This is a genomic window from Photobacterium nomapromontoriensis, assembly GCF_050336815.1.
In the GTDB taxonomy this organism is placed as follows: domain Bacteria; phylum Pseudomonadota; class Gammaproteobacteria; order Enterobacterales; family Vibrionaceae; genus Photobacterium; species Photobacterium nomapromontoriensis.
This window is the reverse complement of sequence record NZ_JAKJSL010000023.1, coordinates 1-57,671: the sequence shown is the minus strand read 5'-3', so window position 1 is coordinate 57,671 and position 57,671 is coordinate 1. Positions and strand designations below refer to the sequence as shown.

At 44.6% G+C, this 57,671-nt stretch carries 45 protein-coding genes (1 of these 45 running past the window's edge); 30 read left to right on the top strand and 15 right to left on the bottom strand.

Going from position 1 to position 57,671, the window contains the following annotated elements:
- From fucP to L4D12_RS08955, 6 genes are all read left to right on the top strand, one after another.
- Nucleotides 1-479 carry the 3' portion of an L-fucose:H+ symporter permease gene (gene fucP / locus L4D12_RS08980; RefSeq protein WP_428447493.1) on the top strand. The gene continues 811 nt to the left of window position 1, outside the view, so the window shows 479 of its 1,290 coding nt (coding positions 812-1,290); its start codon lies off the left edge, out of view; it ends in the stop codon at nt 477-479.
- Between the two features lie 72 nt (nt 480-551).
- The gene (locus L4D12_RS08975) at nt 552-2,300 is read left to right on the top strand and encodes an L-fucose isomerase (protein WP_428447492.1); all 1,749 of its coding nucleotides are present in this window, start codon (nt 552-554) and stop codon (nt 2,298-2,300) included.
- Between the two features lie 45 nt (nt 2,301-2,345).
- Complete coding sequence (fucK, locus tag L4D12_RS08970; protein ID WP_428447491.1) at nt 2,346-3,797, top strand: L-fuculokinase; 1,452 nt, start codon at nt 2,346-2,348, stop codon at nt 3,795-3,797.
- Nucleotides 3,791-4,222: an L-fucose mutarotase gene (fucU, locus tag L4D12_RS08965; RefSeq protein ID WP_428447490.1), complete on the top strand. Its 432-nt coding sequence runs from the start codon at nt 3,791-3,793 to the stop codon at nt 4,220-4,222. The genes fucK and fucU overlap by 7 nt, the downstream gene beginning before the upstream one ends.
- Before the next feature lie 12 nt (nt 4,223-4,234).
- Nucleotides 4,235-4,882: an L-fuculose-phosphate aldolase gene (fucA, locus tag L4D12_RS08960; RefSeq protein ID WP_428447489.1), complete on the top strand. Its 648-nt coding sequence runs from the start codon at nt 4,235-4,237 to the stop codon at nt 4,880-4,882.
- Between the two features lie 9 nt (nt 4,883-4,891).
- A complete protein-coding gene (locus L4D12_RS08955; protein WP_428447488.1) occupies nt 4,892-6,040 on the top strand; it encodes an iron-containing alcohol dehydrogenase in 1,149 nt (382 codons plus the stop codon).
- Between the two features lie 171 nt (nt 6,041-6,211).
- Here the strand turns inward: L4D12_RS08955 and L4D12_RS08950 are convergent, their stop codons facing one another.
- Entirely contained in the window at nt 6,212-7,144 is a 933-nt protein-coding gene (locus L4D12_RS08950) for a diacylglycerol kinase catalytic domain-containing protein (RefSeq protein ID WP_428447487.1), read from the bottom strand.
- A gap of 64 nt (nt 7,145-7,208) precedes the next feature.
- Nucleotides 7,209-8,216 (bottom strand): SPFH domain-containing protein, encoded by a 1,008-nt coding sequence (locus tag L4D12_RS08945; RefSeq protein WP_428447486.1) that lies wholly within the window; start codon nt 8,214-8,216, stop codon nt 7,209-7,211.
- 256 nt (nt 8,217-8,472) lie between these two features.
- Here L4D12_RS08945 and L4D12_RS08940 point away from each other — a divergent pair, with 256 nt between their 5' ends.
- From L4D12_RS08940 to L4D12_RS08930, 3 genes are all read left to right on the top strand, one after another.
- On the top strand, nt 8,473-9,153 hold the full coding sequence (locus L4D12_RS08940) for an NUDIX hydrolase (RefSeq protein WP_428447485.1): 681 nt from the start codon (nt 8,473-8,475) through the stop codon (nt 9,151-9,153).
- Between the two features lie 378 nt (nt 9,154-9,531).
- Nucleotides 9,532-10,764 carry an NAD(P)/FAD-dependent oxidoreductase gene (locus tag L4D12_RS08935; protein ID WP_428447484.1) on the top strand — a complete coding sequence of 411 codons (1,233 nt, stop codon included), beginning with the start codon at nt 9,532-9,534 and terminating at the stop codon, nt 10,762-10,764.
- A gap of 102 nt (nt 10,765-10,866) precedes the next feature.
- Complete coding sequence (locus L4D12_RS08930; protein ID WP_428447483.1) at nt 10,867-12,129, top strand: dicarboxylate/amino acid:cation symporter; 1,263 nt, start codon at nt 10,867-10,869, stop codon at nt 12,127-12,129.
- 48 nt (nt 12,130-12,177) lie between these two features.
- Here the strand turns inward: L4D12_RS08930 and L4D12_RS08925 are convergent, their stop codons facing one another.
- From L4D12_RS08925 to L4D12_RS08890, 8 genes are all read right to left on the bottom strand, one after another.
- Nucleotides 12,178-14,307, bottom strand: a complete 2,130-nt coding sequence (locus tag L4D12_RS08925) for a peptidase domain-containing ABC transporter (protein ID WP_428447482.1) — start codon at nt 14,305-14,307, stop codon at nt 12,178-12,180.
- On the bottom strand, nt 14,304-15,566 hold the full coding sequence (locus tag L4D12_RS08920; protein ID WP_428447481.1) for an HlyD family secretion protein: 1,263 nt from the start codon (nt 15,564-15,566) through the stop codon (nt 14,304-14,306). Before L4D12_RS08920 ends, L4D12_RS08925 begins: the two co-directional genes overlap by 4 nt.
- A 99-nt stretch (nt 15,567-15,665) precedes the next feature.
- Nucleotides 15,666-15,821, bottom strand: coding sequence for a hypothetical protein (locus L4D12_RS08915; RefSeq protein ID WP_428447480.1), 156 nt, complete (start codon nt 15,819-15,821; stop codon nt 15,666-15,668).
- A 100-nt stretch (nt 15,822-15,921) separates the two neighbouring features.
- The gene (locus L4D12_RS08910; protein ID WP_428447479.1) at nt 15,922-16,071 is read right to left on the bottom strand and encodes a hypothetical protein; all 150 of its coding nucleotides are present in this window, start codon (nt 16,069-16,071) and stop codon (nt 15,922-15,924) included.
- A 108-nt stretch (nt 16,072-16,179) separates the two neighbouring features.
- A complete protein-coding gene (locus L4D12_RS08905; RefSeq protein ID WP_428447478.1) occupies nt 16,180-17,352 on the bottom strand; it encodes a glycosyltransferase family 2 protein in 1,173 nt (390 codons plus the stop codon).
- A gap of 22 nt (nt 17,353-17,374) precedes the next feature.
- The gene (locus L4D12_RS08900; RefSeq protein WP_428447477.1) at nt 17,375-18,757 is read right to left on the bottom strand and encodes a protein adenylyltransferase SelO family protein; all 1,383 of its coding nucleotides are present in this window, start codon (nt 18,755-18,757) and stop codon (nt 17,375-17,377) included.
- A 7-nt stretch (nt 18,758-18,764) separates the two neighbouring features.
- The gene (locus tag L4D12_RS08895) at nt 18,765-19,253 is read right to left on the bottom strand and encodes a toxin-activating lysine-acyltransferase (protein WP_428447476.1); all 489 of its coding nucleotides are present in this window, start codon (nt 19,251-19,253) and stop codon (nt 18,765-18,767) included.
- A gap of 378 nt (nt 19,254-19,631) precedes the next feature.
- The gene (locus tag L4D12_RS08890; RefSeq protein ID WP_428447475.1) at nt 19,632-21,128 is read right to left on the bottom strand and encodes an OprD family outer membrane porin; all 1,497 of its coding nucleotides are present in this window, start codon (nt 21,126-21,128) and stop codon (nt 19,632-19,634) included.
- A 292-nt stretch (nt 21,129-21,420) separates the two neighbouring features.
- Between L4D12_RS08890 and L4D12_RS08885 the strand changes: the two genes are divergently transcribed.
- The 4 genes from L4D12_RS08885 to L4D12_RS08870 all read left to right on the top strand — a co-directional run bounded on the left by L4D12_RS08885 (nt 21,421) and on the right by L4D12_RS08870 (nt 31,502).
- Complete coding sequence (locus tag L4D12_RS08885) at nt 21,421-22,692, top strand: autotransporter outer membrane beta-barrel domain-containing protein (RefSeq protein WP_428447474.1); 1,272 nt, start codon at nt 21,421-21,423, stop codon at nt 22,690-22,692.
- Nucleotides 22,693-22,713: 21 nt separating this feature from the next.
- Nucleotides 22,714-25,842: a chondroitinase family polysaccharide lyase gene (locus tag L4D12_RS08880; protein ID WP_428447473.1), complete on the top strand. Its 3,129-nt coding sequence runs from the start codon at nt 22,714-22,716 to the stop codon at nt 25,840-25,842.
- A 75-nt stretch (nt 25,843-25,917) separates the two neighbouring features.
- Complete coding sequence (locus L4D12_RS08875; RefSeq protein WP_428447472.1) at nt 25,918-28,932, top strand: chondroitinase family polysaccharide lyase; 3,015 nt, start codon at nt 25,918-25,920, stop codon at nt 28,930-28,932.
- 263 nt (nt 28,933-29,195) lie between these two features.
- Nucleotides 29,196-31,502: a hypothetical protein gene (locus tag L4D12_RS08870; RefSeq protein ID WP_428447471.1), complete on the top strand. Its 2,307-nt coding sequence runs from the start codon at nt 29,196-29,198 to the stop codon at nt 31,500-31,502.
- A gap of 377 nt (nt 31,503-31,879) precedes the next feature.
- Here the strand turns inward: L4D12_RS08870 and L4D12_RS08865 are convergent, their stop codons facing one another.
- Nucleotides 31,880-32,599 (bottom strand): DUF6250 domain-containing protein, encoded by a 720-nt coding sequence (locus tag L4D12_RS08865; protein ID WP_428447470.1) that lies wholly within the window; start codon nt 32,597-32,599, stop codon nt 31,880-31,882.
- 70 nt (nt 32,600-32,669) lie between these two features.
- Nucleotides 32,670-34,220, bottom strand: a complete 1,551-nt coding sequence (locus L4D12_RS08860) for a sulfatase-like hydrolase/transferase (protein WP_428447469.1) — start codon at nt 34,218-34,220, stop codon at nt 32,670-32,672.
- 447 nt (nt 34,221-34,667) lie between these two features.
- On the opposite strand from L4D12_RS08860, the gene agaR reads away from it, so the two are divergent.
- From agaR to L4D12_RS08805, 11 genes are all read left to right on the top strand, one after another.
- Nucleotides 34,668-35,444, top strand: coding sequence for a transcriptional repressor AgaR (agaR, locus tag L4D12_RS08855; RefSeq protein WP_428447468.1), 777 nt, complete (start codon nt 34,668-34,670; stop codon nt 35,442-35,444).
- A 66-nt stretch (nt 35,445-35,510) separates the two neighbouring features.
- Complete coding sequence (gene kbaZ / locus L4D12_RS08850; protein WP_428447467.1) at nt 35,511-36,791, top strand: tagatose-bisphosphate aldolase subunit KbaZ; 1,281 nt, start codon at nt 35,511-35,513, stop codon at nt 36,789-36,791.
- Between the two features lie 14 nt (nt 36,792-36,805).
- Nucleotides 36,806-37,963 carry an SIS domain-containing protein gene (locus tag L4D12_RS08845; protein WP_428447466.1) on the top strand — a complete coding sequence of 386 codons (1,158 nt, stop codon included), beginning with the start codon at nt 36,806-36,808 and terminating at the stop codon, nt 37,961-37,963.
- Nucleotides 37,964-37,994: 31 nt separating this feature from the next.
- Nucleotides 37,995-38,495 (top strand): PTS N-acetylgalactosamine transporter subunit IIB, encoded by a 501-nt coding sequence (gene agaV / locus L4D12_RS08840; protein ID WP_428447465.1) that lies wholly within the window; start codon nt 37,995-37,997, stop codon nt 38,493-38,495.
- A 48-nt stretch (nt 38,496-38,543) separates the two neighbouring features.
- Nucleotides 38,544-39,314, top strand: coding sequence for a PTS N-acetylgalactosamine transporter subunit IIC (agaW, locus tag L4D12_RS08835; RefSeq protein ID WP_428447464.1), 771 nt, complete (start codon nt 38,544-38,546; stop codon nt 39,312-39,314).
- Nucleotides 39,304-40,197: a PTS system mannose/fructose/sorbose family transporter subunit IID gene (locus L4D12_RS08830; protein WP_428447463.1), complete on the top strand. Its 894-nt coding sequence runs from the start codon at nt 39,304-39,306 to the stop codon at nt 40,195-40,197. The genes agaW (L4D12_RS08835) and L4D12_RS08830 overlap by 11 nt, the downstream gene beginning before the upstream one ends.
- A gap of 59 nt (nt 40,198-40,256) precedes the next feature.
- Nucleotides 40,257-40,700: a PTS galactosamine/N-acetylgalactosamine transporter subunit IIA gene (agaF, locus tag L4D12_RS08825; RefSeq protein WP_428447462.1), complete on the top strand. Its 444-nt coding sequence runs from the start codon at nt 40,257-40,259 to the stop codon at nt 40,698-40,700.
- 2 nt (nt 40,701-40,702) lie between these two features.
- Entirely contained in the window at nt 40,703-41,851 is a 1,149-nt protein-coding gene (nagA, locus tag L4D12_RS08820) for an N-acetylglucosamine-6-phosphate deacetylase (RefSeq protein WP_428447461.1), read from the top strand.
- 45 nt (nt 41,852-41,896) lie between these two features.
- On the top strand, nt 41,897-42,727 hold the full coding sequence (kduI, locus tag L4D12_RS08815; RefSeq protein WP_428447460.1) for a 5-dehydro-4-deoxy-D-glucuronate isomerase: 831 nt from the start codon (nt 41,897-41,899) through the stop codon (nt 42,725-42,727).
- Nucleotides 42,728-42,843: 116 nt separating this feature from the next.
- Complete coding sequence (locus L4D12_RS08810) at nt 42,844-43,926, top strand: glycoside hydrolase family 88/105 protein (RefSeq protein WP_428447562.1); 1,083 nt, start codon at nt 42,844-42,846, stop codon at nt 43,924-43,926.
- Between the two features lie 88 nt (nt 43,927-44,014).
- Nucleotides 44,015-44,740 (top strand): carbohydrate-binding family 9-like protein, encoded by a 726-nt coding sequence (locus tag L4D12_RS08805; protein WP_428447459.1) that lies wholly within the window; start codon nt 44,015-44,017, stop codon nt 44,738-44,740.
- 706 nt (nt 44,741-45,446) lie between these two features.
- Here the strand turns inward: L4D12_RS08805 and L4D12_RS08800 are convergent.
- The 3 genes from L4D12_RS08800 to L4D12_RS08790 all read right to left on the bottom strand — a co-directional run bounded on the left by L4D12_RS08800 (nt 45,447) and on the right by L4D12_RS08790 (nt 51,717).
- Complete coding sequence (locus tag L4D12_RS08800) at nt 45,447-48,188, bottom strand: hypothetical protein (RefSeq protein WP_428447458.1); 2,742 nt, start codon at nt 48,186-48,188, stop codon at nt 45,447-45,449.
- Between the two features lie 112 nt (nt 48,189-48,300).
- A complete protein-coding gene (locus L4D12_RS08795) occupies nt 48,301-50,736 on the bottom strand; it encodes a polysaccharide lyase 8 family protein (protein WP_428447457.1) in 2,436 nt (811 codons plus the stop codon).
- Nucleotides 50,737-50,775: 39 nt separating this feature from the next.
- Complete coding sequence (locus L4D12_RS08790) at nt 50,776-51,717, bottom strand: hypothetical protein (RefSeq protein ID WP_428447456.1); 942 nt, start codon at nt 51,715-51,717, stop codon at nt 50,776-50,778.
- A gap of 565 nt (nt 51,718-52,282) precedes the next feature.
- On the opposite strand from L4D12_RS08790, the gene L4D12_RS08785 reads away from it, so the two are divergent.
- From L4D12_RS08785 to L4D12_RS08760, 6 genes are all read left to right on the top strand, one after another.
- Nucleotides 52,283-53,134: a DeoR/GlpR family DNA-binding transcription regulator gene (locus L4D12_RS08785; protein ID WP_428447455.1), complete on the top strand. Its 852-nt coding sequence runs from the start codon at nt 52,283-52,285 to the stop codon at nt 53,132-53,134.
- Between the two features lie 241 nt (nt 53,135-53,375).
- Complete coding sequence (locus tag L4D12_RS08780) at nt 53,376-53,861, top strand: PTS sugar transporter subunit IIB (protein ID WP_428447454.1); 486 nt, start codon at nt 53,376-53,378, stop codon at nt 53,859-53,861.
- 15 nt (nt 53,862-53,876) lie between these two features.
- Nucleotides 53,877-54,650, top strand: coding sequence for a PTS N-acetylgalactosamine transporter subunit IIC (gene agaW, locus L4D12_RS08775; RefSeq protein WP_428447453.1), 774 nt, complete (start codon nt 53,877-53,879; stop codon nt 54,648-54,650).
- A complete protein-coding gene (locus L4D12_RS08770) occupies nt 54,640-55,521 on the top strand; it encodes a PTS system mannose/fructose/sorbose family transporter subunit IID (protein WP_428447452.1) in 882 nt (293 codons plus the stop codon). The genes agaW (L4D12_RS08775) and L4D12_RS08770 overlap by 11 nt, the downstream gene beginning before the upstream one ends.
- Nucleotides 55,522-55,556: 35 nt before the next feature.
- Complete coding sequence (gene agaF / locus L4D12_RS08765) at nt 55,557-55,994, top strand: PTS galactosamine/N-acetylgalactosamine transporter subunit IIA (protein ID WP_428447451.1); 438 nt, start codon at nt 55,557-55,559, stop codon at nt 55,992-55,994.
- Between the two features lie 333 nt (nt 55,995-56,327).
- Nucleotides 56,328-57,368 carry a glycoside hydrolase family 88/105 protein gene (locus tag L4D12_RS08760; RefSeq protein ID WP_428447450.1) on the top strand — a complete coding sequence of 347 codons (1,041 nt, stop codon included), beginning with the start codon at nt 56,328-56,330 and terminating at the stop codon, nt 57,366-57,368.
- Nucleotides 57,369-57,671: the final 303 nt, after the last annotated feature.

The following is a 57,671-nucleotide window of genomic DNA, read 5'->3' as shown; positions in this document are numbered from 1 at the left end:
TCGGTTGTTGGTCATGGACAATTCGTTATGTGATGACCCAGGTAGGTGGTACAGAAGCAGATGCATCCACGTACTTGCTGGTTTCTATCGTTGTATTCAGTGCTTTCCGCTTCATCTGTGTTGGCTTAATGAAATACATCGCCCCTGAGAAACTGTTGTCGATACTCGCGGGTGTGGCTTCTATCTTAACGCTGGTTCTTATCATGATTGGTGGCATTGCAGGTGTGTATGCGCTTGTTGGTATCTCTGCTTGTATGTCACTGATGTTTCCAACTATTTTTGGCCTGTCCCTGCGTGACTTAGGTCAAGATGCAAAATTCGGCGGTAGCTGCCTGATCATGGCCATCCTCGGTGGTGCTGTATTAACAGCCATCATGGGGCAGATCTCCGATAACTACGGTATTGAAGCCGCATTTGTTATTCCATTCATTGGTTTTGCTTATCTCGTCTACTTCGGTGCAAAAGGCTGCAAGGCCTAATTACTTACAGCGTAATAACGCATAGCAACGTATTTATTTAAAAATTAATTCGAAAAATTTAAAGGTAATTGTATGTCTAACTTAGTGAAAATCGGTATTCGTCCAACAATTGATGGCCGCAGAATGGGGGTGCGTGAGGCACTGGAAGATCAAACCATGAATATGGCGAAGTCGGCGGCTAAATTCATTGAAGAAAACCTGCGTCATCCTAACGGTGAGAAAGTTGAGTGCGTTATTGCAGATACCACGATTGGTGGTGTGGCTGAAGCGGCGCGCTGCGGTGAAAAGTTCAGACGTGAAAATGTCGGCGTTTCACTGACGGTAACCCCATGTTGGTGTTATGGCACCGAAACCATTGATATGGACCCGCATATGCCAAAAGCGATTTGGGGTTTCAATGGTACAGAACGTCCTGGCGCGGTGTATCTGGCTGCGGCCATGGCAGCGCACGCGCAATTGGGACTGCCTGCTTTCTCTATTTACGGTGAAGAAGTGCAAGATGCGAGTGACACCAGCATTCCGTCAGACGTGCAAGAGAAGATGTTGCGTTTCTGCCGTGCAGGTCTGTCTGTCGCGACAATGCGTGGTAAGTCTTATCTGTCTATCGGCTCTGTATCGATGGGGATTGCTGGTTCGATTGTCGACCAGTCTTTCTTCCAGGAATACCTGGGTATGCGCAATGAATATGTCGATATGACTGAAATTAAGCGCCGCTTAGATCGTGAAATTTATGACCACGAGGAGTTTGAAATTGCGTTGTCATGGGCCAAGGAAAACTGCCCTGAAGGTAAAGATTACAATAAGCAGCCTCTCGATGAAGTTCGTAAGCAACAAGATTGGGAAACCGTCGTTAAGATGACCATGATTGTGCGTGACTTAATGCAGGGCAATCCAAAATTGGCTGAAATGGGGTACGGCGAAGAAGCATTAGGCCATAACGCTATCGCGAGTGGCTTCCAGGGCCAGCGTCATTGGACTGATCATCTGCCAAACGGTGATTTCATGGAAGCGATTCTGAACTCCTCGTTTGATTGGAATGGTATCCGTGAGCCTCACGTGGTAGCGACTGAAAACGATAGCCTTAACGGCGTTAACATGATGTTTGGCAAGTTACTGACTGGTCAATCACAAGTGTTCTGTGATGTGCGTACGTACTGGTCGCAAGACTCGGTGGAACGTGTGAGTGATTACCGTCCGGCATCTGGCTTTATTCACTTAGTGAACTCCGGCTCTGCGGCATTGGATGGATCCGGCGAAGCACGTGATGCATCTGGTAAGCCTGTGATCAAACCGTTCTGGGATATGACACAAGATGATACCGCTAAGTGCTTGGAAGCAACCTGCTGGCCACCGGCTGATATCGAATACTTCCGAGGCGGTGGTTTCTCTTCCAACTTCCTGACCAAAGGTGAGATGCCGTTCACTATGCACCGTATCAATATCATTAAAGGGATTGGTCCGGTACTGCAGATTGCGGAAGGTCATTCTGTTGAACTACCGACCGAGGTGCATGGCATCTTGAATGAGCGTACCAACCCAACATGGCCAACAACGTGGTTTGTGCCACGCCTAACGGGTGAAGGTGCCTTTAAAGATGTGTATTCGGTGATGGCAAATTGGGGGGCGAACCACTGTGTGATCACCTACGGTCACGTAGGGTCTGATTTGCTTACACTGGCATCGATGTTGCGTATTCCTGTGTCCATGCACAACGTGGATGACAGTCAGGTCTTCCGTCCTCATGCATGGTCTGCGTTTGGGCAAGATAAAGAAGGTCAGGACTTCCGCGCTTGTCAGAACTTTAACGCACTTTATAAGTAATCGGTACGAGGGGTGGCGAAAGTCACCCCGACAAAGAGAGTTGTTATGAGTATATCTATTATTCTTGATTGCGGTGCAACAAACGTCAGAGCCATTGCCATAGACCATGCAGGCACCATCGTTGCCTCGCACTATATGAAAAACGAAACCGCGACACCAACCAATAACTCGACGTATCACATTTGGTCTTTTGAGGCGATCTGGGAAAAATTAGTAACGTGTTGCCAGCACGTGACGAGCTCAGTCAACAAAGCCGATATTACTTCACTGGCGGTGACGACATTCGGTGTTGATGGCGCGCCATTTGATAGCAATGGCAAGCAGATTTATCCCATTATTTCGTGGAAGTGTCCTCGTACGAATGAGGTGATGGAGCAGACATTAGCAGAGCTCGGTGCCGATGCGGTATTTACCCATAATGGGGTGGGTAAATATAACTTTAATACTGTATTTAAATTGAAATGGTTGAAAGAGAACGAACCCGCTGTTTACGCCAAAATGGATAAGTGGGTGTTTATTTCCTCCATGCTGACCCATAAGTTGACGGGCATGATGACGACCGACCGCACTATGGCTGGTACGTCAATGATGACGACCTTAAATGAGCGCAATTGGTCACAACCTGTATTGGATTATTTAGGCCTTACTGAGCAACAGTTCCCGCCTTTTGTGGATGCGGGTGAGAAAGTCGGTGAGGTGCAGGCTGAGTTGGCTGACTTGTTAGGCCTACCGCGTCATTTATCCGTGATCTCTGCCGGGCATGATACTCAGTTTGCTCTTGTCGGCTCCGGCGCGACAGAAAATCAACCTGTTTTAAGCTCGGGGACATGGGAAATTCTCATGGCACGGGTTAATCAGCCTGAGATCCAACCGCAATGGTTTGATGATGGGTTTACTACCGAGTTGGATGCGAACAATAAATTGTATAACCCCGGTATTCAATGGCTGTCCAGTGCAGTGATGGAGTGGGTTGCCAACACGGTATATACCGATCTAGCGACATCGCCAGTGAAATACGAAACCATGATCAGTGAAGCAGAGCTGGTTCCTGCTGGGTGTGATGGGTTGGTGTGTGATCCGGACTTTGCCAAGAGCGGAGCGTTACAAGGTCTCACGATTAATACCTCGCGTGGTCACATTTATCGAGCGGCGTTAGAAGGCTTGGTCGGGAAGTTAAAGCAGAGCTTATTGCACCTTGAGAAAGCGAGTCAGTTTAAAGCTGAAACCCTGATTGTGGTGGGTGGCGGTTCAAAAAACCGCTTATGGAATCAGTTACGAGCGGATGGTTTAGATCTGCCTATTCAAGTGGTTGAGCAATCGGAGACCACGGTGTTAGGTGCTGCGATGTATGCCTTCATGGGCGTCGGGGTCTATGACTCAATCGAACAGGCACAGCATGAGATGAAGCCTGGGTTCACAACGGTGTATCCACAAACGCATCCTCAACATTCTTATCAAGATCAGCAGCAAGAACATAAGGAGTTGGTCACATGTTAAAAGGAATTCATCCGGCAATTAGCCCTAATTTGCTTAAGATTTTGAGCGAAATGGGCCACGGTGATGAGCTATTAATTGCTGATGCCCATTTCCCCGCTCATACCTTCAGCGGCAATGTGGCACGGGCAGACGGTGTCGGTGCTGACGTATTGTTAGCCGGGATCACGCCGTTGCTGGAGCTTGACCAATATGTCGCACAACCCATTGCAATGATGCAGGCGGTTGAGGGCGATGAGCTCGACCCACAAGTTGAACAAAAATATCTCAATGCTATGCAGGGACAAGGTGTTGCCAGCAGTGCCATTGAACGTGTCGAACGTTTTGCATTCTATGAACGGGCAAAAGCATGCTATGCGGTTGTGCTGTCCGGTGAAACAGCAAAGTACGGCAACATCATCATTAAGAAAGGCGTCACAACCTGTTAATAGGACATTATTATGAAACGATTAGAATTGGCTCAACAGATTATCGACACTTGCCTAGAAATGACTAAATTGGGTCTGAACCAAGGTACCGCAGGTAACGTCAGTGTGAAATATAACAACGGGATGCTGATCACTCCGACCGGCATTGCTTATGACAAACTCACGCCAGATCACATTGTGTTCGTTGATAATGACGGCAACTTTGAAGAAGGTAAACTGCCATCAAGTGAGTGGATGTTCCACTTAACTTGCTACAAAACCCGTGATGATGTTGAAGCTGTCGTACATAACCACGCTATTAACTGTGCCGCCGTGTCTATTTTGAATAAGCCTATCCCTGCTATTCATTATATGGTGGCGGCATCGGGTGCGAAAGTGATCCCATGCGTGCCTTATGCGACCTTTGGTAGTACTGACTTGGCTCGATTTGTCGAAGAAGGTATTAAGTACAGTAAGGCAATTTTACTGCAGCATCACGGCTTGATCGCAGCAGAATCGAATCTAGATAAAGCATTATGGTTAGCACATGAAGTGGAAGTGTTGTCAGAACTATATCTGAAGACATTGGCGATTCAAGCCGATGTGCCGGTGTTATCCGATGAAGAGATGGATATCGTACTTGGTAAGTTCAAGTCTTATGGCTTACGTGTAGAAAAGTAGGGAATAATTATGGCATTTTCACTGAAGTTACCAAAGCTAAGTATTGCCGGGGAAGGTGCAGTACAAGAAGCGATCGGGCATTTAAGCGGTAAGAACTTAACTCGCGCCTTTATTGTTACGGATAAGCAGCTAGTCGATTACGGGGTGCTGGACACACTGTTTAAAGCGTTGGATGATTGTGCGTTTGAATATGATGTGTTTGAAGAGGTGACACCGAACCCAACGGCGACACTCGTGCATAATGGTGCGCGACAGTACCAAGATCACGGCTGTGATTGTTTTATTGCCGTAGGTGGTGGAAGTGCAATTGACTGCGCCAAAGCGGTGCGTGTCATTACCTCTTGCGGTGGTGATATTAGCGAGTATGAAGGTATTGGTAAGGTGCCGGAAGACGGGGATTTTTTCATCGCGATTAATACCACGGCGGGCACGTCGGCAGAAATGACGTCTAACTCGGTGATCACCGACGAAGCGCGACAAGTGAAAATGGTGATCATTGATGATCACCAGATCCCCGATATTGCAGTGAATGATCCAACCTTGATGCTGGGTCTGCCAGCCAATGTCACGGCAGCAACGGGGATGGATGCGTTAACTCATGCCATTGAGGCGTATGTCTCAGTGGGTAGTCACACCTTAACTAAGCCAACGGCACTGGAAGCGATTCGCCTGATCACTGAGTGGCTCCCTGTTGCGGTGGATGATGGCCTGAACCTTGAAGCGCGTGAACAACTAGCATGTGCTCAGTTCCTTGCGGGCATGGCGTTCAACAGTGCCGGATTGGGCTTGGTGCACGCGATGGCTCACCAGCCAGGTGCGACTCATAACTTACCTCATGGCGTGTGTAACGCGATTTTGCTTCCTCATGTGTGTCGTTTTAATGCGCAGGAAAATCCACAGCCATTTGCTGATATTGCTAAAGCGATGGGTAGTGATGTGAGCCAACTTGATGCTGACAATGCGGCTGATGAATGCATTAAGCGTATCTTTGCTTTGTCTGAGCGTGTTGGTATTCCGGTGAGCTTTGCGGCGATGGGGGTTGATAATATTGATATTCAACAGTGGGTCGGTAAAGCGCTCAATGACCCTTGTCTCGGTGGTAACCCTCGCGTACCTAGCGATGAACAAATCCATGCCATTTACCAGCAAGTGGTATAACGGAAAATAGCGATAGCCCGCCAATATAGTGATAGTGTTTGGGCGGGAGTGACATCAATATATTGAGCCTTGTTGCGGTAAAGTCAATTTATCGTAATGGGGCTTTTTTATTCAGTTCTTTTGTTCTAGTTTCCGCCATATTCCATGTCTTCACGTTATGTAATTCGCTTTTTAGCCCACCACTAAGCTCCCTGCTTTGTCGCTAATCGTAATGGTGGCTACGGTGCCGGCATTGAAGCTGATGGCATCGTGCTCGATGCCATCGGAGAAAATGACCCCGCTTTCGGCCATGCGAGAGGTCAGCTGCAATGGGGTTTGTGGCGTGATCTCACCGAAGATTTGGCTGCACTGGCTAGTGGCAGAAGGAAACGGCTCCCGCACGGCAAAGGTGAGCGAGCGGCTGTCCCACGCTTTGGCCTGATAGGCAACCTCGGTCCGGTGGCTGATGGCGTTGGCACCGATCACGATGCTTTTCATCCAGCCGGTCGACCCCAATCCTGTCGAGACGATGATTCCGCTGGAACATTGCTCTTCCTGAATCTGTTGTTGACGTAGTTGGTAGCGGGCTGAAGTGTGGCTTTGCGGGCCGATAAATAAGTCATTCACCGCCAGCAGGCGATCGCCGAGGTTGGTGGTGGCCTCGGCGAGGGTAACCGATTGGTATTTTACCGGGCTGTTCGAGGCATGGCTGTCCAAGGTATGGAGTAGCATGGTACTTAATTCGGCAAGCTGAAAAGGAAGTAAAATGCCATCAAAAAGATCGGGCATCGGGTTGACAGCAATAACTGGCTGACCGTCGAGATATTTCAGTGAATTGGCAACCAGGCCATCTTGTCCCAGCACAACGATGATGTCGGTAGGGTGGAAGAGATAGGTGGGCAGCAGATCCCTTTCGAGCTGCTGAACTTTGCCAATTGAGGTAAGTGTTTTAGCTGCCTGCTCGGTGGCCTGTTGGTAGCGACGGTGTTCGTCAGCATAGACATCGAAGGATTCGCCGAGGTGTTCGAGATAAAACTTGGCTTGCCCGAGGGTGCAGTATTTTTCTTGCAGCGCCATTAACCGTGTTTTGCGGGTGACGAGTACAATTTTTCTGTCCGTGAACATACACTGCTCCTTGATTGAATGAGGCTTTTGATGGTTGATGCTACTTGGCTTATGGTTTGCCGTGCTAGTGCTTGGCCAGCATCTGAAGCAGTTCTGGTGAGAAGTTCAGGCTGCCCACTTTATTGTCGCCCCGGGTTAGATTTTCAATCGCCTGCGCGATGAGCTGTTCAGGGGCAAGGCCGCTTTGGCTCATGATCTTCAGCCGTTCGCTATCAATCACTTCATAGGCTTTTAGGGTGCGTTCTATGCTGTAGGCTTTGGCATCGGCGCGGGCATTGTTGTTACTGTTTTCCAAGTCCACCAGCTGTGCACGTTCCTGTTCATTTTGTGTTTGCGCTGTGATTTTTTCTTGTTCAATCGAGAATTGCTGCCGCTGCTGTTCACGTTTGGCTTCCAGCTTTTGTCTCTCAAGCATTTGTTGCTTAGCGTTGACGGCTTGCTCGGTATCGAGTTCTCGTTCTTTGACCTGCTGCTCTTGCTGGATGCTGGCCAGTCGGCGCGAGTAGATAGCATTGTCGGCTTGCTTGAGCATCTCCTCGCGCGCTTCGGCTTCCAGAGCCTTGGTCGCTTCAGGGGAGGGTTGAATGTTGGTCACTGAAAATTCGGTGACTTCAATACCGATGCTGGTTAGTGATACCTGCAGTGGCAGGCTGTCTTGTATTTCACGGCTAAGTAGCTTGGCTGATCTGAGTCCTTCAACCAGTGTTCGTTCTTCCATTTCATTGCGCACTAAGACCTGAACGGCTCGCACTACGCGTTCTTGTACTTTGTCCGGATCATCGCAAAGGTATTGGCCTTTTTTGTCGACGGTAAAATTTAGCATTTTTGCCGCCAAATCCGGATGGGCAATGCGGTAGGTGACTTGGCCTTGGACTGTCAGGTTTTGGTAGTCCTTGGACTTCATGGAAAAGGCAAATGGAATTTCTTGGCTAGTGAGTGGAATGGCCAAGAGTGAGGCACCGAGTTCATGATAGTAGAAATTGATCCCAGTACCTTGCTTCGCGAGCTTGCCATTTTTGTAGAGCATGACATAGGTGGAAGGATCAGCTTTGAAAAATGTAATACCGAACATAGTGAATATCCTTATATATGTCCCTGTGACACTTATATTAATGTGTCATAGGGACATAGTTGTCAAGCTCAAAAAATGAACATGATCTGTTATTGGAATTTATGGTGAAAATATGCGAGGCAGTGCAAAATGTGACAGTCTGTTTTTGCTGGTATCTCATAGATTGATTACTATGTCCTAATGACATATTTGAAGCTGTGAATGGCATTGCTATGGGTAATGAATGAGCGCAGCAGGGAAACATAAGGTAAGTAAGATGCAGGATTTTACGCAGCCGCTATTCTCGGTAGATAGTGTGCTATTTACCGTGGTTGATGGGCGACTGAAAGTCTTGATGGTTAAGCGGGCACAGAGACCGTATGAAGGGTTGTGGGCCTTGCCTGGCGGCTATGTCGATGTGACGCTGGATATTAATACCAAGGCTACGGCAATTCGCAAATTAAAGGACAAAACAGGGATTGAACCTAATTACCTTGAGCAGTTTAAAGTCTATTCTGGCCATGAGCGCGATCCGAGAGGATTCAGTGTAAGTGTGGTCTATTTTGCCCTGATCGGGTATCAAGATGCTCAATCTCAGATCGCCACAGTTGAGCAGGCACAATGGCTGGATGTGGAGGCGTTGGAAACGGTGAGCATTGCGTTTGATCACCGGATGATGATTGCTGATGCACAGCAGCGGCTGGTGCAAAAAGCACTCTATTCGATGCTGCCGGTTTATTGCCTGCCAGTCGATTTTACCGTTGGGCAGTTAAAAGATGTTATCGAAACGATCATCAGTCGTCCGATCCAACGTAAATCACTCATTAGGAGGATCGAATCGACAGATATGCTGGAAGAGCTTGATGAAATGGCGGTAACGGGTAAGCGGCAGGCTAAGTTATATCGTGTTAAGAAAGACGCGGAAGTGCACCATTTTCAGCGAAACCTTGAAGTGTGAAAATAACCAAATAACCAAATAACCAAATAACCAAGAGATCTATACCTTTGTAATTTTTTGTTCTGTGTTCTCAGCTTATTTTTACATGGTTAATATTGATCATGGGTGTTGCGGTTATCTCAGTTAGCGTGATAGCTGCCTTATACAATTTATCTCCTTTCATATTTGTCTTTTCCCACATCTCTCACTGTTTTACTTATTTGATTATTACAGCCTGGTAATAGTAATTTGCTTTTTGAGCTAATTATCATTTCTGTTTGTATCAATATAATGTGCCACATCAAATCCCGCAGCTTGCGGGAAATCAGAATAATGAACGTACTGTAAACAGCCAGCTATACGGCGTTGTCATACGGTGCAAGCAAGGTAGGACATACGATGTCGAAGATTATTGTTGTGGGTGGCGGAGCGGCGGGCTTGGAGTTAGTGACACGCTTAGGGCGTAGTTTAGGTCGTCGAGAAGAACATACCATTACGCTGGTTGAGCCATCCTCTCACCATTATTGGAAACCGCGTTTACATGAAATTGCGGCGGGTACGTTTGATAATGAATTGGATGCAGTGAGCTACTTACAACATTCAGCCTGTAATGGTTATCGCTATGTGCAGGCAGCAATGACTGGGTTAGATCGTGAAACTAAGACTCTTACTCTTAATCACGTTACGAACGGCAGCGAAACGCTGGATTACGATTACTTAGTTATGGCCGTAGGGGCCGTGAGTAATGATTTTAAAACGCCGGGCGTGAGCGATCATTGTCTGTTTCTCGATTCAGCGGCTCAGGCTCAGAGTGCCTGGCAGCAGATCAACCCGTTGCTACGCGCCGAAGGTGAGCACCACTTATCAATTGTTGGTGCCGGGGCGACAGGGGTTGAGCTGGCTGCTGAGCTGGCAAAAGTGAGTGCTCAGTTACAGCGCTACCATCATGGTGCCAAGCTTGCCATTACTCTTATTGAAGCATCGGATCGTGTGCTGCCTGTCAGCCCTGAATGTATGTCAGAAAAGGTACAGCGTAAGCTGGAAAAGCAAGGGGTAACCGTACTGACGAATACCCGTATTCAGCGCGCAGAAGCTGGCCGCTTAGTTACCGCAGATGATGGTGTGATTGCCGCAGAGCTGCAAATTTGGGCTGCAGGTATTAAGTGTGCAGATTGGCTGACCAAGCTTGATGGATTAGAGACCAACCGCATTAACCAACTTAAAGTTGAAGCGACGCTGCAGTCGACTATCGATAGCCGTATTTTTGTGCTGGGTGATAGCGCGGAATGTCCGCAACCGGATGGGTCATTTGTCCCGCCTCGTGCACAAGCAGCCAACCAAGCGGCAGGTCATTTGGCTCGTCAGTTTAAGCGCTTGCTAAAAGGTAAGGCTTTACAACCGTTTATCTTCAATGATGGCGGCATGGTCGTTGCACTGGGTCATGATTACGCCGTCGGTGCCTTGATGCATGATAAACTGGTGTTACGTGGTCGTTTGGTGCGTAATTTGTATGACACGATTTTTCGTTTGCATCAGCGTATTATCTTCGGCTGGGGTCGGGTCAGTGCATTGGTGGTACTCAAGCGAGTTAAATGCTTGTTGAACCCTTACTACAAAGGAAATCAGTCTTAAAAATTAGACGGCCTTCATGGTTAATTCGATCAAAATTTAATTGTTATAACGAGTGGCGCGTTGGTGTCCACTCGTTTGTGTTTTTTTATGGAACCCCCTGTAATGTGGAATAAATTACGACGATCTTTGCCGCTCCAGTTGTTACTAGCGGCTGCGAGTGCTTGGCTACTGGCAACGCTTTATACTGCTTTCTTTCATCCTGTTGCTAATCTCAGTGTCGATCTGCAGCAACAAGGCTGGTATCAAGTACTGCTGCTGGGAAAAACCAGTTATATCGGGTTGCTGAAAATGGTGGTCGGTATCATGGTGCTGCTGTCGTTAATTGAAGGGATCACCAACATTGGCTCAACGGTCCGACTCAAATCCTTGGGTGGCCGTACTATTTTGTTTTATACCGTAACCACTTTGCTCGCGATTAGCTTAGGGTTAGGGACATCCTTGTTATTGCCACCTTGGCAGCCATTAGTGCAAGCGGTTCCAGTTGCAGACAGTGTTACCTTGATCAGCGAAGATGCGGCAAGCGGTGGGGCTATTGTCACCAAAATGTTTAATATGGCCTTGGTGAATCCAGTTGCAGCGATTGCCAATGGTAATCTGCTGGCTATCGTCGTCTTTGCTTTCATGATGGGGATTTCTCTACTCATTGCATTACCAGAAAAACACCCATTACTTGACGTGATCAGCGGCCTGAATAAAGGCATTAATACCATGGTGCACGGGATTGTACGCCTGTCACCATTGGCAATATTTGCCATTGTGTTTGAATTTTCATTAACGGGTGGAAAGGCCTTGTTTGGCCAGCTCGCGATGTTCGCTTTGCTGGTATTTGTGCTCACGCTTATTCATGGGCTGGTGGTATTACCGTCTATCGCGAAAGTGATAACGGGTATTAATCCGTTACCGTTATTTAAAGCAATTTCTGCCCCACTTGCGATGGCTTTTGCGACGTCCTCCAGTGCTGCAACGCTACCGTTATCGATGCAAGCAGCAGAAGAAAAGTTGGGCGTATCACCGTCAACCAGCAGTATGGTACTGCCGCTGGGTTCAGTGATGAATATGGATGGCACGGCATTATTTGAAGGTGTCGCAGCGATCTTTCTGGCGCAGTTGTATGGTATTGACTTAAATACCACGGGCTTGGTGATGATCTTTATTATGGCGATGGTATCGTCAGTCGGTGCACCGGGTATGCCATCAGGGTCGATGTCGGGTATGCAGTTAGTGTTACTGGCAGCAGGGATCCCACTTGAAGCCATTGCTATTTTGCTGATCATCGAACGCCCATTGGACACTTTCCGTACCGCGGTGAATGTCGAAGGGGACTTGATTGCCGCGCTGGTGGTGGATAAGTGGCAAAAGGATTAATGGCGACTAAAACAAAAAGCCCCAAAATGGGGCTTTTTGTTTATATTATCAAGCGACAGCATTGTGCGGTACATCCTGTGAATCTTGACTAATATCTATACATCGGTCTGCAGCAGCGATGGTTTCTGGTCGATGCGCTATTTGAATCACGGGTAAGTTTAATTCTCTGATTGCTTGTATGATTTTTTTCTCACTCGCCATATCAAGGTGGCTCGTTGCTTCATCGAGGATCAGTAGTTTTGGGCGTTTATAAAGCGCTCGTGCAAAGATAATGCGTTGTTTTTGCCCTCCGGATACGGTACTCCCCATTTCACCGACGAGGGTTTGGTATGCCATCGGCATGTTTTCGATCTCATCGTGAATATTGGCAAGTTTAGCGCACTCGATGACTCTTTCCATATTTACCTCATGAGAGAAAAAGCAAATATTGGATAAAATTGAGCCATTAAACAGCTGGTCATCCTGAAATACAGAACCAATATCTGTTCTGAGGTTGGTTAAGTTACAATGTGAGATATCTTGACCAAATATTTTTATCTGTCCGGAATTGGATTGATACAACCCTAGAATTAATTTGGCTAAGGTTGTTTTGCCACATCCTGAACGACCGGTTATTGCAACCACCTCGCCGGATGAAACCGTGAAAGATAAATTTTCAAATAGCATTGGGTTATTATCGGAATAGCGAAAACTTAGATTTTCTGCTTTTACGATGATGGTTTCATTTTCCGTGTTTCGGTGGGCAAAAGAGGGGAGTTCTAGGTTTAGCGATTCTTTGTCTGTGAGTACAATATCAGCCAGACGTTCGGTATATACCGACAGCATCTTAAATTCAAAATAACTGTTGATCAACTGTGTAACACTAGCTGAAAATCGCATCTGAAACGATAAGAAAGCTATCAGCATCCCTGCGGTAAAATTGCCGTTTAAAACCAGTTTGGCTCCTATCCATAATACGCCAGCGGTTGATATTGCTACTAGTCCCTCAATGATTACGCTATAAATCATGACGAGTTTAGATTCGTTAAGTTGGGCGTTCCTTCTGGCAATATTCAGGTTTTTCCAGGTGTTTTCCCGCCAGTCCATCCCCCCGTTGATCCGCACGCTCAAGATTCCGTGCAGTGTTTCAAGAAAGTGACTTTGTTCTTTGGCATTAGTCGACCAGATATCCTCTTCTGCACGTTTGAAGCTGTCGAACCAAATAAATCGCATTAAGGCGTAGAGCAAGGTGCTCGCCAGACATATCATGGTCAGCGTTGGACTATAGACCAGCATAATAGTGAGCGTGCCAGTAACCAGAATGATATCCAGCAGTGCTTGAATGATATTGGTGGTAATTGCATGTTGAATAGTATTGAGCGAATCAAATTTAGCGGAGATATCGCCTAATTCCCTTTTTTCAAACCAATCAACAGGTAAGCGTATTAGATGATGAAAAACATTAGCAGCCCACTGCATGTTGAAGTTAACTGATAAATAGATAGTAAACCATTGGCGAGCTAAACTAATCAGACTCTGTGTGGCGGCAAGCATGATCAAAGCCACTATGATTAAATCTAGCAAATTCTGGTCAAAACTGACTAAAACTTCATCAATGATGACTTGGTTGATCAGTGGGGCCATTAAGGCCAGTACTTCAAGGGCTACCGCAAAAATAAAGATCTTGGTTAGCGCACGCTTAAATCCGTATGTTTTACCGATCAGATCCCTGATACGTACCTTTGCCCGCACATCCGCTTTTTCGAAGTCATGTGTTGGAGCCAATTCGAGCGCAATACCCGTGTAATGTTTGTTGAGATCAGCATTTAAAACTTTTCTTATACCTAACGCGGGATCATGGATCTCACAAAATTTGTCGGTGACTTTACTGAGAACGACAAAATGGTTCATGTCCCAATGTAAGATACAAGGCAAGGTCAACTTTGATAAGTCATCAATACTCGCATGTAATGGCCTTGAAGAAAGATGTAAACTCTGGGCACAGTTGATCACATCGGCAAGGGTGAGTCCGTGTTGTGAAAAATGATAGCGAGAACGTAATGCGGGTAAATCTATTTTGAACCCATGCCAATCAGCAATCATGGCTAAGCAAGCAACACCGCACTCTGCTGATTCTGTTTGTCTGATGAGTCTGATTTTTTTACGCCATGTCCAATCGAGGCTTTCCATTTGGATCATTCGTTAATTCCTTGCATCCGAGAAAGAGGCCCCAATAACCATTCATAGAGCTTTCTTGTCTCAACGTTAATATCAGCGTTGACTCTCATCCCGACTTTTAGTGGTTCTTCTCGTCCATACACGGTAATGGTGGGTTTGTGGAGTGAGACTACAATTTTATACAGTGTTTCTGTATCGGAACGAATTGTTTGATCCTGAGACTTCAACTCAAGAGGAGAAACCGTAGACTGGGAAATACTGCGTACCATTCCTTTCTGAATGCCAAATTTTTCATGTGGATAGGCATCAAAACGCAATCCTACTGATTGCCCGCGGTGAAGAAATCCTATCGAACGACTCGGCGCATAGAGTTCCACCTGTAACTCTGCACCATCAGGAATCATATTTAGGATAACTTCACCTTGGCTGATAGCTTGGCCACTTTCGGCCCTTAACGTGGTAATGGTTCCGTTGACTGGTGCATGGATGGTGGTCTCCGAGGCTGATGTGAGTGCAATTTGCTGTTGTTGCAAGCTGTCTAATTGCCGTTTTAGTTCAAGCGCTCGCATGTTGCCTTGTAGTGTGATGTAGTTAACTTGGTGTAGCGTTGCAATTCGCTCCCTCTCCAGTTGTTGAATACGCAACTTCTGGTTTTCTTCATCAGCCTGTAAGCCGACTAGGCTAGATAAATATTCTTTAAAAGATAAATCAGAAATATACTGATTTTTTAATAGCTTTTTGTAGCTATCCATTGCCTGTTGTTTTAATGCTGTTCTCTCTTTAGCAAAGGTAAGAGATTGCTGACCACTTTTCAGTTCAAGATCCAATCGAACGATTTTGCTCTTGAGTTCATTAATACTGGCATCATTCATGAGCTGTTCGTAATCTCGCTGGCTGCTCAGTGATGATAATTGTTGTGTTAAACTTCGCTGTAAACGCTGATTGATACTTTCCCCGCCACTGTCAAATATCTCGCTGTTAATTTGCAACAGGCGGGTTGATTTGCTGACACGCTGTTCGTCTTTAATATATATTGCTTCAATCACACCACTTTGAGCGGATTGCACGGCGATAACACCTGTTGATGGGATAATGACCCCTTCTAATTGTGTTTTCTTTGTGTAACTACCAAAGATCAGTAATGCTAAAATCGCAAATACCACAACAAGACAACAACCCGTGACAATACGTTGATTCAGGCCTGACAATAATAGGATTTGTCCGGTTTCAGATTGATGCTGTTGATCAATATATTCTTGTCTGAAAATTTGCTGTGACATATATGAGTATCGGGCATTGATTTTCGCTGAAAACAGGGGCAATTGTCGCCCCTGTATTTTGGATGCAGGCTTGTGCCTGTTATTAAGACTCTCTACTGATTAACGGTAGTAGTCTTCTTCGCTTCCTGGGCAACCACCTGTAGGGCGGCCTTCTTCATCGGTACCAACAGTATGAATAGGACGGCCTTCTTCATCGGTATGCCCACATCCAGCACCAGATACCATCTTGATTTGGTCTTCATTTAGTTCAAACATACATATTTCCTTATACATTAGAGGATAACAGCAGAAAAGTGCGCTGCCCACATGTAGATTGGATTCAGGCTTGCGCCTGTTATTAAGACCCCTCTACCGTTTAACGGTAGTAGCCTTCTTCGCCACCACCACAGCCAATTGAGTTACCTTCTTCATCAGTACCATTATGAATAGGACGACCTTCTTCATCGGTATGCCCACAGCCAGCACCAGATACCATCTTGATTTGGTCTTCATTTAGTTCAAACATACATATTTCCTTATACATTAGAGGATACAGCTGAAAAGTGCGCTGCCCACATGTAGACTGAAACAGTCTCATTCTTTTATAATTTACGTATCACTAGATTTGTTGTGGCTAGCGAGTCAGCCATTTTTTATCTCGTCCCGTAATTTCATCGATATAACCCAATATATTGGGAATCCAGGTAATAAAGCGCAGTAGGTGGGTAAAAAGTGGCAGCATCGCCATTTCCATTCGGCTTAGTTTGTGCGAATTACCTGTTTTGCTAATAAAGATAAAAATAAAGACAGTTTCAATGATCAGCGCACTAGCCATTACGCATAAAGGGAGCCATAGACCTAAGAATGCAAACAGTGGCATTGCAATGAAAATAGGTGGAAACAAAAATTCAGTCGCTGAAATAATAAACCATGGCATGGAGATTAACCCCATCATTGGTGAAACCTTCCATGTTTCCCAGAATGCCTCTACACGTCCGCGAGACCAGCGCCGCCGCTGACGAAAAAGTGCATTGTTATTTTCTGGACATTGGGTGGTCGCAATTGCTTGCGAGGTATAGCCCGTTCGGTAGCGATTAGCCAGTGCTTTCCAGCACCACGCTATGTCTTCGACTAACCATTCGCTCCAGCCTCCGATAGCTTTTACAGCACTCGCGCGATGAGCAACAAATGCACCAGCAAGGACGGGGACAATACCAAGTTGATCTTGAGATGTTCTGAGTGCACCGTGCACGCCGATATGTTCATAAAATTGTGATTTACAAAGCAAATTGCTATCACGATTTTTGGGAACAACATAGCCACAGACCGCAGCATACTCGGGATGACTCCAAATCTTATTTGCTAGTAGGAGTATACCGTTCGGATGAATGAAGGTATCACTATCAACAACGATATAAATTTCGCCAGTTGCTATGTGTAAATCGAGTGCAAAATCTAATGCAGCCCCTTTTCTACCGGTATTATCTGGTTTTGTCACTAGAATATAATTGTGGTTTCTTTGTTGTTTGATCCAATTGTCAACATACATTGGTGTATTATTGGTTGAACCATCATTTATAATTATGACTTGAATTTCTGTCGGATATTCTTGCTCATCAATTTTTTCAAGTGCTGTTATTAGTAATTTTTCATCTTCGTTATAAAACGGTACAAATACGGTCACAAGCGGCTGATCGTCACTGATTTTTTCAGGTTTCCATTTTATAATAAAGATAGCCATGAGAACGGCCACACAGAATAGTTCAATAATAAGTGGTGCTGATATTATTATAGATAAAGTTTCCATTATACCAACCTGAAGATGATAATTATGCTAGATAAGTTGAGAATAGTTCGTTTATTTCATTTTTTGAGCCACAATTACCAGTTAATCTTTTGTCAGAGAATATAGTAAATCGTGAATATTTTATGTCTCTGTATTTAAAAATAGGTATGCTGTCAGGATAGCCAACTTGTGATAATGCATTTTTTACATCTGATAAAAATTTATCTCTATTAAAGTCACACTCTGACAGTCTTGATACGTGTGTTTTTCCTTTTCTTAATATTTCTTTTAGTTGTTTTCCAATATCAATAAAATTTTTGGTTGATACAGGAATACCACATTCAATCGCAGTAAATTTGTTTTCTTCTTCTTCTAATGTTGTGAGGAAAGTAGCGATAAGTGTCTGTTGTTGCTTCGCATTAAGACCAGAAAGACTATGTCGATTGAAATGATAGAATAAATTGGTTAGCCAATCTGTTATTCCATAATGGTCATCCCATGTAGCGCCTAAACCTGATGTAAGTAAGACATTTGAAAAGTCACCAATGCCAGAAATGGTACCGAGGTCCAAGAAGCGTCCATCAAGTGCGATATTTGAACTGGTCAATGAGCCATGTGGCATCCCTTTCACTCGACTGGCAGCAACTTGTGATGCAAAGCGAATGACGAATCGCTTAGATAGATCAAAAATAGGGCTGTGGCTACCAGACTCACGCAGTTCGTTTTGTTCTAACATCTTTATTGATTCTTCCACATATTTGTGGGTGATGTCGCGAAGCCGTGCGTATTCTTGTTTTGGCCAAAAATTGAGAGCTGGCTCGTAATGTGCAGGTCGTGTTGCAAGCTCTCTGATCATGATAGAGCAAGGTTGTTCAACCGTATCGCCAAATGTATTAGCACCAACAATTGTCTGTGGTGTTCTGATAACGGCAATGATACGTAAGGCACCATATGGGAGTTCGTTGTGGCAAATTTCACTCCAAAGTGCTTCGCTCAATGCTTCGTTTAGTGGTAATTTTCCCGAGGAATGCCCTTCGTCAACATTGATTGCAACTAATGGATTGACGCCATTACCTTTAATTTGCAACTTACCATTTATCCCACATCGCGCACTTCCACCATTGCCTGCATCTCCGGTATTGCCGTAACGATCAGCCAGAAATATTTTATGGTCATTTAAATCAAGTGCTTCATCAGGAGCATAGCTGCGGCTCACATAGGCAAAGTTATCCAAAATAATTTTTTCTGCACTTTCAAGATCGATGCTGAGGTCATTAAGATAAGCATGATTGAGCCACGCAATTTCAGCATTTTTTACTTTATACGTATCGTATTCTACAAAACTGTATATTGGCAGGCAGTCTTTATAAAGCAATGTATTATCTCGATCCGGTAAAGGGAAAGTGATTAAAATGTTATTTATCATTTGATTTCTACCAATTATATATTAAGTCTGAAGTTCCTGGTTCTCTGTAGTAAATGCTTTTTACGCCTGCTTTTTTTAACTCTCGTTTTAATTTAATAAGTGGTTTTATGAATTTTTTTTCCGGGTGTGGTAGACAAATGTCAAAAATAATAAGATTACCACCTTCGTTCCACTGAGATGGATAGGGGACAAAGTATGGGTTCGTAAGGTAATCATCAAGCGTGTTGTTATTTACCCACGCCCATATTAAATATCCAGAAGGGTATCTATCGAATTCGCTCTTAAGAAGTTTAATTTGTTCTTGTTTTATGGCTGGAATCATCCAGTGATAAAATGAGTCGACACTTATTTTTTTTCGTTTGTTATTGTTAGCATATACATAGCAAAGATCACCAAGGAGTGCCTGTCTTGGTTCGAAATTAATTAGTCTAAATGATGTTTCTAAAATGATTGAATTCCATGCGTGAATAGTAGGTATATCATCATATGTCATCATTACACACCATTATCAATATATTTAAAATGTAACTTATAAATAAGGAAAGGTAATCTATGGATTATTTGTACAGCAAAATATCTCAGATGAATATGTATATATGGTGAATTGTTAGCAAATATCTTGAAATAAAAATGTTTACAGCAAATTTAAACATTTTTTTTGCGGTCAATTTCATGTTTTTTAGATGTTGGTTATAACTTAAAATGTGTAAATTTTTTAAATTATAACTTTTAACGATATGTTGAAACAGAAAAGGGTGAGAGTTTTTGTTCGGTACTTATACAGACTCATGACATTATTTAATTATGTGATCTATGTAGACAAACAAAAAGCCCCCAAATGGGGGCTTGAGTTATCCGAGTGTATTGTTGAGGCTTAAAGCCGGAACATGTAGCTGGCAATCAGCTTAGTGGCTGTTTTATCGGCTTTTTCGCTGATGTCACCTGGCTGTAATTGGCCAAGCGTCTCATCTGGACGGTAGAATGCTTGTTTCAAACTAATGGTAAGCCCACGTAATTTTCCTGTCCGTGGTGCATAGCCGAAGGTGAGCGCGTGCTCTTCTTCACGACCATACTCGATGTTACCGGTGTATTTGCTTTTAACAGGGGCTTTACCCCAGTGGTAGCCATAGGCGAAGCTCATGTCCTGTAAGCCAAGATGACGGAAATCATACTTGGCGCCAACCACCATTGCTTCTTCGCCATCACGACGGAAGCCATGATAGTTACCCCCTGTTGGTAGCTTCAAATAACCTTTGGCGTTACCAAATCCATAGCTGAAGGCACCAGTGCTACCTGCACGAGGAGCATTAATTTTGCTGAAGCCATACAGTAGTTGCCATGCATCATAATTTAGGCGGAATTCATACGACAGTGCCGATGCATATTTGTCATAGGATGCTTGTCCTTTGGCAACATCTTCATCCCATAAATCGCCAGCTTTGTGGTTATAGTAATACTGCGCCTGCATGAAAAGGTTAGTCTGAGGTGTTAGCCCCAATGTGTAATAGGCACTAGTATGGAAGCGGCGTAAATAGTCTTTAGCTTCACCGTAGGCGATCTGATAACCACCCGGTTCATCGAATTTCTTGCGTACTCGGAAAGTATACAGTGAGTCATAAGTCAGTGGATTAGGGTTGTAGTAGTTAGACCCACCGCTCAAATCCCCCATGGAGTCCTCATTACCGCCCATAAAGCCGATAACGTAAGCGCCATCAAAAATGTAACCATTGTAACTTTGCTGTGCCATGATCCCGCGATAGCTGGAGAGCAGCGCATCATCATCAGTCGCAGAGGTGATCATACCGGAATTGAAGAAACCATCACCGATAATGGCTAATCCACTCTGAGATCGATTTGTTCCCCAATTTAGCTGCACATTTGCCATGGGTAATTTGCCATAACCACTGGCCTCATTACACTTGTACTGCCCTTTGCCGGGTTCCCCGCCTGACCAGTAACAGTCTTCACTGATAAAGATCTTTTCGCCGTAATTCCAGTTATGCACATCTCCCGGGTAGGATGCCGCGAGTTTGAACATGTAACTGTAGCCAATATTGGCACTGAATTTTACGGCATTATCAAACATCGGAACTTTGCCCGAGCGTAAGAACAACCCGACAGATTGCCCCCATTCATACTGGCGCTCCATGCCGTCAACATCATTCGTAGGATCACGAAAGTATTTTTCCGTTGTTTTACCGTGATTAAGCAAGACAACAGAGGTCGTACCATTACTCACGAATGTATTTAGTAAATCGCCAGTATCCGCAACGGATGACATTGGGATAAAAGACAGACTTACAAGAGTGGCAAGTAAGCTGGTTTTCATCGGTTTAGCACGTCGTTGATTTATTCCCTTTGCGACAGACATTGGTGTCGGGACCTCCATTGTTGTTAATCAGTTACCCTCAGGTCGGCCATTGGCCGTCTGCTCATGGTAAGAGCAGATTGTTGTTCTATTATATTTATCCTTTCATTTTCTTTCGTGCAGATCATCACGAAACCAAAAGAAAATAAAAATAAGCAAATTAAAACCACGATCACTTAAATGAAGATTTTCGTAAGTATAATGAAGGCTTTCATAAGTTTGGATGCTTCGTAACAAGGAAGCGAAGAAATGATCATTTCTGTATTCGTAAACTGTCATCTGAGAGGGATAAGTAATGGCTGTAGATCGCGATAGAAGGATGCAACAACGTGTTGCTGGACTTGCATTCACCGGAATCGGACTGATGTGCAGCTACAGTGTGGCTAATGCGGCAACACTCACATCAAGTATTGCTGAGCTAGCTGCTGCAGGAGGCGCTGATTCCACGGAAGTCTATGTACTTAAGTTGCTAGAAGATCAGGCAATGGCTAATGGTGATCAAGAATTGCTGGATCTTTTTGCATCGGTAACGTCAAGCGAAGCGGCAGCAAGGCTTGCGGGGGAAATAACACCGGACAGAAGTGGAGCCAGTGTTTATAACGTAATAACCGCACAGAACGTTTTCACCAATACGGTACGTAAGCGTGCATCAGATTTTATTCTTGGTGATTCAGCCAGAACATCTCTCTGGGTCAGTTACTTAGGTACAGATTCGACATCGTATGTTAACAGTGATGGATCCAACCGCTTTGACGGCTATGATGCTGACTCCGCGGGTTTTGCTGTTGGTTATGACAGGGTTCTGTCGGAATCATCAATGCTGGGTGTCGCTTTTAGTCAACAATCGTTGAACAGTGACAGCCGTTTATACAATTACCATCTTGATATTGAATCCTATCAAGCGTCGCTATATGGCACCTACGAATGGCGAGATATTTATTTCTCAGCACAAGGTGTGGTGGGCTGGAACAGTAATACCTCCAAGCGTGTGATTGGCAGCATGGTAGAGATGGCCGATAAAAATGAGGCTACAGCTCGGTTTAATAGTCAGAATGCTGGGTTATTACTGGATGCACAGTTTCCTGTGTACTTAGGCAGCTTTACTTTCTTACCTTCTATCTTTGCGGATTACACCTTGGTGAAGGTCGAAGGCTACAGTGAAAATTATGTCCGTGAATATGATAAGAGCGGCAAAGAAACGCTAGCGGCGGGATCGCCTGCTTCATTGGCTTATGACCGGCAAGAGCATGAGACATTAGATCTCGGGATTGGTCTTGAGTTAGCGCATCGGTTCACCACCAATGTTGGGGTGTTTTCCACTCAGTTAAAACTGAAAGCCCAGCAAGATGTACTCGATAATGCATTGATGACGACGGCTAGCCTTGCCAGTGGCGGTAGCAGTTTTACCCTTCAGGCCAGCGAAGCGGATGATTTCTACTACCAATCCCATCTTGATTTTGCATGGGAAACCAATACCAGCTTTTCTTGGCATCTAGGTGCCCAGTACCTGTGGAGTGATTCACAGGAAACGACCACATTTTATGGTCGTGGTACTTACTCATTTTAATCAACGGTTGTGGAATTTAGCATGAAAAATAAATCGTTAATGGTATTAGCGTTGGCCGTTGGTGCGGCTCTGCATGGTCCTGCGTATGCGCAGGCTGCCGATATATTCGATCAGTCTTCCTATCGTCAGCCTGGCGGGGCAATGTACTTTTTCGAGCATGGGATGCCAGACACCATTACTGCATCATCAGAGAGTGAGATCACGATTGAGTCACGCTTTAGTAAAGATGGCAAACAGAGCCTCGCTTGGGCATTTCAGCCAGAAAGCACATTAACTTTCACACAAGATATTGGTTACAAAACATTTGTTGCTAACAATGTTGACCAGTCTCAAAGCACGTTCTCAACATGGATTTACAACCAGCACGCACAAGCTGGCACGATGCACTTTGCTTTTTTGGTCAAGGGGCAGGAAAAAGTCTGGTTTGATATCAACATGGATTTCTCCGGTTGGCGCCAGTTATTGATTCCATTCTCTGATATGGAAGGGCAGGCCGACGAGCAGATGGATCAGCTTGTTATTCGTCCTGGAGAGGGCTTGGATTCGGGCGCGATCTATTTGGATCAGCTAATGACCAGTATTCCTGTTGACCCTCGCTGGCCAACCCGTGATGCTGTTGTCCCTTATATCAATCTGGCGGCTGATGTTGCGCCTAACCGTCACTGGCTGGCCCTGTATCGTTATCATCAATTTTTACAGCCACAGATGGGTGTAACAGCGGATCAAGCGCTACCGTCATCCCAAGACATCACCAATATTGGTAAAAAGCTGGATAGCTTTATTCTTGATGGCGTGAGTAAAAAGCGCGTCACTGCCGACAAACTACAGGCATTCAATGCTCAGTATGACAGTTATCAACTCAGCCAGCAGGATGGGGTTGTTACGGGTTTGCCTCTGGATAACGGTAACCGCCTAAAGACCTTCCTAGATAAAGGTGTGAATAAAGGACTGCTCAATGATGAGGGGTTCAACACTGTTTTTGATGTGAAGATGCTACGTAATTATGGCGATTTTATGCTGGAACTGGCAGTTGCCATGCGAGCCAATTTGACATCACAGCAGCAGCGTGATCTTGAGACCATGTACCTTAACCTGACGCGTTATGCATTAGCGCAAGGGTATACGGCAGGCAGTGGTTTGGGTACAGCGCACCATATGGGATATACCTTGAGGGCGTTGTTCCAAGCGCATTATCTGAGTCGTGATCTGCTTAATGCCAACGACTTGGCTGATGATGTCAGTAATATGATGGCTTGGTTCTCTGGTACAGGGCGGATGTACCGCCCAGTCGAAGAGATGACAAACTTCAACGTTGATATCATGAATACTCAGCTGCGCGGCATGCTGTATAGCGTATTAATGCAGCCTGAAGCCCAGCGGCAGCAAGCGTGGTTAGCCCAGTTTAGTTTCTGGTTGTCTCAGTCTATCACTCACTCTGATGGTCTAGGGGGCGGGTTTAAAGCGGACGGTTCGGTATTCCACCATGCCCAGCATTACCCGGCTTATGCCAAAGGTGCGCTAAAAGGGCTGACGCCAGTTATTGAAGCGTTAAGTCGCACTCCTTTTGCTGTAACGCCGCAAGCTCACCAAACGGTTAAGCATGCGACCGCGATGACCGAAGTCTACAGTAATGACCAACTGACATTGATGTCGGTGACAGGTCGTCACCCTGATGGCGTTCAGTCGATTGAACTGACACCGTTCCAACATATGGCGATGGCCGGCTCTCCTGATGGCAGTGAGGCGATTGACCGTGATATGGCATCAGCCTATTTACGCATGGTCGATAAAAACGATGCCTTCAGTCGTCAGCTGAAACAAGCTGGCATTGAAGCGGGAGTTGCGCCACAAGGTAATTGGGTCATGAATTTGGCCAGTATGAACATTCAGCGCCGGGATAACTGGGTCGCAGCCGTGCGCGGCTTTAGCCGTTATTTGGTGAGTCATGAAAGTTATGCCAATGCCAACCGTTATGGTCGTTATATCAATTATGGCCAGTTGGAAGTGATGGGGGCCGACGGAGAATCACGCGCCTTCAGTCATGATGGCTGGAACTGGAATCGTTGGCCGGGAACGACGGCGGTTCAAGTGCCTTATGCCGCCCTCAATGCGCAGTTGCGCAATGTTGATACGTTCAGCGGGCTGGAAGAAATGCTGATGTCGGAGCAAACCTATGCTGGTGGTGTGGGCAATGGTGACAACGGTATGTATGCCATGATTTTGCAAGGGCACCCTAAGTATGATGCTAGCTTCAAGGCCAATAAGTCGGTCTTTTTCTTTGATAACCGTATCGTTGCTTTAGGCTCTGGGATCCAAACTGAGGTGAGTGATTACCCGACCCAAACAACATTATTCCAACATGCAATTCGCACTGATAGTGACACAATGACCGTGAATGGGCAGCCATTTAGCGGATCAGCGGTAACGGTGAAGGCAGGGGCTGGTGGCTATGTTCAGTTGGCTGATCCTGACGGTAATACGTATTTTGTACCAGCATCTAACCATGTCAAAACCTCACAACAAGAGCAGCAATCGGTACATCAGAAAAACAGTTCAGCCACTTCTGGCGCATTTGCGACGGCGGTGATTGACCATGGTCAAGGGCCTAAAAATGGTCACTATGAATATGCGGTTCTGGTTGCACCTAATGCGGACCAGGTAACGGCCTTTACTCGCCAATTGGCGGAGCAAACGGCAGCACCGTATACCGTTGTGCAGCAAGATAATACCGCACACGTGGTTCAGGATCGTCAAAGCGCGACTACGAGCTATGCGGTGTTTGCACCTAAAGCAACCTTCGATGAAGGAGTGATTGCCGACGTTGCAGAGCCTGCCATGATCATGGCTGCAGAGCAGCCTGAAGGGCTACTGCTTTCATTGGTTAACCCGGATCTGAACCTTTATCAGGGGCGTGATGCAAGCCAGTACGACAGTAATGGTGTGCAGAAAGAAGTCAGTATTTATTCGCGTAAGTGGAAGGATAACCTGTCACAGCCCGTTGCTAATCAGCTGACCCTACGTGGTGAATGGCAAGCCCATTCTGCATTGCCAAAAGGTGTCAAGCTTTCATCAACGAAGAATGGCATGACGGTGGTGAGTTTCTCGACGGTCAATGCAGACACACTTCAAGTTTTACTGACTCATAAATAGGAATCGAGGTGGCGAGAAGCGAGCTTCTCGCCATAGCAGGCCCAAATGTGGCGTGTGATGAATAAGGAATATGGCATGAATGTAAAGTGTAATACCACCTTGCTGGCAGCAGCGATTTCATTGGTATTGTCAGGTAATGTACTGGCTGCAAAAGATGTTACTCAAGATAAAAATGCAAAAGAAACGGCTGCTGTTGAGGTCGTGAAAGAGAATCCGCTACAGGCGCAAATCATTTCGTTTGAAGGCGAGACATTACCGAAATTTGTATCAACACCTGCGGCTGGCTCGATCGCGCTGAGTGACAAGCGTGCGATGAATGGTAGTCAGTCACTGGTATGGCAATGGCAGCCTGATGCGCCACTGAAGCTGGATACTGAGTTTCGTTATTATACCCCGAAACAAGCGTTTGAGACCTTTGGTCGACAGTCGTCAACCGTGTTCTCAACCTGGGTCTACAATGAAAAGCCAAGTGATGGAGAGTTAGAGTTCCAATTTGGATCTGGCGTTAATAGCCGGTTTACGATGAAGCTGGATTTCACCGGGTGGCGTTCCGCGGGTCTGGCTTTCCATCGTGATATGCAGGGTATGCCTGCTGCTAAAATGCAGGGACTGACCATTACACCTAAAGGGATGACGGAAGGTGGTGAGTTATATATTGACCGAGTCATGGTGAGTATCGATGATATTCGCTATCAATGGTCAGATGATCTGGTGAAGGCGAATATTACCGTACCAGAAATTGACTACGGCTTACCTGAACAACTACCTGAAGTGACCCCTGAAGAGCTGGCGTCTCTAGCGAAGATTAAGCAAGAGTTGATTGAATACCATGTTGGCGATATTAAGGCCAGTAAGAAGGTATTGAAAGATATCCGCAAAGAATATCGCTCATACAAACTGAGCAAAAAAGACGGTGTCATTAATGGTGTCCACATCGTCACCAAAGGGCAGCTAAGTATTTACCAAAAAGCACACCTTGCTAAGGCCGATAAGCAACGCGTCAATGCTTATGTGGATTTGCGTAAGTACGTAGAGTTAATGGAAAAAATAGCCAGAGTGTGGCACGTGTCCGACAATGAGACGGTACGTAATGAGCTACGTGATAAGTATCTTCTGATGTCTGAGCACTTATTGGATCAGGGATATCAGCATGGCAGTTCGCTGGTCGCGACTCACCACTGGGGCTACGGGTCTCGGAGTTGGTATGCTTCAATGCTGCTAATGGAAGAGCCGCTGCGAGAAGCTGGCCTGTTGAAGCCTATTCATGAATCCTTGCTGTGGTATTCACGTGAGTTCAAAGAACGCGGTTTTGACATGCGAGTCGGGCCAATGAGCTCGGATATGGACTATTACAATACGTTAGCCCGTGCACATATGATCATGTTGCTGCTGGAAGAGAATGATCAAGAACGTGTGGCATTGATGCACAAATTTGGTCAATTTATTTCCGGTAACATGTCGCAGACCCCTGTCGGTTATGCCGATGGTTTCCGTCCTGACGGCACGGCTTTCCGTCATAAAGGTAACTACCCTGGTTATTCGTTTGCCGCTTTTAATTCTGCCGCGCATGTAGCTTATTTACTGCGTGGTACACCTTATGAGTTATCTGAGCCAGCCAGACAGTACTTGAAAGAAGTTATGTTAGCGGCTCGCATTTACAGTAATCCTAACCCCGGGGTCGGTACCAATGGTCGCCGACCATTCTTTGGTATTTCAATCGATAAAATTGCAATGGGTTATCGCTGGCTAACATTGGCGGGCACTAATGACAATGGACCCGATCAGGAGTTAGCAAAAGCGTATTTACGGATCAGTGGTGAAAAGCCTGAAGGGTTTGCCAAAGAGCTTGGTCAGGTTGTTGAGCCGGAAGCGCATCCGCAAGGCGCGTATAGCTATAACTATGCCGCGATGGGAATCCATCGTTACGATGACAAGATGGTCACCATGAAAGGGTGGAACCGCTATGTCTGGTCATCAGAGATATACAACAATGCCAACCGCTATGGACGCTACCAGAGTCACGGCAGTGTCCAGATCCAGAAGTGGGGTGATGAGAAAGACTACGGTTTTGATCAAAACGGCTGGGATTGGAATAGGATGCCAGGCGCAACCACCATTCACCTGCCTTGGAAATGGTTGGATGCTCCTCGTAAACACACCACGATGTTAACCAATAATGTTCGGTTCAATGGTTCAACAAATCTGGATGGGCGTTATGGTGCCTTTGGTTTTACGCTGGAGAATCCGAGTCGTTGGCCTGAGTTTATTGACCCATCGTTTGTGGCTAAGAAATCCGTATTCAGTTTTGATAATCGCTTGGTGTTGGTGGGAAGCAATATCTCCAATAGCCGGGATGAATATCCAACCGAAACGACGTTGTTCCAGTATGGTCTGACGGATAAAACCCAACAGTTGATGATCAATGGTGAACGTATTGATGCGTTCCCGTTTGAAGCGGAATTGGTCCCTGGCGACTGGGTTATCGATGGAATGGGGAACGGATATTATGTGGTGAAGGGTGGAAAGATTGAGGTAAGACGCCAGCATCAGGAGTCTCGTCACAATATCACCAAAGAGCCGACATTTGGCAACATGGTATCGGCATGGATCAGCCATGGTAATGCACCGTCAAATGCTGAATATGAGTACATCATCCTGTTAGATGCGACACCAGAAAAAATGACGCAGCTGGCCTCGTCAATGAAGACAGAGGCGGATAAACCGTATGAGATTATTCGCAAAGACAGCACCGCACATATTGTTCATGACAAGCAGAGCGGTGTGACCGGATACACGGCTTATAAGTTTGTACGTACTTCTGATAAGTGGGTGCGCGCGATAAGTACATCGTCAGTGGTTATGGCCAAAGAAGAGGCTGGTAAGCTGACGTTAAGTGTGGCTAACCCGGATCTGAATATGGAGAAAGATACTTTAAGCCGAGAGGTGCCGGTGTCTGTCACTCTTAATGGCGCATGGACGATGCAAAGCCCTAATGATCTCATTGCGGTTAAACAAAAAGGTACGAAAACGGTCGTGACCTTCAAATGTAAAGACGGTTTGCCAATTCAGGCTGTGCTGAATAAAGCGTAATTACTGCTGTTTTGAAGCGCCCAAAAGGGCGCTTTTTTTTTATTTGTCTTTCGTTTCAATTTTCTTTTCTTTTCTTTCGCTTTTGCGATCACAAAAGCAAAAGTGAAAGGTTAATCAACTGACGTTTTCGTAATATAGTTAATTGAAAGATATTGAAGAGTATCGAAAGTTTATTATAGCAAGGAACGAAAAGTTAGCCCTCCTCGCCAATAATAGGAACCGGCGCGAATGGACTATTCACTTCCCAACAGAAAGAGAAAGTTATGAATGTAAAACACTCTACCTTGGCTCTGGCTATTACCGCCTTATTGGCCGGTTGTGGGGCCGAAGACAATAACCAGCTAGACACTAATATTAAAAATCTTCCTATCGTTTCAGGTATGGAGACCCCTCCTCTTTATGCTGGTATGCCTGTTGACGGTGTGGGCACGTATTATGACCCAAATCCTCAGCAGCGCCCTGATGGCGGTTCTGTTTACCTGTGGCGTAACGACCAGGGTCAAGAGCTGGGTAATAACCGAAAGTTCATTCCAAGTTTTGATGCATTAGATCAACAACAGAAAATTCAGTTCTGTATGATTCCGGTTGCGCTGGAAGACGGCAAGCAAGTGATTGGTCGTGAAGCGTGTGGTGATCTTGCTTCAGTGCAGGAGCCGTTAATGACGCCGCCAGAGGTTGAACAAATTTCGGTGATTGATCCTGTCACGGGCGAGCCCATGCTAGGTGTAGCCGTTGAAGTAGGTGATCAGCTAAAAGCAAATTCAACCTATACTGCGGGGGTCGAGGTTGATGAAACCAAGGTGCTTTATTCATGGCGTGCATCAAAAACAGCGGGTTATACAACCGCTCCGCTGGGCACTGTCTTAGAGAATGAAAATGAGCCCGTATTAACGCTTAAGGCTGCCGAGACCGAAGGTAATTTTATTCAATCTTGTGTAACACCAGTTACGGCTGAATTACAGCATGGCAGAGCGGCTTGTTCAGATGCCATTGGCCCAATTGCTGCGAAAGTGGGTTCAGCGCCTGTTGCAGCTGATATCACATTAGGTGGTCATTCAATTGTTGGTGCATCGCTTGTTGGTCGCTATACCTATACAGATAAAGATGGGGATCAACAGAGTGGGACGACAATAGAGTGGTTACGTGGTGCGACGGTTGTGCACACTGAGACGGTGAGCGGTGAAACCTCGCGTCATAGTTATACACCAGTGCCTGACGACATTGGCCAGACTCTTTCATTCTGTGTAACACCTCGATCTGCAACAGGCTTACCGAAAGAGGGTGTTCAGAGCTGTGTTGACTCTGACGTGATTGTTGAAAACTCAGCAACGCCACCGACAGCAGATAAAGTCTCTATTTCAGCGCAAGGTATCGCGACGCCAGGAAAAATTATTACCGGTAATTACACCTACGCCCAAACAGACAGCCCAATGGTCGGAGAAGGTGAGTCTTTGGTTGAGTGGCGAATGGGTAATAATGATAAACCGCTAAAAGCTTGTTCTGTCTATGAGGCTGATTGTACCGATTACTCGCTGACATCCGCTGAATTACATCAGACGGACGGCGTGACATTCTGTATCCAGCCGGTGACTGAAACGGGTAAACCCGCCGTTGATTTCAGCTGTTCTGAGCCAGTTATCGTCAGCGGCGTAAAACTGTCAGGCAAACTGGAATATAATCAAACATTGACGACTGAGCGCTTTGGTGCGTTTGCAGGTTTAACCAATGCACAGATGAGCTGGCGCGTAGACACAACGGTTGCTGGCGTTTCTGTTGACGGTGAAACGCGTAACGATGTCGCGACCGGTGAATCTTATACAATCGGTACAAATAGCAGCAATATCACGACAGATAATGATTGGTATGCGCTTGCTGGTACCGCTCCTGCAACAGATGCCCGTCATTTTGTCGGTAAACAAATCGAGTTTTGTGCCAAGCCAGACGGTAGCGATATTTACTGTGTAAATGCAGCAACAGAGCAAGGTGTTAACGGCGGTCTTGACATTAGCAGTACCGTACGTGCGATTGAACCTGTACGTACGATTACTTTTAATGGCAGTGATGCGACTGTTGAGTATCATCGTCCATTGACCGCTTATGAATATTCGACATTGACGGGCAAAAACGGCTCAGGTACGTATATTTCTAATGGCATTGAATGGCAATTAGTGACTAGTGATAAGAGTAGCCCAGTTGTTGAGTCAGTGGCGTTATGTCAGGCATTAGGTGCGACATGGGGTGTACCGGGGAACTATTTTGGCAGTGGTTATGAGGCAAATACATTTGCTGGCAAGGGAAACCCCGATGTGAATAGCAAAAACACCACGCTATCGAGTTTCCGTGTCGCGATGTTTGGTACAGATACGGCAGAGCTCGTTGAGTCATCACCTGTCTTTGGCTGGCCTTATGGCACCAATGATCAGGCTTATGTCAGTGCTTCAGAGCAGACTAAGAGCAAGAAACTGCACATTGCTAAATTCCATTACACACTTGATGAGAAAGGCAAAGCGAAATCGGCCGTTATTGCTCAAACTGTGCCATCGATGGTGATGTGTGCCAGCTTAAAATAAGCGTTTCATTAACCATATAAAACCCGCTCCGGCGGGTTTTTTTGTACCTGTTATTGGCAGGAATGATGAAATGGAAGGTGCATGAACATATCAATCTAAATCATTACGTGATCATACTTGTGCAAGTATCTGAGCACTGACTTATTTTTGTGGGTATTAGAATGCGTAAGCGGTCATGCAGCATACGCTCTGAAGCCTGAAGCCTGAAGCCTGAAGCCTGAAGCCAGTGAAAGTGAGAAGTATGGTGTTTGATGGTGTGGGGATAGGGGTGAAAAAGCGGCAGACAATGCTGCCGCTGTTCTTGCAAAACGTTAAATACTTGAGTGTGATAAAAGAGAGTCTTTATGTCTTAACGTTTATGCAAAGTAAAAGTTGTATTACATATCAAGCGAGTAAACTTTAAAATTATCAACGGCCAAGTGGCTCTTCCAGGTACGGAAACCAAACTTACCCGACTTGAATAACTCTTTGTCGTTAATTTCATACAGTTTGTTGTTGTTACTGTAGACCAAGACTTGATCATCAAGGTTAATAATTTTGATGTTAGTCGGTTGGTTGGGAATATTCATGAATTGCTTTGCAGTCACATCGTATTCAGGCAGTAGTGGGCGAGAGCCATCACCTGGGTAGCGACGAAAACGTGTGGTTGAGTTGTCGTTAGCGCCGTAACCGACATAGTAAAGACGCATTGGATCATACTTACGCATATCGCCCCCACGCCATTCTGACTTGGCGAAAAAGTCAGTACTGCCTGGCTCTTGGGCCATCCAGAAGAAGTTGAGATCGGTACCGCGATCGTTAGGACCGCCTTTAACGACGACCGTGCCTTCAAATTCAATGACTGATGGCGTTTGAATATCATGCTTGAACCAGACAGTCACACCGGCACCGTCATCAATATCAAGGGCTTCTTGTTTGACTTCTACTGTAGAAGCGTCTGTTTTTTCCACTACCCACTGTGTCATGCCTTGGCTGAAGTCATCGCTATATAGCAGTGTGCCGTGATCGGCCAGTAGTTTTTCAGGATCACCAATGGCTGCAGCAGGAAGACTGATACCCAGCGCAGTAACCATTGCAACCAGTGTAAGTTTATTCATGATGTTCTCTCTAATGTTTACGTTCGAATGATAAAAAATACGCTCCCAACCAGTGTTGAGAGCGTAAGAATTAAGTAAAGCCGTTCAGGACGCTGGAAGGCACTTCTGCAGGGCGCCATGGATCGCCAGTATGTTCTAGCCATGGCATAAGCTCTTCTTCAATCAGCTTATGGATAAGGGCTTCATTACCTTCGGCGATATTGGACATTTGATACGGGTCGACTTGGTTATCATGCAATACATAGGTGAGTGGTTTACCTATTTTGCGATCAACCATCAGGGTGTAGCGATCAGTTCGGATCCCGCGGCGACCATATGATTGCGCACCGTATGGGAAGAATGTATATAGCTGAGAGGTTGGACGAATGTCACCTGCTTCACCGTGTAGCGTTTTAGCAAAGTTACTGCCTTCGACGGTATCAGGAATATTCTCTTCCATGCCCATCAAGCCAAACATGGTCGGGAAGATGTCAGGCGCGGAGAACAACAGGTTATCTTGGCGTGGTGACAGTTTGCCCGGCCAGCGGAACATCATCGGGATCCGCATTGATTCGTCATAGTGTACGTTTTTGGTTGGGTTGCCATTTGAACCCAGACAGCAACCGTGATCCGAGAAGAAAACAACCAAGGTATCTTCAGCTAAATTCAGGCGATCAAGCTCGTCAACAATACGGCCAAACTGCTCATCAACGCCGTTGATCATCGCCATGTACTCTTTAAAGTACTTTGGACCATACCCTTCTTGGTAGTCTTTATCCCAATTCACATTCGGACGAATGTTGAGTGACTCTGATGTTTCGCCACTGAAGCGATCAAGGTATTTCTGCGGTACCTGATCATACGGCGAGTGTGGCGGGTTCATCGAAACAACGAGTGTAAATGGCTTGTCACTGTCGCGGTACTGGCCGTTTTCATTGCGCAGGTATTTGATTGCGATATCGGCTTCATGCTCCGGGCTCCACTGATTAATCTGCAGCGGTTTATCCCGCGGCGTATCATTGGTCCAGTAAATAGGGTTCATGTGCAGATCATAGGTGCCGTAAGAGTACCAGAAGTCAAAGCCATGACGACGGTCAGGGGCTGTCCAGTCATTCCAGTAACGGCCTTCCATTGGGTTGTTATAACTTGGTACGAAAGGCGCTTCAGGGGCATCAAGGTGCCACTTGCCAATGTAGCCCATGCTATAGCCCTGCTGTTTCATGATATCAGACCATGTCAGCGTGTTTTTTTTCAGCTCGATCCCAAAGTCTTTACCACCGAAATTCCCCGGCATTGCCGTATGGCTGTTACCTTGGATCCCGTTTCGATATGGGTATTGCCCAGTCATGAGCATGCCTCTAAACGGGGTACAAAGCGGGAAGTTAGAGACAGCCTGATCCAACACAACACTCTGCTTCGCAAACTTATTGAGGTGAGGGGTTAATGATGGGTCTTGGTTCATAAACCCTAATGATTGAGTACGAAACTCATCCGGGAAAATGATTAATAAGTTAGGCTGTTTTGTCGCGGCTTTAGGTTCATCAGACGGTATTACACGACTGAATGAGCTGCAAGCTGGAGTAACAGCGACCGCACCTGTGACAGCAATACCTTTTAAAAGGTCACGGCGTGATAAAGACATGAAAGGTCTCCTTAAAATGTGCCATTGTTTGCATAGCAATCTGTGATATATGTCGTAAAAGAAATTAAAATTGTTTCTTTTGTTTACGTTTTATCGTTTGTATTGGTGATATCGTAAATTATCGAAAGCAATGTTGCTAGGGTATAGATCACAAAAGAAAGTTAAGTCTGTCATATACTTTCAAAGTGAAACTGTTTTCGTTTTGCTTTGTTGGTTGATTTACGATAAATTCTTTTATTAGGTGATTTGCTACAAGCTTGATGATTATTGGCCTTTCATTGTCAAGATAAAGCAAATATTCGAAAGTATATGTAAATTTACCCCCTACCTAACGAAAGTATGTGAAAGAGATCGCAAGTTTTGATTCTCTCTGTTGTGCCTTTTGTTTTTGATTGTAAGCTTAACTCGAAACCAAACGTAAGCTTGGTTTCATCAGGAGACTAAATAATGAAAAGTGCTGTCGAAAGGCGAATGGAAATTGTCAACGTGGTTAACCAAGATGGTAAAGCCCGTGTCGAGGACCTAGCTTCGAGATTTAGTGTCTCCAGTGTCACTATTCGCAGTGACCTCAGTTTTTTGGAAAAGAATGGTTATGTTGTGCGTTCGCACGGTGCCGCGATTCCAAATACGGGTGTTATTGCTGAGTTAACAGTTCATGAAAAGCGTCGACACAACGCAGGCTTAAAAAGCGTGCTTGGACAAGCTGCTGCTGAACTGATTAAAGATGGTGACACAGTCATTCTGGATTCGGGAACGACTACACGTGAAATAGCCTCAAGCATGGCAAATGTTGACGATGTAGTGGTAATGACCAATGGTCTGGATGTGGCTATGGAGTTGTCATCAAAGCCAGGAATAGAGGTATTGATGACCGGTGGTGTACTTCGGAAGAATGCACTGTCTTTTTCGGGTTCACAGGCCGAGAACGGGTTGAAAAATTACCGTTTTGATAAAGTGTTCTTGGGCGTGGACGGATTTGACCTCAGGTCAGGAATTACAACACACAACGAGCAGGAAGCCAGTCTTAACCGCTTAATGTGTGATATTTCTGAACATGTCGTTGCCATTGCTGACTCCAGCAAATTTGGCAAACGCAGCTGCTATATGATTCGCGAGTTTGGTCATATTGATACGCTTGTGACTGATTCTGGTATCCCAGAAGAGTACTTGCAAGGCTTGCATGACATGAAAGTGAATGTGGTTATTGTCGAAAAGGCAGACTAAATCGTTGTACATGATCATGTGTTAACTCCATAGCCGCATATCAAATGTTGATTGTGGAGTTAGTACATGAACACCCTTCTTGATATCGTAAAACGTCACAAAGCTGGCGAGAATAATGGTATTTATTCTGTCTGTTCGGCGCATCCTTTTGTGATTGAAGCCGCGATTCGTCAAGCCAAGCAAGATAATTCTCCGTTGCTCATTGAAGCAACCTCCAATCAAGTCGACCAGTACGGTGGTTATACCGGTATGACACCGGTTGATTTTCGTGATTTTGTCCTTGGTCTTGCAGAACAACTCGATTTTCCTTCAGATCGCTTGATTTTAGGTGGTGATCATCTAGGTCCAAACCGTTGGCAGGATCTTCCTGCTGCAGAAGCGATGGATAAATCAGATACCTTAATTGCTGCTTATGTTGCGGCAGGATTTAAAAAAATACACCTCGATTGCAGCATGTCATGTGCTGGTGACCCTGTTCCTCTACAAGATGACGTCGTGGCAGAGCGTGCCGCTCGATTGGCGCGTGTTGCAGAAGATACGGCAATTAACACATTTGGTACCAGTGATGTGGTTTATGTTATCGGTACTGAAGTACCGGTACCGGGTGGTGCTGCCGAGGAATTAGAAGGTGTTGAAGTGACTTCACCTGACGCGGCGAAAAAAACCATTCAATGCCACCTTGAAGCTTTCGAACAAGCTGGCGTTATGAGTTGCTGGAATCGCGTAGTGGGTTTAGTGGTTCAGCCTGGTGTTGAGTTTGACCATACTGGGGTAATTGATTACTGCCCAGAAAAAGCTCAAGACCTAAGCCGTGTGGTTGATGATTATGAGCATATGGTTTTTGAAGCACACTCCACTGATTATCAGGCAGAAAAAGCGTATAAAGCATTGGTTCGTGATCACTTCTCTATTTTAAAAGTGGGCCCAGCTTTGACTTTTGCTATGCGAGAAGCGCTGTTTAATCTATGTGAAATCGAAGAACAAATGATTCCAAAAGCACATTGTTCGAATTTGCGTGAGCACATTGAAGATACCATGTGCACAGCACCAGATTTCTGGAAAAAATATTATCATGGTGATGCGAATCAACAACGTTTTGCGCGCTGTTATAGTTTTAGTGATCGCATTCGGTATTACTGGCCAGATAAAACTATTCAGCAGGCTCAAGATAAATTATTCAGCAATTTGTCTCAAGAGAGTATGCCTCTTCCTTTAATTAGTCAGTATTTACCTGAACAGTTTCATGCATTAAGAAGTGGTGAAATCGAAAATTCACCAAAAGATTTTGTCATCAATAAAGTACAACAAGTACTTCGCATTTATTCCACTGCTTGTCAGTTTAAATAAGATAGGATTTTGTAATGAATTATTTAGGTCTTGAGATTAAAGATCTTGAAAGCTTAAAAGCTTTTTGGACAGCGAAAGAAATTCAACAGCAACCAGATTGCTGGAGAAAAACATTATCGATTGTGACTGAATGTCAGTCTACAAGCCGTGATTTCCTATCGCCACTGTTTGCGAAAAATGATTTACGCATTGTTTTGACGGGTGCTGGTACATCAGCATTTGCAGGTCGCGCATTAGCACCTGCACTATCAAAAGTGCTGTCACGCCGTGTCGAAGCTATCGCTTCAACGGATATCGTCTCTAATCCTGAGCAGTATTTTGCTGAAGATATCCCAACATTACTGGTTTCATTTGCTCGTTCAGGCAACAGCCCTGAAAGTGTTGCTGCTGTCGACCTTGCAAATCAGGTTTTGAGTGAATGTTACCATCTGGTCCTAACCTGTAATAATGAAGGTGAATTGTACCATCGTTGCTGCAATGACGAGCGTTCTCTCGCCATTTTGATGCCAGAAGAAACAAACGATAAATCGTTTGCGATGACCTCTAGCTTTTCATCAATGATGATGGCTGCCTTTTCGGTACTAACCTTCGATAAAGACAACTCGAAAGAAATTGAAAGTATTTGTAAGCATTCTGAGGCGTTGATCAAAGAAATTAATTCACCAATCCGTATAATAGCCTCAAAGAATGCAAAACGAGTTATCTATTTGGGAAGCGGATGTCTCCAAGGCTTGGCTCAAGAATCAGCACTTAAGCTGTTAGAGCTAACTGCGGGCAAGGTGGTGGCTGCATTTGATTCGCCACTGGGTTTCAGACATGGGCCAAAATCAATTGTTGATGATGAAACATTAGTTGTTGTTTATATCTCTAATAATCCTTATACACGTAAGTATGATTTGGATTTATTAAGCGAATTACGCCGAGATAAAAAGGCAAGTCAAGTATTAGCGGTAGCAGCTAAACTTGATGATGTTGTAACTGATGGAGAGTTTATTCATATTGATGGTATGGATTCAGCCAGCGATGTTGAACTTATATTCCCGTATTTAATTGTTGCTCAAATTTATTCTTTCCATCACTCATTAGAGTTGGGTAATACACCTGACAACCCATGTCCAACAGGGGAAGTGAATCGAGTGGTGCAAGGCGTAACAATTCACGAATTATTTTAATAACATTTTAAATTTAACAGGGTTAATTACTATGACGTCACCAAACATTGTCTGGACGCGTATTGACGAACGTCTTTTACATGGTCAAATTCGTATTACTTGGGGTAAACACACCGAAGCTAATCTTATTCTTGTTGCTAATGATGATGCTGCAGAAGGGCCAAATGCTGCATTCATGCAAGCGGGTATGAAAGCTTCAGCTGGTGGTGAATATGCGGTTCGTTTTTTCTCTATTCAAAAAACAATTGATGTGATTCACAAAGCATCGCCGAAGCAGAAAGTTTTTATCCTTTGTAACAACCCAACAGACGTTGCTCGTCTTGTTGAAGGTGGCGTGCCGATTACTCATTGTAACGTTGGCAACATGCACTTCCATGAAGGTAAGCGCCAAATCGCAAAAACTGTGTCTGTGAATGAAACAGATATTGATGCTTTTGAGCGCATGGTTGCTCGTGGTGTGACATGTACGATTCAAAATACTCCAGATCAGTCACCAATCAACGTGCTTGAACTGGCGAAACAACCAGCCTAATGGCGAAATAAACTTAGTATAAACAGAGATTTAAATAAGGAATAAATCATGTTTTTTGAAGCTACGCTCGTCGCAATATGGGCGTTCTTCTGTGGTATCGATAAATACGATGTCGCGTTGAACATCCACCGTCCACTTATAACTGGCCCTGTTGTTGGCTTAATTATGGGTGATATGCAAATTGGTTTGATCGCTGGTGCGACACTGGAATTGGCTTGGTTAGGTCTAGTGCCTAACGCAGGTGCTCAGCCGCCAGATGTAACGCTAGGAACTATTGCTGCAGTTGCTTTCGCTGTAATGACAGGTCAATCAGCAGAAGTTGCAATGGGCGTAGGTATGCCAATCGCCGTTTTGATGCAGATGCTAGTTATTGGTTTCTTCGCTGTAACGTCATTCACAATGGGCAAGGCAGACCGTTTTGCAGAACAAGCAGACTCTGCAGGTATTGACCGATTACTGATTACTACCATTTCGCTTCGTGCACTGTTGTACTCGGTTGTTGCCTTTATCACGGTTTACTTTGGTGAGCATGCTGCAACTTGGATTGATGAAAACGCACCAAAGGTACTACTGACAGGTCTTGGTATCGGCGCGAAGATGGTTCCTGCAATCGGTTTTGCAATGCTGTTGAAAATTATGTGGTCTAAAGAAGTGGCGGGTGTGTTCTTCATCGGCTTCGTAATGACAACGTATCTGAAGCTTCCAATTATGGCTGTTGCTGTAATCGGTGCCTCAATTGCAGCACTGTACTATTTCTTCAGCGGCAACAACAACGGATCGAACAACAATCAAGTCGAGGAATTTGAAGATGGCATCTGATATCACTGCAGGCACTCTAGCCGATAAAAACGCAAAGGTTACAGAAAATCTGGTTGATGGTATTGATGCTTATGAAGATACCACACCACGTAAAGTAATCACGAAAAGAGACCTTTGGATTTGTTCGATTCGTGGTCTGTTCATGGAAGGTAACTTTAACTTCGAACGTATGCAGGCTGGTGGTTTCGCTTATTCCATCATCCCGGCACTGAAGAAGATCCATGGTAATAATAAACGTGACTTTGCTAAATCTTTGAAGAACCATCTTCAATTTTTCAATGCGAGTCCAAAGTTGTTCACTTTCTTGCTAGGTACTGCCATTGCAATGGAAGAGAACAAAGAGAAGCCTTCAACAGTTAACGTTATGAAAGTTGCAGGTATGGGTCCAACAGGTGGTATCGGTGATGCTATCGACCACATGACCCTGATGCCGCTAACGCTAGCCTTGGGTGCATCGATTGCAATGGAAGGCTCGATTGCTGGTCCGTTCGTGTTCTTCTTCCTATACCAGATTGTTCACTTTGCTGTGTACTTCGGTTTGATGTTCATGGGCTATAAGGCCGGTACGGCTGCCATGGTTAACATGAGCGATGCGACTGAGAAGTTGGCTAAAGCTGCCAATATCATGGGTATCTTTGTTATCGGCGCGCTTTCCGCGAGCTTTATCAAGATACAGACCACGGCCTCGGTGGAGCTCGGCGGTAAGGTCGTTGAACTCCAGAGTGCGCTGTTTGACAAGATCATGCCAAACATTCTGCCGCTGTGCTTAGTGTTCTTCATGTTCAAGATGGTTAAGGGAACGGGTTTCTGGGCTAAGCCACCAGTACTTATCTTCTCAACACTGGCTGCCGGTGTTGTTGGTCACGCCATCGGCCTTCTTTAAGTTAGACGTTTTGTATTCAAGGGGGAGGTGACTCCCCCTTATCTGTAAGGATTTTTTAAATGATCGGTATTGTAGTTTCAGGCCACATCAATTTTGCAACAGGCATGGGTTCAGCAGTTAAAGCCATTGCGGGCGAGCAAGAGCAAATGGCGTTTATTGACTTTGTTGAATCGATGTCAACGGATGAATTAGAAGTGGCACTGCGTGACGCAGCCAAGCAGGTTGATACCGGTGACGGCGTTCTGTTCCTGACTGATATTCCAGGTGGTTCTCCGTGTAACCGTGTGATGTCAATCTTGATGGATACAGACAATGTTGAGCTTCTGGCTGGTGTTAACCTGCCAATGATTGCCAATGCTGCATTTGAGCGTGATGGCAGTGAGCTAAAAGAACTGGTTGAAACGCTGTTAGAAATTGGTAGTTCATGCCTGAAAGACATGCGTAAAGAGTTGGAAGCCATGATGGCGCCAGAACCTGAACTAGAATGTGAAGACGGATTATAATTATGCGTTATGCCTTGCTTGCGGATCAGGTATTTACACCTGAAGGTATTCAAACCGAGACTGCTGTCGTTGTTGATAACGGCATGATTGTCGAGGTGACTCGTCAAATCCCATCCGATTGTGAAATTATCCACCTTGCAGGGCAATCTATTATGCCAGGCTTCATTGATATCCATATTCATGGTCGTAATGGCTTTGATGTCATGGATGCTACTGAGCAGGCGTTACAGTCAATTTCTGATGCGTTGCCACAAACGGGTGTTGTGGCGTGGGTGGGAACAACCGTTACCGCACCTTGGGATGACATCATCAATGCATTAGAAAGTGTTAACCAGTTTACGCAGCATCCTCAGACGCAGGGTGCTCAATTGCTGGGTAGTTTCTTGGAAGGGCCATATTTCACCGAACCTTTTCGAGGCTCTCATCCTCCTGCATTATTAAAAGCGCCAGAGATTGCTGAACTTGAGCAAATGAAAGCCGTCGCAGGTTCGTCGTTAATTCGCGCTGCGCTGGCACCAGAAGCTGATGGTGCAATGGCCGCGATTAGTTGGTTATCTGAGCATAACATTAAAACGTCGGTTGCCCATACAGATTCCACGTTTGATCAGGTCACTGAAGCGTATGAACGCGGTGCGGATTGTGGCGTGCATTTATTTAATGGGATGCGCGGACTTCATCACCGTGAACCGGGTTGCTGCGGTGCGGTACTGTACCACGACATGCTGGCAGAGCTGATTGCCGATGGGGTTCATGTTAATCCGGTCATGATGCAACTGGCTTACCGCATGAAAGGGTATCAGGGCATTGCCTTAATTACCGATTGCATGCGAGCAGGTGGCCTGAGTGATGGCGACTACATTCTAGGGGCACAGACCATAACGGTTACCCATGGTGAAGCCCGTAGTCCTTGTGGTTCATTGGCCGGTAGTACCTGCAGTTTAGATCAGGCCGTACGTAATATGGTCAATCTGGTCAAGGTTCCGGTTTGGGATGCCGTACAGATGGCATCACAGGTTCCTGCAAAATATTTGGGACTTGAACACCGTCTTGGGGCGATTGCTACAGGGATGGAAGCAAGCTTCACTATCATGGATAAAGAATTACAGGTACAAGGCACGTTAATTAAAGGGCAGTGGGCATTCCGAGCTTAACTCGACACTGTGTGCCTGACCATTTAAGTATTAAGAGGTTTTATCATGGAAATTCGTCAACCTATTCATAGCGCACATGCAAAGCAGTTAGATACCGCCGGGCTGCGTGAGCAATTTCTGATTGAAGGTATGTTTCAAGCTGGTCAAATCAACCTAACGTATAGCCACATTGACCGTATCATTGTGGGTGGCGCCGTTCCAACGACAGAAGCGCTAACACTTGTGGGCGGCAAAGAGTTGGGTGTTGATTACTTTCTGGAGCGTCGTGAGCTGGGGGTCATTAATATTGGTGAGCCAGGTTTGATCATTGTTGATGGTGAAACCTTTGAAATTGGCACGCGTGAAGCACTGTATGTTGGTAAAGGGGCTAAAGAAGTCAACTTTGAAAGCGTGTCTGCAGATAAGCCTGCTCGCTTTTATGTGAACAGTGCACCTGCGCACATGACTTACCCAACCCGTAAGATCACCCGTGAAGATGCATCACCTGAAACGATCGGTAATCAGGAAAACTGCAACGTTCGTACAATCAATAAATACTTACATCCGTCTGTACTACCAACGTGTCAGTTATCGATGGGCCTAACAGAGCTTGCGCCGGGCAGTCTGTGGAATACGATGCCATGTCACACTCATGAACGTCGTATGGAAGTGTATCTGTACTTCAACATGAAAGATGACAATATTGTTTTCCATTACATGGGTGAACCTCAGGAAACACGTCACATTGTGTTACGCAATGAGCAGGCAGTGATCAGCCCTAGCTGGTCAATTCACTCAGGTGTCGGTACGGCAGCATATACCTTCATTTGGAGCATGGTCGGGGAAAACCAAACTTTCCACGACATGGATCATGTCGCCATGGCAGATCTGAAATAATCCACTCCCCTCAAGACATTACCTGTCGTACCAAGTTCAACATAGGCATGACAGGTAACTTAGACATTAAGCATGAATAAGTGCGTTATTCACGGTAGCGCCAAAGGATAAACATGATGATGACGACAACACAGCAAGACGTATTAACATTGATGAAGCGAGTTTATCGCTATCAGGCCGCCAATCAAACTCGCAGTGTGATCCGCCGCAGTGGTGCAACCCGTTTTATCAAAGATACTGATTGGGAACGTGGTGTATTTTGGTCTTGTGTGTCTGCTGCTTGGACAGCGACTGATGATCAAGAATACCTAGACGGTGTAATGAACTATACCTTACACACTGGCTTTAGAACGGGCGCATTCCCACGCTTTGCTGATGACCATGTTTGTGCTCAAGCTTACTTGGATGTGTATCCTGTCGTGAATACCCCAGAAGCGTTAGAAGCGACAATCAAAGCGTTTGATATCATGGTGAATGAACCGAAACCGGGTCACCGTGACTGGTGGTGGGTTGATTCCCTGTTTATGGCACCACCTGCATTTGCCGCGCTGTCAAAAGTAACGGGTGATAGTAAGTATGTTGACTACATGCATACGGCGTTTTGGGATGCCATTGATCACCTGTACGATCCTGAGACAGGCTTGTATTACCGTGACTACCGTTATATGCCTACTGAGCTTGGTCAGAAATATCGGGATGAGTTCGGTGAGGGCGGTAGCGAGTTCCGTGAGGCAAATGGCGAGAAAGTATTCTGGTCTCGCGGTCTAGGCTGGATGCTAGCAGCATGTCCGCGTATTTTGGCCCGTCTTCCTGACAATTTTGAAGCACGTCAGCCTTATATTGATTTGTTTACTGCGCTGGCTGCAGAAGTGATTAAGTATCAACAAGCGGATGGATTTTGGCGTACCAGTTTACTGGATCCAGAGAGTTTCCCTGCACCAGAAAGCAGCGCAACTGCGTTGTTCTGCTATGGCTTAACATGGGGGATCAATAACGATCTTCTTGATCGTGATACCTACCTGCCTGTGGTTGAGAAAGCATGGGCAGCGCTGGAAACCTGTGTACATGAGAACGGTATGATTGGGTGGGTACAGCTACCTGCGTTCAACCCAAGAGACGTTAAGTTTGAACACAATATTGACTATGGCGCCGGCGCATTTTTGCTAGCGGCCACTGAAGTTGCCACCTTAGTGAAATAAGGTAAAGCGTATAACGTGAAAAATAAAAGCTGATTTTATTTAAAAATAAGGTCAGCTTTTTTATTTAAATATAAGTAAGGATAAAATAATGAAAAAGCTGTTGGGATTATCGGCATTATTATTGGGTAGCGTCGTTGCAGGGCAGGCGGTTGCTGACGATGTGCAACCAGAATATCGCGTACAATTTACGAAACAAGCTCCTGTCATTGATGGGAAAGGGGATGATGCCGCTTGGGCCAATGCTGAAACATTAACGCAATTCACATTCCCATGGCGTACCGTGATGGCACCGGCTACTGAGTTTAAAGCCCTTTGGGATAATGACGCGATGTATTTCCGCTATCGTGTGGAAGATCAGCAATTAGCCATTGGTACTGATCCTGAGCGTGCTATTTTGGATTCAGACCGTGTTGAGATTTTCTTAGCGAAAGACAAAGTATTATCTAGCTATTACACGATGGAAATTGATCCTAAAGCACGCGTATTCAGCGGCAAGGCAGCTTATGATACGGTTGCTAAAAAGCGAGCGTCACTTGACAGCAACTGGCAATGGCCGGGTTTGGTCACCAAAGCAAGCCTGACTGATAATGGATACATTGTAGAAGGTGAGTTACCACTGAACACCTTGAATCAGCTGGGGTTATGGCAAGATGCAGACAAGACTGAATTGCTGTGTGCGCTAATGCGTGCTGAATTTACACCATTACAAGATGGCAAGCTGGATATGGGTTGGATGACGTGGGTTGACCCACAGACAGCAAAACCTAATTTCCACAACCCTGGTACATTTGGTTCATGTAAGTTTATTAAATAGTATTCCTGTTAGTATATCTATTTATTAATAATACAAGCCTCTTTTTTATCACCTATAATGGTTGATAACATTGAGGTTTTTTATTTTTTATCATTCAGCGTTAAATAAACTCGGAAGGGAGTACCCTTTACTTGCTTATTTTCCGTTAATTATTCAAACTGAACTCAGTTTTAATCCTGATCTTCTGGTCACTTGGTTATAATGTGATAGGTGAGATGTTTTTATTCTTGCATTTTTTTGTTAAATTACTAATATATAAATGTATGTTTTAATCTGTGAGTACTATTAAATGAAGAAAAGTAATTTAGATAGTTTGAGAGAGAAAATGCATAAAAAATTGTTAGAGAAATCATTGGAAGGATATAAGAAAAAACTGAAAGATAAAATATATCCAACACAATTTATATGTTAACTATCATCTTATAAATTCCTGCCATCTAAACCATATTGAAATGGCGTTGAGCCATTCCTTCGCATATCTTTCTTGAATAGAACGTGCTGAGCTTACGCTGAATCCTGCATCTTGAGGTCACTTGGGTATATGTATCCGATATGGCGAGGGTAGAACAATAGGGATTAGCCCAATGTCATTATATATCGTTTATGCACCAGAGTGAGTATATTTAAATCGCTTATTCATAGCATAAAAAAACCTCTGGGATAAACAGAGGTTTTTATTGTTATTATCTTTTACTGTTATTGCTTGTTATTTGCTATTCCATCCGATTGCAATATTTTTGTATTTGAATATTTGTGTATTTTTGCCCCCAGATTCATGACGATAGGTATCGAAGTTGGCTGAGAAACCCACATTGTTAACGTCGCTTTCTTTGACTAACTGATGTTCAACCTTTTCAAATGCGATGCCATCAAATTTACCTGAAATTGGTTTGAAATACGTATTTCCATCAAAGGTAAAGTCGATAAAACCACGACCCGCATCATTAAAGTTAAGAGTTTGTTTTAACTGATACCACTTATTGGCATTCACATAACCATTACCACTGTAATCTAGCCAGCCTAAATCTTTGTGTGGCGGATTGGTAAATTTAGCCGCAAAACGCTTATATTTATTGGTTGAATAGCGGTGGTCAGATAATAGCTCACTGCCATTATTTAAACGGATGCCTGGGATAAAAATATAATCATTATTCGCGCTTGTCGCGATATCTTTGGCGATATGCAAATCATAGGCAAAACATGCCCCTCTTACGATTTGATTTGTTTTGACAGGAAATGGAATTTGGAAGCCCATGCCGTTTTCTGCTACACCATGACCCGTAAGGCCTGCACCGTAAGTGACTTCCAGTGCGAAGTCTTCACCATCGGCCACTACCGCAATGCTGTCTATACCAAAATCAAACGCAATGGTACCCGGCGCCAGTCCGCCCAGTTGATCACCGATACCATCAAGTAGCGCTTGGCCGGTTAGATCGGATAACGCGGACAGATCAAGCAGACGAGAATCTGTAAATCCAGCATTGCTGCATGCGTTTGGTGTGACTGGGATACTTGGTTCCGGCAAGGTGACTTCGTCGTTTTTCCACGCCAAGGTAATGTTTTTAAACTGGATGATCTGCTCTTTCAAATCGGCTTCTGCATCAACACTGTGCTTAAAGTGGCGGTAAACTTCAATCAGTGCTGAAAGCTGATAAGCGTGTTGATTATCAATTTGAGTACGGTTTATCACGTCACCGACTTTTGGCTGAAGGTGGGCTTTATTATAGAGTGATTGTAATGAGCCATCGTTGGTGGCCACTGATCCAATAAAGTCATTCGTGATTAATTTTTGCTGGACTAGATTCCAGTTGTTGGCGGTAATGCGTATCCCCGTTCCTTCTTTTTGCAGTTCTTGGTTAAAAAATGCATTGTCTGTGACGTCCATAAACCGGGTATTGAATTTGCTGTAGCGGTCCGTTGTGTACTTGTAGGTAAACCCACTACCAAGCGGACTGGCACTGTTTTCAACCAACGGGTTACCACTGGTAAAGCCCGGCATGAACAAGTAGTCAGGTGTTTTCGCCGGATCGCCGTAACCAATCGGTGTTGATAGTTTGAATTGATAAGCAAGCGTTGCTTCTTTGACTAAACCATTTGGTAGTTCAATCAAGAAACTAAAACCATTTGTAATTGGGTTTTTATTTGACGGTTGGCCGACAGATTCTGCTGCAATGGTGGTCTGAAGAATATATTGGCCGTTATTTTCTACAACTTCCAGGTTGTTGATATCCCAGTTGCCACTGCCTGTTCCCCATTGTGGGGTTACGGTGAAGTGCTTGTCGCTAGGTGTTGATGGCGGCAGGCTTGCATTTAACTGATCTTCAATGCCTTGGAAGAGGTCAGGGCCATTCAAACCATGAAGTGATTCAAGGTTTAGTTGGGTAACATTGGGGTAGTCCGTGAGATCGGGCTGATCCTCTTCTGGGGCGACAGGTAATACGACAGATTCGTTATTCCATGCAAGGGTGAGATCTTTCAGGCGAATAACTTGCTCGCCGAGTGCCGTCTCAGCATCGCTGCCATGTTTGTAATGTCGGTAAACTTCAACCAGTGCTTGTAGGTTATATTGATGCGTTGTATCAATCAAAACGCGATCAGAGGGGGTACCTGCAGCCGTGCTTACGCTGGAAGTATTATACAAGGTGTCGAGTGCACCGTTACTGCTTGCCACCGAGCCATTAAACGTATTGGTAGTCAGTTTTTGTTGGATCAGGTTCCACTTATTGGCCGTCATTTTGATGCCTTTATCATGGAATTTTAGCTGCTGGTTATAAAATGTCTTATCGGTTGGATCGGTAAATCGCGTGTTTAAATACCCGTAGCGATCCGTCGAGTATTTATAGGTAAAGCCCGTACCTGGATCGCTGGGTTTATTTAATACCGCAGGATCACCGCTAGTAAATCCAGGAAAGAAGATATAATCCGGCGATTTAGTCGTATCACCATAGCCAATTTGTTTTGATAAGTTAACCTGATAGCTTAGTGTAGCCTCTTGCACTAATCCGTTAGGTAGTGTGATAAGAAAACTAAAACCATTAGCGACTTGATTTGAGGATGATGGCTTGCCAACAGCCTGAGCATCTAAACGGGTTTCAAGGGCAAACTGGCCATCAATTTCAATGACACGGAGGTTATCGGTATCCCACGTTTGATCACTGCTTCCCCAGCGTGGCGAAAGGGTAAATTGTTGGCTACCCGCTTTCGATTTATTCAATGTTGCATTGAGCTGATCTGTCATACCATCAATCAACTGGGCGCCGCTTAATCCAGCCAGTGCTTTAAGGTCTAACGTTGCAATATTGCTGTAGGCGGTGAGATCTGGCTGATGACCGGTTGGAGGCGGTTCAGGCAGTGTTGGGGGAGCCGTCGGGCGATCATCGGAGCTATTGCCGCACCCTACGAGCACAAGCGTAAGGCTTGCAGATAGCAGGCAGTGTAGATACTTCATTATAATACCTTTCTTAATTTTATTATTCGACAAGAGAAAACGGTGAGCGACCATCATGACGATCAGAGTCGCTTCCCGTTTTTATTAATCAGCTTCAACAGAGGTTGGTGTCTTATTCTTTATGTTGATGATTAGCTTGCTCGATCGGCTTTAGCGTAAATGTATAGCTGGAGCCATTTAGTCCGGATAAATCGGCTGTGATTTGGTGCTCATCGGTTAGCTCGATACGCTGCTGGGGATCATTTTCAAGGGTGTATTTGCCGTCAATAGCAAAATTGGTTTTCCACCAACTGCGGGTCGGATCAGAGATCGCAACCTGTAGTCGTCCCTCTTTTTCTTGGATGATGATAGACATCGGATCGTCAGCTGTGACGAGGCCTGCTTTGGCATCATCCCAGAAATTGGCGGCATAAATTCCAAGCTGAGTGTGCTCGACAGCCTGTACCTGGCCGGTGTTGGCAATAATGGTTACCGACGGATGCTCACTGAATGCATTGACGGCATTAAAGCTGGCATTGGGTAACATGGCATAGGCGTAACTGTTTGTATCCGCATGTGAAAGGGTCGCTTCAATGAAACAGCCTGCGATTTCCCCTTTATTCTGACCGATATCAGACCAGTTGCCGGTTCGGCAGGTTTTGGTGATCGTGGCAGGCTGCTGATCCAGCATTACGTAGCTTAACGGCAGCGCATTCTCATTGTAGCGAATGGATAATTGCTTAAGCGTATCATTGAATACATCGGCTTCAGCTAAAGTGATACCGTTAATTGTCACTGATGTATCGGCAGAAATCTTGCGGTTTTCCAGTGTGGTGATTGCAGGAAGGTGACTGCTGTTTTTGATATCAGCGCCTAATGCGATGACTTCATCATCAAACATAAACCATGATTTCTTAGCACTGAGTTGCTGATTCCAGTTATAAAATAGCATCCCAGCAGCACCATACTGATCAAGCTGGCTGCCGCCAGTCCAGTCCATCTTACCTTGGCGGCCATCGCGCTGGGCTGACAGTTGGCCAGAGCAGTTTTCTCTGTCAGTGATTAGCGATGTGGTGCCAGGCAGCTTATTGGCATCGACGACTGGCCAATAACCAGTGTAATGGTCATTTTGTTGATTATAGAGATATGTCATGCCATCAGCGGTATGCCAGCCTTTCAAGTTTTCACCATTCATGCACTCATAGTTGCCGATGCGATCGGAATGCATTGCAATACCGAACGTCCAGCTTGGGCGGTGGTGAACAATACGGTCCATTTCAGCAAATTGCTTGTGCATAACACGAGGAGGCAATGGGGCGATTGCTTGATTATCAAGCAGCTGACGAGCCAGTTGATAGCTGCTGAAGATTTTTGGATTCGCAAAGGCACTGCCGTGCATGCTCTTTTGTAACTGAGACTGAATAAAGGCCGTCAGTTGTGCCTTGTATTCAGCGGGTGCTCCCGGTACATAAAGCAACATAGCGCTGAGCATCGCTTGACCGACTTTTTGGTTCTGACCTGAGATCCGTGAAATTGCACGTCCATTGACCATGTCCATCATTTTGCCGTCAACGAGTAATGGGGCAAAAGACTCAAGCAATAAAGGATAGATTTTCTGTAAGTTAGGATCATTCGCTTGCCAAGGGGTATTGGCCACTAGCCCCATTAGCATACCTAAGCCTTCAATCATTACCTGGCCATAGGTACCGCTATACGGTAAATCACGGTGCTGAATAAATGACCCGTCTTGGTAGAAACCGTCACCGTCTTCCACATAAGGAATGATGCTCGACAGTGCCGCGATGGCGGTATTTATCTCTTCAGCATTGTTGTCGAGAATACCGCGGATTAATACAACCTGGGCGTTATCGGTACGGTTACCGCCCGTTGATTCAAACATAAAAGGCGTGGATGAATATGGCGCGCCATAGCCTTCGCTGAGGTGCGTTGGGCGTGGCACAAAATAACGTGTCGCATTGTTGTAATTCAATACGATCTCATAAGGGATATCGTCATATAAAACAACAAGCGTGTTGTTGACAACACGGCTGATCCCTAATTGCCAGTGCCACCAGTTACCCCATTCCGCGGTACCCACATGGTAATAGTGATCATGTAAAAAAGTGAGGCTATCAATTAAGGTATCAAGTAGTTGTTTATTGCCTTCGAGCTCACCACCACTTAATTTGTAGGCTCTGGCAAGCGTAAATAGACGCTGATATGTGGCATATAACTGCGTTCCTAGTTTCAGTTTACCTTCGTTTGATTCAGCATCTAGCGGAATGTCTTGCCAGAGGCCATTTTCAGATAAAGTAAGCGATGCTAGCCATTGGTTAGCTTGCTGATTGATATTGGCAATAGATGCATTGAGTTGATCATCAAACGCCAGATTAGGATCACCCAAGAAATAGCTCGACCAGCGGTCGCGTAATAACGAAAAATATGCGTCTTCTGACATTGATGTGGCCGTGATCACGACATTGTCTTGCACCGATGCAGACGCTGGCACTGTATATAGACCTAAGCTGCAAGCCGCGGCAATCAGCGCTGAAAGTGATGAAAATTTCAAAGCAGTACCCTCAAGAGAAAAGAGATAAATGAATTGCGATTAAAAAATGCGTTGAACACCAAGTTTCACAAAGACTTTGTCACGGTCAGGCAGTTCTTCACCGTAGGTGCCATGTTGATCTTCAATTTGATAATACGTTTCATAAACCACGTTCCATTTTCCTGATATCCCAACGTTGCCGTAAACGCCTGCACGGGAATAGTTATTGTCTCTACTTAATCCCCAACGTTCGGCATCATGATGAGAGCGGTCAGTGATCTCTCTTCCTAAGCCATAACGAATAAAGGGATTGATTGTTGCTCGGCCAATTTTTTTCGAATAAACAAGGCGAAGTTGCCAATAATCAATATCAAAGTTATTTTCATAACTGTCATATTCAGTGTAAATATGTGGGCGGATTGCCGAACCATCGCTGAAACGATGAAGCAGGCCAAATTCGGCTTCATAGCCCCAATCCACATAATGCTGAGCCGACGTGTCGCTCATGCGCTTACCTTTACTGTCACCGATATAGCCATGGCCACTCATAAAGAGTTGATTGCGCTGATCAATAAAGTAATCAACTTGAGGGTACAGACGATATTCAACTTCATAGCGGTCAATATCATAGCCGTTATATCGAATGCCAATACCGGGACGATATCGCCACGCACCTCGACGGATCATTTGGGTATAGTGCAGCTCTAGACGATCGGTTTGTGCATTAATTTGACCGTCAGAGAATAGGTCTTTATTGGGATAGACTTTGGTAAATGCTCGTCCCCAAATATTCCATTGATTGCTGGTTGGTGAATGGGAGAAGCGTACATAAGGTGTGTATGCATTAAGGCGTTCGTAATTGTATGTTGCTCCACTTTCTGTTTCGTCAAAGTACTGGTCATACTCTGTGCCGACCTCTACCCACGTTCTGGCGAAACTGGCTCCAGACGCTAGAGTGAAAGATGCACCTAACAGTGCTAACAAATAAGCATTTTGTTTCATGGCTACTCTCTAATCAAAACGTAACTGAGGGAACTCCTCGAAATTTCGATAACAAATGGCAGCTCATGGCAAAATAACTGCTCAGTTGTTTTCATTTTTTGTCACCTTTGCTCATTTGGCGAATAATGTATCACCAGTTAGCGATTGGCAAGCGGTGCAATTAGCGGTGTGGTGTTATTGATAAACCCATCACATTTTTATTCGTCTAACAAATAAACAACAGATAGTATTGCGCTGATAGGATATGCGTATGATTGAAGATGGTTATATAAAAAACAGTTATAAATACGAATAAAAATAGTCGATAATAAATATATCATTGATTTTAAAGAATTATTTCAATGTTGCTAATAAGGGGAATGTTATAATAAAGATCTTATTGCTTAAAGCAGGTATTATAGCCGTCATGCCCGCAGTTAAATTTGTGAGTTTTGTCATACTTACTGTAAAAAGCAATTGCTTGATTTAACTTTTAGAAAGAAGATAGCGACAAATGAAAGCAAATGGCAATGAATGGTAAGTTTTGTTTGATTTTGTTGATATCGCGACCTCTGGAGAGGATCGGATGAAGAGTGCGATTGAACGAAGAATGGAAATTGCCAATATTGTTGGCTTGCATGGAAAGGCCCATGTAGATGAATTGTCGAGATTATTTAATGTTTCTGGTTCGACCATAAGGGCTGATTTACGTTTTCTTGAGCAAGGTGGTTTTATCATCCGCTCACACGGTGTGGCCATTATGAATAAAGGCGCATTAACGGAGTTTTTAAAAGCGAAGAAAACCCCAGTTGCAGAGGAAACGCATTCAGTAGAGCAGCCTGGAAAAGAACGTACATCATTGGTGATTAAGGATGAGGAAGAGGTAGTAGTGCACACTACGCCAGCTTCTCATGCGATGGGGCAGGTATTGATGTCATTACTTGAACCCAGTGATACGGTTTATATTGATGCCAATGAGATGATTCGACAGTCTCTGAAGACTATTTCTGAGATCAACCCAGTAGTGATGATGACAAATGATATTCAGTTAATGAGTGAAATGGTTCATCGTGACAACTTAAAGATCATTATGCCAGGAGGCATTGTGAACCCGTCGACAATGAAGTTTACTGGTTCACAGGTGATTGATAATGTTAAGAGGTACCGATTTAATAAGGCAATAATTAAAATTGATGGTTTTAATAAAAAACTTGGTTTTTTTGCTAAAACAGAATTTGAGGCTGATCTTGCAAAGTTACTGTGTCGCTTATCGGAAGAGATAATCATAGTTGCAAGCACTGAGCAGTTATCGAGTAGTGATATATTTTGGATTGGTGAGACGAATATTGCTGATGTGTTAATTACAGAGCATGATATTGCACGTGACTTAGTTGAATACTTTGAAACTAATTTAGTCAAAGTAATCACACCGACCTGACGTGTTAATATTCATTATTTATTCAAAAACCAATCTAAAATTAAAATAGATACACTAGTTTAAAAATATAGTGTATCTATGTTCCTATACGCTTTTTACAAAGTGGTAAGAGTGTTAATTTAATTCTACGGGAATTAAGAGTTAAATTAATCAATTGATTTATCAAAGTAATTTTCAGATAAATACGATTTGTATTTGTCCGGATATCTATATATTAAAAATAAGTTCCATAAGGATTAAAATGGCTAATATTGTATTAACTCGAATTGATGAACGCCTATTACATGGTCAAGTTAGAATTACCTGGGGTAAGCATTCTGGTGCGAATACGATTTTAATCGCAAATGACGAAGTCGCAGGCAACCCTGTCTTACAAGCGCCTTTTAAAGGTGCCGCTGGTGGTGAATACCATGTGCTGTTCCGTACGGTTGAACAGGCAATCCAGAATATTCCAAAAGCAGGGCCGGAAAGAAAAATTCTTCTGCTTTGTAATAATCCAACAGATGTAGCGGCACTGGCGAAAGGTGGTGTACCTATTGATGAAGTGAATATTGGTAATATGCATTACCACCCAGGAAAAACCAAAGTTGATACCAATGTTTGTGTTGATTTGAAAGACATGAAAGCATTTGAAGTATTGCGTGAGCTGGGTATTCCATCAACTATCCAACATATGCCAGAAAGTACAAAACAAATTATTTTTGATGTGGTTGGCGAACTAGCCTAAGACCCGGAGTTAGTCATGTTTGAAGCATTACTTGTTGGCCTTTGGGCCATGCTTTGCGGCATAGATAAATATGATGTCGCATTAAATATTCACCGCCCATTAATTACCGGTCCGGTTATTGGCTTGATCCTTGGTGATCTTGAGACGGGTCTGATTGCTGGTGCAACCATGGAGCTGGCATGGTTAGGTCTTGTGCCTAATGCTGGGGCTCAGCCGCCAGATGTAAATATTGGTGCAATTGCTGGTACAGCATTTGCGATTAAATTAGGCATTTCACCAGACGCATCATTGGGTATGGCTATTCCATTTGCAATGGCGATGCAGGCACTCATTATTTTCCTGTTTACTTCATGTGCACCGCTAATGCAAAAATGTGATGAGTATGCAGAGCATGGAAATACGAGAGGCATAGATAATATGCTGTATCTCGGCCTGACTCTACGAGCACTCCTATTTGGTGTGGTTGGTTTCTCGGCGGTTTATTATGGTACCGCTGGTGCTGACTTCATTGTGGAATACTTACCTCAAGATGTTATTGATGGCATGGCTGTTGCCGGTCGAATGATGCCTGCAGTTGGTTTCGCAATGCTACTGCGTACCATGTTTAATGTTAAGTTATTGCCGTACTTTTTCTTAGGCTTTGTGATGACGACTTATCTTAAGTTGCCAATCATTGCTGTTGCTATTGCTTTCCTATGTATTGCCATTTTGGATTACTTCCAGCAATCAAAAAATACAGACGGAAATTCTTCTTCATCTAACCTGGAAGCGATTGACGATGAGCTCTAATATTGATGTACTAGACCAACCCCTTATCCATGGTCATGACGATAAAGTGTTAGTTGATAATGTTGACGCTTATCAGGATAAAGAAGTACGAAAAGTTATTACTAAGAGAGATCTATGGAAAATTGGTTTCCGTGGTCTGTTCATGGAAGGTAACTTTAACTATGAACGTATGCAGGCTGGTGGTTTTTGTTTTTCAATTATTCCAGCATTGAAGAAAATTCATAAAAATCCGGCTGATTTAGCAAAATCATTAAAAAATAACATGGCATTTTATAATGCTCACCCTAAGCTGTTTACTTTCCCTCTAGGGTTAAGTATTGCGATGGAAGAGAATAAAGAAAATCCATCAACGATTAACTCAGTGAAAGCGGCAACCATGGGGCCAACGGGTGGTATCGGTGATGCTATCGACCACATGACCATGATGCCTTTGACCTTAGGTATTGGTGCAGCTATTTCGCTTCAGGGTAGTATTGCGGGTCCTTTTGTGTTCTTTTTGCTGTACCAGATTTATCACTTCTTTGTGTATTTCTGGCTACTTTTCTTCGGCTATAAATCAGGTGTTGCGGCACTTGATAAGTTATCAACCCAAGCTGAAAAGTTAGGTCGTTCTGCGAACATTATCGGTCTTGGGGTGCTGGGGGCTATGACGGCAAGTTTTGTCAGAATATCAACGCCATTAGTATTGACCGCTGGTGAGGCACAAGTTTCCGTACAAACTGATTTACTCGACAAAGTAATGCCAAATCTATTACCGCTGTCGTTTGTTGGCCTTATGTTCTATTTAGTACAAAAAGGTAAATCGCCAAGTATGCTTATATTTAGTACGTTGGCGGCAGGTATTATTGGTCGATTAGTTGGTATTTTATAATCGTTATCTGACAAACTGTTATAGAGAAGAAATAGATGATTGGTATTATTGTATCGGGTCATATTAATTTTGCATCAGGTATGCGTTCTGCTGTTGAAGCGATTACCGGTGAACAAGAAGCAATTGAATTCATTGATTTCATTCCATCAATGACGACAGAAGAGCTTGAAAACCACATGATTGATTCTATTGAAAGAATTAATCAAGGAGAGGGAGTACTTATTTTAACTGACATCCCTGGTGGTTCACCGTGTAACCGTGGATTGTCTATCATGCTTAATCGTAATGACGTTAAAGTGATAGCGGGTACTAACTTACCGATGATTGCCAATGCTTGCTTTGAGCGCGATGGTGTGACTCTGGCAGAGTTAGTTGATATTGTGACAGATATTGGTCATCAGTCGATCAAAGATATGGATAAAGAGTTGGCTCAGTTAGAAGCAGCTGAACCTGTTTATCAAGACGACTTATGATCGGAAGTAAACTGTAAAATATCCTTGTAACAAAACTTTTTATCATTATTTTATATTCAACAGTAGTCTTTTAGTCAATTTTGCCATTAGATTATGGTTAAGGATAATATAAAAAGTATAGCAGCGACACGATGAATGAGTTCCCCCTCATGATTAAGTTAATCGTTATTTTCGTGTCGTTGCTACCTATATTTTATAATTAATGTCATGTCAATCAAGTGACCATGTATTTTTGTTCATTAATGTCGCGCGTGGCAATTATTTAAATGATTAATGATGACGTTATGGTTATTCCTCATTACAGAGATTAACTTGCGTATAAAGGCAATGAAAATGGATGACATTCGAATTAAAGAACTGATGAAACAGGTTTATCAGTGGCAAGTGGCTAACCGAACGTGTTATGTCACGCGCAGCACCGGTAAAAAACGTTTCTTGAAAGCAACGGATTGGGAACGCGGTGTATTTTGGACATCGGTTTCTGCTGCATGGCAGGCCACTGATGATGCGGATTATTTATCTGGTCTAATGGATTATTCGCTTAATACAGGGTTCCGCCCTGGTCCATTGCCTCGTTTTGCCGATGATCATGTGTGTATTCAGTCTTACTTACCGCTTTATCCTGTGATTAATATACCAGAAGCGGTTGAATACGCAGAAAAAGCATTTTCAATCATGCTTGATAACCCAAAACCTGGCCGTGAAGATTGGTGGTGGTGCGATTCCTTGTTTATGGCTCCTCCTGCATTTGTTGGCCTATCATCACTGACCGGCAATCAAGCGTATCTTGATTATATGGATACGGCATGGTGGGATGCAGTTGATCATTTATATGATCATGAGACGGGGTTGTACTTCCGCGATTATCGCTATATTCCAGATGGTAAAGGCAGTGAACTGAAAGAAGCCAACGGTGAAAATATATTCTGGAGTCGTGGTATCGGCTGGGTATTGGCCTCTATCCCGCGCATAATGGCTTATATGCCAGCAGATTACCCGTCTAAACAGCGCTATATCAATATGTTTACGGCTCTTGCTGCGGTTATAGTGAAATATCAGCAAGCCGATGGTTTCTGGCGCACCAGTTTGCTCGATCCAGAGAGTTTCCCAGCTCCAGAGAGCAGCGCCACATCGCTGTTCTGTTATGGACTAGCTTGGGGGATTAACAATGGCGTGCTTGACCGTGTGACGTATTTGCCTGTGGTTGAAAAAGCCTGGGCTGCTCTGGAAACCTGTATCCATGACGATGGCATGATTGGCTGGGTACAGCTGCCAGCGTTTAATCCAAGGGATGTGAAGTTTGAACACAACATTGATTATGGTGCAGGGGCATTCTTGCTAGCGGCATCAGAAATGATCAATATGACGAAATAATACGACACAGTAATGTGGACATTAAAGCCGATTTTATGATGAATAAAATCGGCTTTTTTGTTTGCCCAGCGAAGCTGGCAAACCCGTCAGGTTGCAAGAAACCTGAATCACCCCGACTGAGGGGAAGATAATCCGAATCGCAAGGGCGTTGCTGGCCAACGGCAGGGTCTGAAGGAAGCGATAGGAAGTTAACAGTACACAACGAAAGTGAACCTGATTCGGCAGTCTAGGTGGGTAAGCGTGCAAAATAGCGCAAAGCCCCATACTCAGTCAGACCTATGCTGTGCTTGAGGGTGGAATTGT

Bases quoted from the DNA above. Each gene is read 5' to 3' on its own strand.
- L4D12_RS08910 (WP_428447479.1), bottom strand. From the start codon at position 16,071: ATGTTTGAACTAAATGAAGACCAAATCAAGATGGTATCTGGTGCTGGC.
- L4D12_RS08880 (WP_428447473.1), top strand. From the start codon at position 22,714: ATGAAAAATAAATCGTTAATGGTATTAGCGTTGGCCGTTGGTGCGGCT.
- L4D12_RS08940 (WP_428447485.1), top strand. From the start codon at position 8,473: ATGCAGGATTTTACGCAGCCGCTATTCTCGGTAGATAGTGTGCTATTT.
- L4D12_RS08845 (WP_428447466.1), top strand. From the start codon at position 36,806: ATGAATTATTTAGGTCTTGAGATTAAAGATCTTGAAAGCTTAAAAGCT.
- L4D12_RS08760 (WP_428447450.1), top strand. From the start codon at position 56,328: ATGGATGACATTCGAATTAAAGAACTGATGAAACAGGTTTATCAGTGG.
- agaW (WP_428447464.1), top strand. From the start codon at position 38,544: ATGTTTTTTGAAGCTACGCTCGTCGCAATATGGGCGTTCTTCTGTGGT.
- L4D12_RS08810 (WP_428447562.1), top strand. From the start codon at position 42,844: ATGATGACGACAACACAGCAAGACGTATTAACATTGATGAAGCGAGTT.
- L4D12_RS08830 (WP_428447463.1), top strand. From the start codon at position 39,304: ATGGCATCTGATATCACTGCAGGCACTCTAGCCGATAAAAACGCAAAG.
- L4D12_RS08925 (WP_428447482.1), bottom strand. From the start codon at position 14,307: ATGATCCAAATGGAAAGCCTCGATTGGACATGGCGTAAAAAAATCAGA.
- L4D12_RS08780 (WP_428447454.1), top strand. From the start codon at position 53,376: ATGGCTAATATTGTATTAACTCGAATTGATGAACGCCTATTACATGGT.
- agaR (WP_428447468.1), top strand. From the start codon at position 34,668: ATGAAAAGTGCTGTCGAAAGGCGAATGGAAATTGTCAACGTGGTTAAC.
- L4D12_RS08975 (WP_428447492.1), top strand. From the start codon at position 552: ATGTCTAACTTAGTGAAAATCGGTATTCGTCCAACAATTGATGGCCGC.
- nagA (WP_428447461.1), top strand. From the start codon at position 40,703: ATGCGTTATGCCTTGCTTGCGGATCAGGTATTTACACCTGAAGGTATT.
- L4D12_RS08935 (WP_428447484.1), top strand. From the start codon at position 9,532: ATGTCGAAGATTATTGTTGTGGGTGGCGGAGCGGCGGGCTTGGAGTTA.
- agaF (WP_428447462.1), top strand. From the start codon at position 40,257: ATGATCGGTATTGTAGTTTCAGGCCACATCAATTTTGCAACAGGCATG.
- L4D12_RS08900 (WP_428447477.1), bottom strand. From the start codon at position 18,757: ATGATAAATAACATTTTAATCACTTTCCCTTTACCGGATCGAGATAAT.
- L4D12_RS08895 (WP_428447476.1), bottom strand. From the start codon at position 19,253: ATGATGACATATGATGATATACCTACTATTCACGCATGGAATTCAATC.
- agaF (WP_428447451.1), top strand. From the start codon at position 55,557: ATGATTGGTATTATTGTATCGGGTCATATTAATTTTGCATCAGGTATG.
- L4D12_RS08860 (WP_428447469.1), bottom strand. From the start codon at position 34,220: ATGTCTTTATCACGCCGTGACCTTTTAAAAGGTATTGCTGTCACAGGT.
- L4D12_RS08915 (WP_428447480.1), bottom strand. From the start codon at position 15,821: ATGTTTGAACTAAATGAAGACCAAATCAAGATGGTATCTGGTGCTGGA.
- L4D12_RS08800 (WP_428447458.1), bottom strand. From the start codon at position 48,188: ATGAAGTATCTACACTGCCTGCTATCTGCAAGCCTTACGCTTGTGCTC.
- L4D12_RS08955 (WP_428447488.1), top strand. From the start codon at position 4,892: ATGGCATTTTCACTGAAGTTACCAAAGCTAAGTATTGCCGGGGAAGGT.
- L4D12_RS08770 (WP_428447452.1), top strand. From the start codon at position 54,640: ATGAGCTCTAATATTGATGTACTAGACCAACCCCTTATCCATGGTCAT.
- L4D12_RS08875 (WP_428447472.1), top strand. From the start codon at position 25,918: ATGAATGTAAAGTGTAATACCACCTTGCTGGCAGCAGCGATTTCATTG.
- agaV (WP_428447465.1), top strand. From the start codon at position 37,995: ATGACGTCACCAAACATTGTCTGGACGCGTATTGACGAACGTCTTTTA.
- L4D12_RS08885 (WP_428447474.1), top strand. From the start codon at position 21,421: ATGGCTGTAGATCGCGATAGAAGGATGCAACAACGTGTTGCTGGACTT.
- kbaZ (WP_428447467.1), top strand. From the start codon at position 35,511: ATGAACACCCTTCTTGATATCGTAAAACGTCACAAAGCTGGCGAGAAT.
- L4D12_RS08930 (WP_428447483.1), top strand. From the start codon at position 10,867: ATGTGGAATAAATTACGACGATCTTTGCCGCTCCAGTTGTTACTAGCG.
- fucA (WP_428447489.1), top strand. From the start codon at position 4,235: ATGAAACGATTAGAATTGGCTCAACAGATTATCGACACTTGCCTAGAA.
- L4D12_RS08890 (WP_428447475.1), bottom strand. From the start codon at position 21,128: ATGTCTGTCGCAAAGGGAATAAATCAACGACGTGCTAAACCGATGAAA.
- fucU (WP_428447490.1), top strand. From the start codon at position 3,791: ATGTTAAAAGGAATTCATCCGGCAATTAGCCCTAATTTGCTTAAGATT.
- kduI (WP_428447460.1), top strand. From the start codon at position 41,897: ATGGAAATTCGTCAACCTATTCATAGCGCACATGCAAAGCAGTTAGAT.
- L4D12_RS08945 (WP_428447486.1), bottom strand. From the start codon at position 8,216: ATGTTCGGTATTACATTTTTCAAAGCTGATCCTTCCACCTATGTCATG.
- L4D12_RS08785 (WP_428447455.1), top strand. From the start codon at position 52,283: ATGAAGAGTGCGATTGAACGAAGAATGGAAATTGCCAATATTGTTGGC.
- agaW (WP_428447453.1), top strand. From the start codon at position 53,877: ATGTTTGAAGCATTACTTGTTGGCCTTTGGGCCATGCTTTGCGGCATA.
- L4D12_RS08870 (WP_428447471.1), top strand. From the start codon at position 29,196: ATGAATGTAAAACACTCTACCTTGGCTCTGGCTATTACCGCCTTATTG.
- L4D12_RS08950 (WP_428447487.1), bottom strand. From the start codon at position 7,144: ATGTTCACGGACAGAAAAATTGTACTCGTCACCCGCAAAACACGGTTA.
- fucK (WP_428447491.1), top strand. From the start codon at position 2,346: ATGAGTATATCTATTATTCTTGATTGCGGTGCAACAAACGTCAGAGCC.
- L4D12_RS08805 (WP_428447459.1), top strand. From the start codon at position 44,015: ATGAAAAAGCTGTTGGGATTATCGGCATTATTATTGGGTAGCGTCGTT.
- L4D12_RS08790 (WP_428447456.1), bottom strand. From the start codon at position 51,717: ATGAAACAAAATGCTTATTTGTTAGCACTGTTAGGTGCATCTTTCACT.
- L4D12_RS08920 (WP_428447481.1), bottom strand. From the start codon at position 15,566: ATGTCACAGCAAATTTTCAGACAAGAATATATTGATCAACAGCATCAA.
- L4D12_RS08865 (WP_428447470.1), bottom strand. From the start codon at position 32,599: ATGAATAAACTTACACTGGTTGCAATGGTTACTGCGCTGGGTATCAGT.
- L4D12_RS08905 (WP_428447478.1), bottom strand. From the start codon at position 17,352: ATGGAAACTTTATCTATAATAATATCAGCACCACTTATTATTGAACTA.